Origin of the sequence: Streptococcus cristatus (assembly GCF_001578775.1) — a bacterium.
GTDB classification, from domain to species: domain Bacteria; phylum Bacillota; class Bacilli; order Lactobacillales; family Streptococcaceae; genus Streptococcus; species Streptococcus cristatus_A.
Window position 1 is genome coordinate 63154 of the sequence record NZ_KQ969063.1, and the last position, 57671, is coordinate 120824.

At 43.2% G+C, this 57671-nt stretch carries 45 protein-coding genes and 3 pseudogenes; 16 read left to right on the plus strand and 32 right to left on the minus strand.

Features of this window, described 5'->3' with window-relative positions:
- The 6 genes and pseudogenes from SCRDD08_RS11125 to SCRDD08_RS08760 all read right to left on the minus strand — a co-directional run.
- A pseudogene (locus tag SCRDD08_RS11125) lies at positions 1 to 209 on the minus strand (nucleotide exchange factor GrpE); the annotation flags it as partial.
- Between the two features lie 38 nt (positions 210 to 247).
- Positions 248 to 1282: a heat-inducible transcriptional repressor HrcA gene (hrcA, locus tag SCRDD08_RS08740; RefSeq protein WP_061423341.1), complete on the minus strand. Its 1035-nt coding sequence runs from the start codon at positions 1280 to 1282 to the stop codon at positions 248 to 250.
- Between the two features lie 192 nt (positions 1283 to 1474).
- Positions 1475 to 2026: a ClbS/DfsB family four-helix bundle protein gene (locus tag SCRDD08_RS08745; protein WP_061423342.1), complete on the minus strand. Its 552-nt coding sequence runs from the start codon at positions 2024 to 2026 to the stop codon at positions 1475 to 1477.
- 12 nt (positions 2027 to 2038) lie between these two features.
- Positions 2039 to 2653, minus strand: a complete 615-nt coding sequence (locus SCRDD08_RS08750) for a GyrI-like domain-containing protein (protein ID WP_061423343.1) — start codon at positions 2651 to 2653, stop codon at positions 2039 to 2041.
- Positions 2654 to 2714: 61 nt separating this feature from the next.
- Positions 2715 to 3614: a helix-turn-helix transcriptional regulator gene (locus tag SCRDD08_RS08755; protein WP_061423344.1), complete on the minus strand. Its 900-nt coding sequence runs from the start codon at positions 3612 to 3614 to the stop codon at positions 2715 to 2717.
- A 317-nt stretch (positions 3615 to 3931) separates the two neighbouring features.
- Positions 3932 to 4804 (minus strand): mechanosensitive ion channel family protein, encoded by an 873-nt coding sequence (locus SCRDD08_RS08760; protein WP_061423345.1) that lies wholly within the window; start codon positions 4802 to 4804, stop codon positions 3932 to 3934.
- Between the two features lie 163 nt (positions 4805 to 4967).
- Here SCRDD08_RS08760 and sstT point away from each other — a divergent pair.
- From sstT to SCRDD08_RS08780, 4 genes and pseudogenes are all read left to right on the plus strand, one after another.
- A pseudogene (gene sstT, locus SCRDD08_RS08765) lies at positions 4968 to 6185 on the plus strand (serine/threonine transporter SstT).
- 176 nt (positions 6186 to 6361) lie between these two features.
- Positions 6362 to 7411: a bifunctional glycosyltransferase family 2/GtrA family protein gene (locus tag SCRDD08_RS08770; RefSeq protein WP_061423346.1), complete on the plus strand. Its 1050-nt coding sequence runs from the start codon at positions 6362 to 6364 to the stop codon at positions 7409 to 7411.
- A complete protein-coding gene (locus SCRDD08_RS08775) occupies positions 7408 to 8316 on the plus strand; it encodes a phosphodiester glycosidase family protein (protein WP_061423347.1) in 909 nt (302 codons plus the stop codon). Before SCRDD08_RS08770 ends, SCRDD08_RS08775 begins: the two co-directional genes overlap by 4 nt.
- On the plus strand, positions 8297 to 8716 hold the full coding sequence (locus SCRDD08_RS08780) for a hypothetical protein (protein ID WP_061423348.1): 420 nt from the start codon (positions 8297 to 8299) through the stop codon (positions 8714 to 8716). The genes SCRDD08_RS08775 and SCRDD08_RS08780 overlap by 20 nt, the downstream gene beginning before the upstream one ends.
- A 136-nt stretch (positions 8717 to 8852) precedes the next feature.
- Here SCRDD08_RS08780 and hutI read toward each other — a convergent pair whose 3' ends face one another.
- Positions 8853 to 10118: an imidazolonepropionase gene (gene hutI / locus SCRDD08_RS08785; RefSeq protein WP_061423349.1), complete on the minus strand. Its 1266-nt coding sequence runs from the start codon at positions 10116 to 10118 to the stop codon at positions 8853 to 8855.
- Between the two features lie 195 nt (positions 10119 to 10313).
- On the opposite strand from hutI, the gene SCRDD08_RS08790 reads away from it, so the two are divergent.
- The 8 genes and pseudogenes from SCRDD08_RS08790 to SCRDD08_RS08825 all read left to right on the plus strand — a co-directional run bounded on the left by SCRDD08_RS08790 (position 10314) and on the right by SCRDD08_RS08825 (position 20449).
- The gene (locus tag SCRDD08_RS08790; protein WP_061423350.1) at positions 10314 to 12344 is read left to right on the plus strand and encodes a urocanate hydratase; all 2031 of its coding nucleotides are present in this window, start codon (positions 10314 to 10316) and stop codon (positions 12342 to 12344) included.
- 115 nt (positions 12345 to 12459) lie between these two features.
- A complete protein-coding gene (gene ftcD, locus SCRDD08_RS08795) occupies positions 12460 to 13359 on the plus strand; it encodes a glutamate formimidoyltransferase (RefSeq protein ID WP_061423351.1) in 900 nt (299 codons plus the stop codon).
- A gap of 14 nt (positions 13360 to 13373) precedes the next feature.
- Entirely contained in the window at positions 13374 to 14000 is a 627-nt protein-coding gene (locus SCRDD08_RS08800; protein ID WP_061423352.1) for a cyclodeaminase/cyclohydrolase family protein, read from the plus strand.
- 66 nt (positions 14001 to 14066) lie between these two features.
- Positions 14067 to 15731 carry a formate--tetrahydrofolate ligase gene (locus SCRDD08_RS08805; protein ID WP_061423353.1) on the plus strand — a complete coding sequence of 555 codons (1665 nt, stop codon included), beginning with the start codon at positions 14067 to 14069 and terminating at the stop codon, positions 15729 to 15731.
- A gap of 12 nt (positions 15732 to 15743) precedes the next feature.
- Positions 15744 to 16342: pseudogene (locus SCRDD08_RS08810) on the plus strand (HutD/Ves family protein).
- A 75-nt stretch (positions 16343 to 16417) separates the two neighbouring features.
- Complete coding sequence (locus tag SCRDD08_RS08815; protein ID WP_048764755.1) at positions 16418 to 17770, plus strand: APC family permease; 1353 nt, start codon at positions 16418 to 16420, stop codon at positions 17768 to 17770.
- A gap of 5 nt (positions 17771 to 17775) precedes the next feature.
- Positions 17776 to 19317 carry a histidine ammonia-lyase gene (gene hutH, locus SCRDD08_RS08820; protein WP_061423440.1) on the plus strand — a complete coding sequence of 514 codons (1542 nt, stop codon included), beginning with the start codon at positions 17776 to 17778 and terminating at the stop codon, positions 19315 to 19317.
- Between the two features lie 142 nt (positions 19318 to 19459).
- Complete coding sequence (locus SCRDD08_RS08825) at positions 19460 to 20449, plus strand: arginase family protein (RefSeq protein WP_155719802.1); 990 nt, start codon at positions 19460 to 19462, stop codon at positions 20447 to 20449.
- Positions 20450 to 20510: 61 nt separating this feature from the next.
- On the opposite strand, the gene SCRDD08_RS08830 is transcribed toward SCRDD08_RS08825, so the two are convergent.
- The 6 genes from SCRDD08_RS08830 to SCRDD08_RS08855 all read right to left on the minus strand — a co-directional run bounded on the left by SCRDD08_RS08830 (position 20511) and on the right by SCRDD08_RS08855 (position 28582).
- Positions 20511 to 23558 (minus strand): AAA family ATPase, encoded by a 3048-nt coding sequence (locus SCRDD08_RS08830; protein WP_061423355.1) that lies wholly within the window; start codon positions 23556 to 23558, stop codon positions 20511 to 20513.
- Positions 23559 to 23855: 297 nt separating this feature from the next.
- Positions 23856 to 24785, minus strand: a complete 930-nt coding sequence (locus tag SCRDD08_RS08835; protein WP_061423356.1) for an aldo/keto reductase — start codon at positions 24783 to 24785, stop codon at positions 23856 to 23858.
- 4 nt (positions 24786 to 24789) lie between these two features.
- Positions 24790 to 26577, minus strand: coding sequence for a glycoside hydrolase family 35 protein (locus SCRDD08_RS08840; protein WP_061423357.1), 1788 nt, complete (start codon positions 26575 to 26577; stop codon positions 24790 to 24792).
- Position 26578: 1 nt separating this feature from the next.
- Entirely contained in the window at positions 26579 to 27931 is a 1353-nt protein-coding gene (locus SCRDD08_RS08845; protein WP_061423358.1) for a PTS sugar transporter subunit IIC, read from the minus strand.
- A gap of 13 nt (positions 27932 to 27944) precedes the next feature.
- Positions 27945 to 28262: a PTS sugar transporter subunit IIA gene (locus SCRDD08_RS08850; protein WP_061423359.1), complete on the minus strand. Its 318-nt coding sequence runs from the start codon at positions 28260 to 28262 to the stop codon at positions 27945 to 27947.
- An 8-nt stretch (positions 28263 to 28270) separates the two neighbouring features.
- Entirely contained in the window at positions 28271 to 28582 is a 312-nt protein-coding gene (locus SCRDD08_RS08855; RefSeq protein WP_061423360.1) for a PTS sugar transporter subunit IIB, read from the minus strand.
- Positions 28583 to 28789: 207 nt separating this feature from the next.
- On the opposite strand from SCRDD08_RS08855, the gene SCRDD08_RS08860 reads away from it, so the two are divergent.
- Positions 28790 to 30004: an ROK family transcriptional regulator gene (locus SCRDD08_RS08860; protein WP_061423361.1), complete on the plus strand. Its 1215-nt coding sequence runs from the start codon at positions 28790 to 28792 to the stop codon at positions 30002 to 30004.
- A 9-nt stretch (positions 30005 to 30013) separates the two neighbouring features.
- Here the strand turns inward: SCRDD08_RS08860 and SCRDD08_RS08865 are convergent, their stop codons facing one another.
- The 17 genes from SCRDD08_RS08865 to SCRDD08_RS08945 all read right to left on the minus strand — a co-directional run bounded on the left by SCRDD08_RS08865 (position 30014) and on the right by SCRDD08_RS08945 (position 52048).
- Positions 30014 to 30910 (minus strand): DUF7916 family protein, encoded by an 897-nt coding sequence (locus SCRDD08_RS08865; RefSeq protein WP_061423362.1) that lies wholly within the window; start codon positions 30908 to 30910, stop codon positions 30014 to 30016.
- A gap of 893 nt (positions 30911 to 31803) precedes the next feature.
- Complete coding sequence (locus SCRDD08_RS08870; RefSeq protein WP_061423363.1) at positions 31804 to 34038, minus strand: alpha-galactosidase; 2235 nt, start codon at positions 34036 to 34038, stop codon at positions 31804 to 31806.
- Between the two features lie 108 nt (positions 34039 to 34146).
- The gene (locus tag SCRDD08_RS08875) at positions 34147 to 35091 is read right to left on the minus strand and encodes an AraC family transcriptional regulator (protein WP_061423364.1); all 945 of its coding nucleotides are present in this window, start codon (positions 35089 to 35091) and stop codon (positions 34147 to 34149) included.
- A gap of 1 nt (position 35092) precedes the next feature.
- The gene (gene metF, locus SCRDD08_RS08880) at positions 35093 to 35971 is read right to left on the minus strand and encodes a methylenetetrahydrofolate reductase [NAD(P)H] (protein ID WP_045497984.1); all 879 of its coding nucleotides are present in this window, start codon (positions 35969 to 35971) and stop codon (positions 35093 to 35095) included.
- 103 nt (positions 35972 to 36074) lie between these two features.
- Complete coding sequence (metE, locus tag SCRDD08_RS08885) at positions 36075 to 38327, minus strand: 5-methyltetrahydropteroyltriglutamate--homocysteine S-methyltransferase (protein ID WP_061423365.1); 2253 nt, start codon at positions 38325 to 38327, stop codon at positions 36075 to 36077.
- Between the two features lie 376 nt (positions 38328 to 38703).
- Positions 38704 to 39789: a HigA family addiction module antitoxin gene (locus SCRDD08_RS08890; protein WP_061423366.1), complete on the minus strand. Its 1086-nt coding sequence runs from the start codon at positions 39787 to 39789 to the stop codon at positions 38704 to 38706.
- Entirely contained in the window at positions 39782 to 40120 is a 339-nt protein-coding gene (locus SCRDD08_RS08895) for a type II toxin-antitoxin system RelE/ParE family toxin (RefSeq protein WP_061423367.1), read from the minus strand. The genes SCRDD08_RS08890 and SCRDD08_RS08895 overlap by 8 nt, the downstream gene beginning before the upstream one ends.
- Positions 40121 to 40249: 129 nt before the next feature.
- A complete protein-coding gene (locus SCRDD08_RS08900; RefSeq protein ID WP_061423368.1) occupies positions 40250 to 41851 on the minus strand; it encodes a type I restriction-modification system subunit M in 1602 nt (533 codons plus the stop codon).
- 41 nt (positions 41852 to 41892) lie between these two features.
- Positions 41893 to 42648 carry a hypothetical protein gene (locus SCRDD08_RS08905; RefSeq protein WP_061423369.1) on the minus strand — a complete coding sequence of 252 codons (756 nt, stop codon included), beginning with the start codon at positions 42646 to 42648 and terminating at the stop codon, positions 41893 to 41895.
- Positions 42649 to 42660: 12 nt separating this feature from the next.
- The gene (locus SCRDD08_RS11130; RefSeq protein WP_081104296.1) at positions 42661 to 43908 is read right to left on the minus strand and encodes a restriction endonuclease subunit S; all 1248 of its coding nucleotides are present in this window, start codon (positions 43906 to 43908) and stop codon (positions 42661 to 42663) included.
- A 15-nt stretch (positions 43909 to 43923) separates the two neighbouring features.
- Positions 43924 to 44466 carry a hypothetical protein gene (locus tag SCRDD08_RS08915; RefSeq protein ID WP_061423370.1) on the minus strand — a complete coding sequence of 181 codons (543 nt, stop codon included), beginning with the start codon at positions 44464 to 44466 and terminating at the stop codon, positions 43924 to 43926.
- Positions 44467 to 44495: 29 nt separating this feature from the next.
- On the minus strand, positions 44496 to 45500 hold the full coding sequence (locus tag SCRDD08_RS08920; RefSeq protein ID WP_061423371.1) for a hypothetical protein: 1005 nt from the start codon (positions 45498 to 45500) through the stop codon (positions 44496 to 44498).
- Positions 45501 to 45590: 90 nt separating this feature from the next.
- Entirely contained in the window at positions 45591 to 46352 is a 762-nt protein-coding gene (locus SCRDD08_RS08925) for a DUF6261 family protein (RefSeq protein WP_061423372.1), read from the minus strand.
- Between the two features lie 25 nt (positions 46353 to 46377).
- On the minus strand, positions 46378 to 46593 hold the full coding sequence (locus SCRDD08_RS08930) for a hypothetical protein (RefSeq protein WP_061423373.1): 216 nt from the start codon (positions 46591 to 46593) through the stop codon (positions 46378 to 46380).
- A gap of 408 nt (positions 46594 to 47001) precedes the next feature.
- Positions 47002 to 49995 (minus strand): type I restriction endonuclease subunit R, encoded by a 2994-nt coding sequence (locus SCRDD08_RS08935; RefSeq protein WP_061423374.1) that lies wholly within the window; start codon positions 49993 to 49995, stop codon positions 47002 to 47004.
- A gap of 487 nt (positions 49996 to 50482) precedes the next feature.
- The gene (locus SCRDD08_RS08940) at positions 50483 to 51589 is read right to left on the minus strand and encodes an AI-2E family transporter (RefSeq protein WP_061423375.1); all 1107 of its coding nucleotides are present in this window, start codon (positions 51587 to 51589) and stop codon (positions 50483 to 50485) included.
- Positions 51590 to 51676: 87 nt separating this feature from the next.
- Positions 51677 to 52048 carry a hypothetical protein gene (locus SCRDD08_RS08945; RefSeq protein ID WP_061423376.1) on the minus strand — a complete coding sequence of 124 codons (372 nt, stop codon included), beginning with the start codon at positions 52046 to 52048 and terminating at the stop codon, positions 51677 to 51679.
- Positions 52049 to 52179: 131 nt separating this feature from the next.
- On the opposite strand from SCRDD08_RS08945, the gene pabB reads away from it, so the two are divergent.
- From pabB to SCRDD08_RS08960, 3 genes are all read left to right on the plus strand, one after another.
- Positions 52180 to 53901, plus strand: a complete 1722-nt coding sequence (gene pabB / locus SCRDD08_RS08950) for an aminodeoxychorismate synthase component I (RefSeq protein WP_061423377.1) — start codon at positions 52180 to 52182, stop codon at positions 53899 to 53901.
- A gap of 335 nt (positions 53902 to 54236) precedes the next feature.
- A complete protein-coding gene (locus tag SCRDD08_RS08955) occupies positions 54237 to 55166 on the plus strand; it encodes an ABC transporter ATP-binding protein (protein ID WP_061423378.1) in 930 nt (309 codons plus the stop codon).
- Positions 55163 to 55927: a lantibiotic ABC transporter permease gene (locus tag SCRDD08_RS08960; RefSeq protein WP_061423379.1), complete on the plus strand. Its 765-nt coding sequence runs from the start codon at positions 55163 to 55165 to the stop codon at positions 55925 to 55927. Before SCRDD08_RS08955 ends, SCRDD08_RS08960 begins: the two co-directional genes overlap by 4 nt.
- Before the next feature lie 41 nt (positions 55928 to 55968).
- Here the strand turns inward: SCRDD08_RS08960 and SCRDD08_RS08965 are convergent, their stop codons facing one another.
- A complete protein-coding gene (locus tag SCRDD08_RS08965; RefSeq protein WP_061423380.1) occupies positions 55969 to 56844 on the minus strand; it encodes a sensor histidine kinase in 876 nt (291 codons plus the stop codon).
- Between the two features lie 2 nt (positions 56845 to 56846).
- Positions 56847 to 57527: a response regulator transcription factor gene (locus SCRDD08_RS08970; protein WP_061423381.1), complete on the minus strand. Its 681-nt coding sequence runs from the start codon at positions 57525 to 57527 to the stop codon at positions 56847 to 56849.
- Between the last annotated feature and the right edge of the window lie 144 nt (positions 57528 to 57671).

The window sequence follows — 57671 nt, forward strand, 5'->3', positions numbered from 1 at the left end:
ATATTTTGCATTTCTGCATGAGCGCGAAGGTATTTATTTTCAAAGTCTTCTGCACGCTCATTGGCTAGTTCTAGTTCTGATTTTTCGGGAGTAGTTTCATCCGCTTCTTTAGCGGTTTCTACCTTTTCTTCTGTAGTTTCTACAGCTTCTTCAGCAGCTTCTACCACTTCCTCTTCTTTTACTTCTTCGTTTTTTGTTTCCTCAGACATTTTTCGCCTCCTTTTTAGGAATTTATGTAATTTCATGTTCAACTCACCTCATAATGATTGCTACTCAAATAGCGGTAGAAATCTGTGAGTTTCATCGTCAAGACTCGATTGACAACATTGAGTTGACTGACCACCTTTTGGTAATCCAGATTGACTGGACCGACCACTGCCAGCATACCAAATCCCCGATAGGGAATTAAAAACTTACTGGAAATCAAGGTTAGATTGGCCAGACAGTCCTCTTGACTGTCCGCAACACGGACATTTTGCATCTGATCCTCAGCTAGACTATCACGGATTTCAAAAGCCACCTTCTGACGATCATCAAAGAACTGATAAGCCTCAAGATCCGCAAAACGTAACAACTGAACCTTACCAGCTACAGCTACTTTTTCCGAAAACATCTGAGCAAAAATATGCTCAAAGAGATCGAGAACATTGTCCGTCGTCGTAAAGTAACGCTGGATAATCTGCGGAATCTCCGTCCGAATCTTGTAGTGGATATCTAAGACCGTCTGTCCCAAAAAGCGCTCCTGAATCATATCCCTCAAGCGTAGTAGGTCTTCCTGGAGAAAATTCCTAGGAATCATGAACTGACTGGTCAGAGTATTGGACTCATCCAGAGTAAAGACCGCTAAGGCTGCATGCTGACTGAGCACCACGATATCAAAAGCTGTCAGTCGCTGCCGACTAGGCTCGACGTCAAGAGCTACAACCGTGCAATCACTCAACTCTGCCAAGACGTCCGCTGCCCGCTGCAGGATATCCTCCAGCTTGAAGAACTCTTGGTCGAAAGCTTTGACAACCTCGTAGAGCTCATTTTCCGCTAGCTGATCAAAGGTCAAGGAATGACGGACAAAATACTGGAAACCTGCTACACTGGGCTTGCGGCCACTCGATGTATGAGCCTTTTCTAGCAACCCTTGTTTTTCTAAAGTCGCCATATCATTTCGAATGGTGGCACTCGAGGACTGGATAGACTCTTGCAAGGCTTTAGAACCGACAGGTTCATGTGTCTTGGTAAAGATATCAATGATCAGATTTAAAATCTCATTTTGGCGTTCTGTTACCAAGGACCTCACCTCTCTTTAGAAAATTCCAGCCACTGGCGAGATTTTATTTTTTATATTTAGCACTCTAATACATTGAGTGCTAAATCATGATTCTATTATACACTCTTAAAAAAGAAAGTCAAGGCAAAAACTCAAAAAATTAGCACTCTTTTCGCAAGAGTGCTAAAAATCAGTCTGGGGACCTAGGAAGTTTCAAACCTTTCTTGTATTCTTACAACTTCTTTGATGAGCTTTTAGTTTTTTCAAGGCCCAATCATAGTGGCTAGAGGTCGAACTGACAAAATACGCCCCTAAGGTGCTACCCCCTGTCCATTGATAAACTCCTTTTGAAAATAATTCTTCATTTGAAAAACACTCAGCCAAATCCATGACAGCCTGATGGGAGCTATTCAGTAGAGCGGTTGCTTCCTCGAGCGAAGTAGACTGGTGCTTTTGCCAAAAGGCCACATTCATATCGCCATAAGTTCGCCAGTTGTAAGGAGCAGGCAGAAAGGACTTCTCCTCACCATTCCTATTAGCTTCTACCCAGTCTAGGAGCAGTTGGTGCCATTCATAAAGATGGATTAAGATATCCCTCAGGTTCCGATCGCGCTGCCAGTGGGCTTCTTTCTTTTTCTTATCCTTTGAAAAATCAAAGGGCCTCGTCAACTCTTCTGCTCTCATGTTCGAAATGAGCAGATTGAGTTTTTCAAAATTTTCTGTAGCAGCAGCCAGTAAATCGTTTTTTGTTGTAGGTCTTGGCATGACAAATTCCTCCTATCTGACGGAATACCTTAAGATGGTTTTCAACTTTTCTTCTGGTGTCCTATTTTTGTTGCTCAAGTAAATCTCTCTGTGAACTTGGTCGCGTCTCTCCAGCCCCAAGCTGCTTACCAGCTCGTCCATTTTCTCAAAAGACGCCGGCTCACTATCATAACTTCCTATGTGTAAGACCTGAATGGCCCGCTCCTCTGGCAATCTCTGCAAACAAATGTCGTCATAGAGGGGATTAGGCTTTTTCTTGCGGACATTCTCAAGCGCTGCCGCAAATATATCCTGATCGATGACATTGGGCTGCTGAATCATGAGCTGATAGCGAAGTCGACTTTTATCGAAGCCTTCCCCAGCAGCTTTTTCCCATATACCTTCCAAAGGATAGACTGTGAAATCCGTTACCTTGTCCTCCGCCTCGTTTTTCATCACGGATTTAAAGAGCATTTTTATAGAATAGGCCAATGAATAAAGGGCAGATACCCGCTCGGAGAAAGCCGCTTCATTGGGATTGCCCTCGCCTTCAATCACAATGAACTGTTGACTCGGTACCTCTACTAGCTCTGGCTTTTGCTTGGCCCCATAAAGGCCTTTCTCGCTTTTTCTCCATTCATATTTCATCTTGCTGCCTCCTTTTCTCTTCTTATCTATTAGTATACAAGAAGATACCTGACACCCTATGTCAGGTTTTATATTTTTCTGCCAGCCTAGAAAGCATTTCCTTCATTTTCACTCGAATTTCGGGCGGATTTAAGACCTCCACAGCATCTCCAAAGGACAGGATGTAACTATATAGACGATGGTCGTTGGGAATGTCGATTTCTGTATATAAATTTCCTTCGGCATCTGTCCGAATGTCTCCGCTTAGTTCATCATAAACCCTGAAAGCTACTTTGCGATCAAACTTGACTGTCAGTTTAATGGTATTTTCATAGGTCAGTTCTTTTTCCAAGACGATATCTTCAAAGCTGTCCTCAAACCTTTCCTCCAGCCGCTCCAGATTTTTCATCCGAGATAGTTTAAAATACCTGAATTCCTGGCGCAAGAGGCAAAAGGCATAGAGATACCAACTCTGATTTTTAAACAACAAGCGTACAGGCTTGACACGACGGCTTGTCTCCCGCTCATCACTAGCAAAGTAAGAAAAAGAAACAAGGTGCTTACCTAGAATCCCAGTTTTTAGTTGATGAAAGCTTTCTTCATATGCTTTATCATTTTGCCAGTGGTTAAAATCGATTTCGATCCAGTTGGGATTTTTGACTTGAAATAGCGCCGAAAGCTTTGTAAGCAGGTCACTCTGGTAAAGCTGACTGGTGCTCTCCAGACCTTGCAGGGCCGCCATGATCTGCTCTTTCTCCTCCGCTGTCAGCAAGGACTTCCGCAAGACAAAATCCTCTGCGATTTCTATACCGCCACCCTTTCCTTGCGTGGTATAAATCGGAATCCCAGCGCTGCTTAGAGAGTCCACGTCTCGATAAATGGTTCGAACCGAGACCTCAAATTTCTCAGCCAGATCCGTTGCAGTCACTTTCCCTCTCTCCAAAATATAGTACAATATCCGAAATAGTCGATTATTCTGCATGCTTGCTCCTTCTCCTCTTCCTATTATACAATACTTGCCATAGCATGTCATATTTAGGCAGATTAGACCCAGGATAAGCTGAAATGAAAAAGAGAGTGGGACAGAAATCGGTAATTCGTTAGAATTCGATTTCGTCGTCCCACCTCCGCACAGTTGAGTAGGGCTGTAAAAGCTGATGAAATCAGCGTAGTAGAGCCCACTCAACCACTGCGTCTTGCTCGACAATCCAAAGACAATTGAGAGGCTAGGACTTTCGCCCCAGCCTCTTTAGTGATTATAAACGTTATTTCCGATAGATGTTATTCTCATGACCACTACTAAGCTTTACCACTATTTCCTGTGACAGGGGCAAACGTTGGCAAAGCCACTCCCTCTTTTAGCAGCGCCTCATGGTAGAGCTTATAGAAAATATGGTACAGGCTCGCCTGCATACCGCTTGCAACGATTAAACTAATCCGAAAGTAAAACTGCCCGCTCGCAGTCATTTGCGGTCCCAGAATATCAGGTTCCTTCAAAACTTCTGGATGTTCTGGCACAGCTTCCTGATTAACAGCAGCGATAATCCGATAAATCTCATCCAAATCCGTCTCGGCATAGATAGGAATATCAATCAAAACCCGCATATCGCCACGAGAAAGATTGCTGACAACAGTGATATTTCGATTGGGCACAAAGTGAAGAGTTCCGTCCGCATCGCGTACCTGCGTAGTCCGAATCCCAACACTGACAACCGTTCCTGCGATATTGATAGCACCATTGGTCAAGCGAACATTATCCCCTACATCCAACTGACGCTCTAAGAGAATAAAGAAACCGTTGACTAGGTCGGACAGAAAGCCCTGCGCTCCCATCCCAATAGCTACGCCGGCAATCCCTGCCCCAGCCAAAAGACTTGAGACCGGCAAGCCCAAAATGGATAAAATCCAGTAGAACAAAAGAAAATAAAGTACATAATTGAGTAAATTCTCAATTAAGCGCATAATGGTCTTTTGCCGAGCCGCATCCTGCCGAGATAATTTCAAAGATGGCGCAATCAGTCTAGTCACAAACAGATGGAGAATTTTCTTAGCCACCCAAAACAGTAAACACAAAAAGACCAAGGAGACGAATTTCGAAAACACATCATCCAGAATAGCTGACCAGTCAAATTGCTGGAAATAGCGTGTGAAAACATTCCCATTAGCTGTCATTCTTTCCTCCTATGAGACACAAAAATCTTATTCATTATACCACAAAGGGCGGCGGATAATCATCAAAGCGGCCTTATTCTGTATAGGGTATACCAAAAAATATTGATTTTATACGACCTCTAGCGTATAGTGGAAAGCAGTTTATTTTAGAAAGGGAGCTCCTATGTTTCATCGAATTCTTTCTGCTTGGAATCGCGCTAATCTTATCAAACGGATTTCTATTGGGATTGTCACAGGCGCCCTGCTGGCTCTTATTTTCCCACAAGCCAGCGCTATTAGCCTCCTCGGCCAAATCTTTGTCGGCGGCCTAAAAGCTATCGCACCACTACTCGTTTTTACCCTCGTTGCCAATGCCCTCTCTCAGCACCAAAAGGGGCAGAAGAGCAATATGAAAACCGTCATTATCCTTTATCTAATCGGGACTTTTGCGGCCGCCCTTGTCGCTGTCCTCGCCAACTATATCTTTCCTGTAACCATCGAGCTGACCGCAGCTAGCTCGTAAGTCAGTCCACCAGAAGGCATCGGCCAAGTTCTGAGCAATCTCCTCCTCAATCTTGTCGATAATCCAATCAACACCTTGAGCAAGGCCAATTATATCGGTATTCTGTCTTGGGCAGTTGTCTTTGGAGTGGCCATGCGAGAAGCAAGTCAGCAAAGTAAAGAACTCTTGAGAACACTGGCAGATATTACTTCAAAGATTGTCGAATGGATCATCAATCTAGCCCCCTTTGGTATTTTAGGGCTAGTATACACGACCATTTCTGGCAAAGGATTTGAGGCACTTAAGAGCTACGGCATGCTCCTTCTCCTATTACTAGGTTCCATGGCTCTTGTTGCGCTGGTCGTTAACCCCTTGATTGTCTTCATTATGCTTCGGAAAAATCCTTATCCACTGGTTTGGCGTTGCTTAAAAGTCAGTGGCGTCACCGCCTTTTTCACTCGCAGTTCGGCTGCCAATATCCCTGTTAATATAAAACTGTGTCGAGATTTGGGTCTCAATCCTGAAACCTACTCGGTCTCTATCCCACTCGGTTCAACTATCAACATGGCAGGGGCTGCGGTGACAATCAATACGCTCACCCTTGCAGCAGCCAACACACTGGGCATTCAAGTGGACTTTGGAACAGCACTGGTGCTCAGTATCGTTGCGGCCATTTCTGCCTGTGGGGCTTCTGGAGTGGCTGGAGGCTCGCTTCTCCTGATTCCTGTGGCTTGTAGCCTCTTTGGTATACCAAATGATCTGGCTATGCAAGTCGTCAGCGTTGGCTTTGTCATCGGTGTCATCCAAGACTCTTGCGAAACCGCCCTCAACTCATCCACAGATGTGCTTTTTACAGCTGTTGCTGAAATGAGCACCTGGCCCAAAGAAAAACGTTATTAAACAAAGCGCTGGGACAAACAAGACCCCTTGTCTAGCCCAGCTTTTTATTTTGGCCTGAAAAACATTTTCCACGCCCTTTCCTTAAAGAAGATTTAACCTTTTCTTAAAGATAACTGATATCAGCTAGCTTTAAGCCGCAATCTGTATACTTTGTACAAATCATCTAAGAAAGAGGTATGGATATGGACTATCTAGTGATTCCGGCTTACGAGCCCGATTATAATTTGATTAAACTGATTCAAAAAATTCAGAACAAGAGCAATTTTCATATCATTGTTATCGATGACGGCAGCTCAGCCAAGCGCCAGACAGTCTTTGACAAGGCTGAACAATATGCGACTGTCCTCCATCACGAGAACAATCAAGGCAAGGGACAAGCATTGAAAACTGCCTTCACCTACATCCAGTCTCTGGGTCAATACGGAACCGTCATCACAGCAGATGCGGACGGCCAGCACAAGGTTTGGGATATTTTCCGTGTGGCGAACAAAGCTTCTGAAAATCCTAATCAGCTAATCCTGGGAGCACGCGCCTTTACTGGAAAGGTACCTCTGCGTAGCCGCTTCGGCAACAGTCTGACTCGGGCTCTCTTCAAAGCCCAGACTGGCGTAGCTGTCTCCGATACGCAGACAGGCTTACGAGCCTTTACGACCAACATGATCCCCTTTATGCTGAAGGTAGAAGGTCAGCGCTATGAGTACGAAATGAACATGCTCCTAAAAGCCAGCAAGGAATATCCCATTTTGGAAGTGCCCATTGAGACGGTCTATATCAATGACAATCAAGGCTCGCACTTCCGGCCGATTCGGGATGGGCTCATGATTTATAAAAATATATTCAAATTTGCCCTGACTTCTCTCAGCAGCTTCATCGTGGACTACATGGTCTACGCACTGGCTCTCTTATTTTTAGCTGCTGCTCCGACCAGCCTGAGAATTCTCCTAGCCAACGGGATTGCCCGCGTGACCAGCTCGGTCTTTAACTACTCGACCAATAAAAAACTGGTCTTTAAGAACGACGACAGTATACTCAAGACAGGAACTGGCTATTTCAGCCTAGCTCTAGTGCTCTTTATCCTAGACACACTGCTGATTCGTCTCTTCTATGCTGTCTTTGGTCTCAATCTTCTGATTGTCAAGATCATCGTCGGACTACTGCTCTTCACCGTCTCTTGGATGGTGCAAAAGAGATTTATTTTTAAGGAAAGGACACACACTGCATCATGAAATTTTTAAAGAAAGGCTATGCCTACGCCTCCATTTTTGGCCTACTTCTGACAGCTTCTTTTAGCTACTCCATGTTGAAAACCTTCGTCATTGCAGAGACCATTTCCACAGTCTCAAGCACCGCTTCTTCGTCCAATGCCGAGGCTGCCAGCAAGGCTGCCGAAACAGCCACAGTGACAGATACTAGCTATTCAGACGACAATATCTCGGTCACGCTGACTGAAAAGACCGTCAACAATACCCAAGTCTACATCGCTGATGTGACCGTCAGCTCCGCTGAATATTTGAAAACAGCTCTCGCCAATAACACCTACGGGACCAATGTCACGGCCAAGACTTCAGAAACAGCGGCTAATAAAAAGGCTATTCTAGCGGTTAACGGCGACTACTACGGTGCCAATTCTACCGGCTATGTCATCCGCAACGGTGTCGTCTACCGTGATACCGTCCGAGAGGACGCCAGCAATGGGGATTTGGCCATTTACAAAGACGGCTCCTTTAAAATCATTTACGAAAATGAAATCTCTGCCGACCAGCTAGTCGAAGACGGTGTGGTCAATCTCCTAGCCTTCGGACCAGCCCTCGTAGAAAATGGCGAAATTGTCGTGAATACCAAGTCCGAAGTTGGCCAGTCTATGGCTTCCAATCCACGGACATCTATCGGCATCATTGACGAAAACCACTATATCATCATCGTTTCAGACGGACGCACTTCAGAAAGTCAGGGACTTTCCCTCTATGAAATGGCTGAAGTCATGAAATCTTATGGCGTCAAGACTGCCTACAATCTTGACGGTGGCGGCTCGTCCACTATGTACTTCAACGGTCAGGTCATTAACAAGCCTACCACCAACGGAAATATTTCAGAAAGGACGGTGAGCGACATTGTCTACATCGGTTACTAATCCCAGCAAAAAACGTTTCAAAAAAACAGCTGTTTCCTACATCCTGCTAACAATTTTCTTCTTTGCTTTCAGCAGAATCTATGAATCCTTCAGCTTCGGGGAAACATCTGTCCACATGCAATATCTCTTTGCTCTTCCTCTCGTTGGGGGCAGCCTCCTCCTGCTCTTTATGAAGATCATTCCTAATCTCTCTCGGCTTAGCCTTAACCTCTGGAACTCAGCTGTAGCCACCATGACAGCCGGCATGCTCTTTCGTGGCATCGTCAATCTCTCTGGACGCTCCACGACACTGGATATGCCCTACTGGTATGTAGGAGCAGGCTTTGCGGCTCTGGCTCTATTCTCCATGGTCTTTACGCGCAGTGTGTGGGTAGATAAAGAGACCAGCTCAATATCCTAATCTCATAAAAAAACAGAAAGGTCGTGGTGTTTAAGCCACGACCTTTTCTTGAACACAAATCTGCTTTTTTATAATCAACAATAGAACTTCTAAGAAAATCTTTGCTATCACATGGAAATGAAACTGACTTGTAAGATTAGACGATTCTACCCTGATCAACAACCAACTTGCCTGCCTTATAAACCTGATGGGTCAGGTTGGTCGCAAAGAAATAAAGTGGATAGTCAATGTTCTTAGCGTCTAGGATGGTAATGTCCGCCTGCTTGCCAGTGTCAAAGCTGCCAATCTTATCTTGGCGGTTAACTGAGTAGGCCGCATTGATGGTTACAGCGTTGAGAACTTCTACTGGCGTCAGACGCATCATAAAGCAGCCCAGCTGCATGACGAACTGCAGATTAGCTGTCGGACAAGAGCCAGGATTGCTGTCGGTGGTCAGAGTGATAGCCATACCAGCTTCTAACATCTTGCGGGCTGGTGCATAGGTATCTTCCATCAGACTGAAGGTAGTTGCTGGTAGGAGATTACCGATAACTTTAGCTTCCGCCATCTTGCGAATACCTTCATCGGTCGCTACCATCAAGTGCTCTGCACTCGTTGCTCCAAGTTCAGCTGCTACATCTACTCCGCCGATAGACTCGATTTCATCAGCATGGATACGAAGCTTGAAGCCCATTTCCTTAGCTTTAGAAAGCAGGTAGCGTGACTCGTCAGCTGTAAAGACGCCTTTTTCACAGAAAATATCACAGAACTCAGCTAGATTTTCTGCCTTTACCCGAGGCAGCATTTCCTCGGCGATAAGCTCCAGATATTCCTGAGAACGTCCTTTGTATTCTGGTGGAACAGCGTGGGCAGCCATGAAGGTCGAAACTAAATCAATATCATGGTCACGGTCCAGAGCCCCAACGACATCTAGCTGGCGCTTCTCTGTTTCCCAGTCCAGACCATAGCCACTCTTGGCCTCAACCGTTGTTACCCCATGCAGCAGCATGTAGTCTAGCAGTCTCTTAGACTTATCATAGAGAGTATCAAAAGAAGCTTCTCGTGTCGCCCGGACTGTACTTAGAATTCCGCCGCCTTGAGCAAGAATCTCCAGATAAGGGACACCGGCTAATTTCTTAGCAAATTCATGCTCCCGGCTACCGCCATAGACCAAGTGAGTGTGACAGTCGATTAAGCCGGGCGTCGCAATCTTACCCTCATAAGACTGAATCTTAGTATCTGGTCCAACTAGACTGGCATTCGGCTCTCCACTACCAACAGCTAGGATTTTACCGTCTTTGACTGCAATGTAGCCGTCCTCCAAGACCTGAGCTTCCTTCATCTCCTCACCAAAAAGGGGGTGTCCGAGATCCTTGGGACAGAAGACTTGATTAAAGTGAGTTAATAGTAAATCAGCAGTCATGCTTGTTCCTCCATTCATTTTCCAACTTATTCGCTTTCCATCATAATACACTATCGTCAAATTATAGTCAAAAACCAATATATATTAGATATATTGATATTTTTTATCTTTAGAAATATTTTCTTGACTTTGTACTGACGGCGCTGTTATAAAATAAGGTCAAATCTTAAGTTATTTTACAAGGAGGAAATAAACATGTCATTCTACAGCGAACAAGATATTGCAGCAGCAATGACCGTCAAATTAGACGATGTACTGCCTGAAAAAACGGTTTTCCAAGAAGGCATCCGTCGCGCACCCGATCGGGGCTTCCGTTTGACTCAAGCTCAAACCGAAATTGCTCTAAAAAATGCCCTTCGCTATATTCCAAAGAGATTCCATGAGGAAGTGATTCCAGAATTCTTGGAAGAATTGAAAACTCGCGGACGGATTTATGGTTACCGCTGGCGTCCAAAAGAACGCATCTATGGTAAACCAATTGATGAGTACAAAGGGAACTGTACCGCAGCTAAGGCTATGCAGGTCATGATTGACAACAACCTGAGCTTTGAAATCGCTCTTTATCCTTATGAATTGGTTACCTACGGAGAAACTGGATCTGTCTGCGCTAACTGGATGCAGTACAACCTGATCAAGAAATACTTGGAAGTCATGACTGACCATCAAACCCTGGTCGTGGAATCTGGCCACCCGCTCGGACTTTTCAATTCTAAACCAGAAGCTCCGCGCGTGATCATCACTAATGGCCTCTTGGTCGGTGAATATGACAATATGAAGGACTGGGAAATTGCGGAAGAAATGGGTGTCACCAACTACGGTCAAATGACAGCCGGCGGTTGGATGTACATCGGTCCTCAAGGTATCGTCCATGGTACCTTCAACACTCTCCTCAATGCTGGACGTTTGAAACTGGGTGTAGCTGATGATGGCGACCTGACTGGCAAACTCTTCATCTCTTCTGGTCTGGGTGGCATGAGTGGAGCTCAAGGGAAAGCAGCTGAAATTGCTAAAGCGGTAGCAATTATAGCTGAAGTAGACCAATCTCGGATTGAAACTCGCCACTCCCAAGGCTGGATTAGCCAATTGGCTGAAAGTCCGAAAGAAGCTATCGACTTGGCTCAGAAAGCTCTGGAAGCTGGCGAATCAACTTCCATTGCCTATCATGGTAACATTGTAGATCTCTTGGAATATGTCAACGAGAACAATATCCATGTTGATTTGCTGTCTGACCAAACTTCTTGCCACAATGTTTACGACGGTGGTTACTGCCCGGCTGGTATCAGCTTTGAAGAACGGACTCGTCTCCTGGCTGAAGACAAGGAAACCTTTGCTAAGTTGGTTGACCAAACCTTGGAACGTCACTTCAAGGCAATCAAGACCCTGACTAGCAATGGTACCTACTTCTTTGACTATGGTAATGCCTTTATGAAGGCGGTCTATGACTCTGGCATCAAGGAAATTTCTAAGAATGGCTTTGACGACAAAGACGGCTTCATCTGGCCATCTTATGTAGAAGATATCATGGGGCCTATGCTCTTTGACTATGGTTACGGTCCTTTCCGTTGGGTATGTCTGAGCGGTAAGCACGAAGATCTAGTCGCTACTGACCATGCTGCTATGGAAGTGATTGATCCTAACCGCCGCTACCAAGATCGCGATAACTATAACTGGATCCGCGATGCAGAAAAGAACCAGTTGGTTGTTGGAACTCAGGCTCGGATTCTCTATCAAGACTGCATGGGTCGTGTCAATATCGCCCTCAAGTTCAATGAATTAGTCCGCGAAGGCAAGATTGGTCCTGTCATGATCGGCCGTGACCACCACGACGTATCTGGTACTGACTCTCCATTCCGTGAAACTTCTAATATCAAGGACGGTTCTAATGTTACCTGCGACATGGCTGTGCAATGTTACGCTGGTAATGCCGCTCGTGGTATGAGTCTGGTAGCTCTCCACAACGGTGGCGGAACTGGTATCGGGAAAGCAATCAACGGTGGCTTTGGCTTGGTATTAGACGGTAGTGAACGTATTGATGAAATCATCAAATCTGCTATCGCTTGGGATACAATTGGCGGAGTTGCACGTCGTAACTGGGCTCGCAATGAGCATGCTATTGAGACAGCTATCGAGTACAACCGCCTCCACCAAGGCACAGACCACATTACCATTCCATACTTAACTGACGAAGATTTGGTCAAAGAATCTGTTAAGAAGTTGTTCAAATAGGAAAAACTTGTCCCCCAACTTCTGAACTGAGCTAGGCCTCACACCTAGCTCAGCTGGAAGTTCCACTTTATTCACTTTGTAATTTTTAATAATATATATCACGAGGTAATATCTTATGGCAAAAATTGTTGAATGTATTCCTAACTTTTCTGAAGGCCGCAACCAAGCGGTCATTGACGGTCTAGTGGAAGTTGCTAATAGCGTGCCAGGCGTAACACTTTTGGACCACTCTTCTGATGCCAGCCACAATCGCAGCGTCTTTACCTTGGTCGGTGATGACCAAAACATTCAGGAAGTTGCCTTCCGTTTGGTTAAATACGCTTCTGAAAATATTGACTTGACCAAGCACCAAGGTGAACACCCTCGTATGGGCGCAACTGATGTCCTGCCTTTTGTACCGATCAAGGACATCACAAGTGAGGAATGCGTAGAAATTGCGAAGACCGTATCTGAGCGAATCAACCGTGAGCTCGGTATTCCTATCTTCCTCTATGAAGATGCAGCGACTCGTCCTGAGCGTAAAAATTTGGCTAAGGTTCGTAAAGGACAATTTGAAGGCATGCCTGAAAAACTCTTGGAACCTGACTGGGCTCCTGACTATGGTGAAAGAAAGATTCACCCAACTGCTGGTGTCACTGCTGTCGGAGCTAGAATGCCGCTCATCGCCTACAACATCAACTTGGATACAGACAATCTGGAAATTGCCAACAATATTGCCAAAATCATCCGTGGATCAAGCGGTGGTTACAAGTACTGTAAAGCGATCGGCGTTATGCTGGAAGACCGCAACATTGCTCAGGTTTCTATCAACATGGTCAATCTGGAAAAATTCCCGCTCTACCGCGTCTTTGAAACTGTTCGCTTTGAAGCTAAGCGCTACGGAGTTGGAATCCTCGGCTCAGAAGTCATCGGTTTGGCTCCAGCTAAGGCTTTGATTGATGCAGCAGAATACTATCTGCAAATCGAAGACTTTGACTACAGCAAGCAAGTTCTGGAAAACCATTTGCTGGGCTAGGAGGACAGAAACCTATGAAATTAGTAGATTTAAGCTTGACAGAATTTGCCCAAGTCCTAGGCTCAGATGCTCCTGCACCAGGAGGTGGCTCTGCCGCTGCTCTTTCAGCAGCCAACGGTATTTCCCTGACTAAGATGGTCTGTGAATTGACCCTTGGCAAGAAAAAATACGCAGAATTTGAAGCAGACATTGCTCAAGTGCACGCAGAAAGTGCCCGCCTCCAAGAAAGCCTGCTCGCAGCTATTGACAAGGACACTGAAGCCTTCAATCTAGTCTCCGCTGTCTTTGACATGCCTAAGGAAACAGAGGAAGACAAGGATGCCCGTCGAGAAGCGATGCAGCAAGCCCTCAAGGAAGCGACCAAGTCACCTTATGGCATGATGGAAGACATCTTGGCTGCCCTGCAAACAACTCAAAAGGCTGTCGGCAAGTCCAATACCAATGCTGCCAGCGACCTAGGAGTCGCAGCTCTTAATCTTAAGGCCGGCCTGCAAGGGGCTTGGCTCAATGTCCTCATCAACCTGTCAGGTGTCAAGGATGAAGCTTTTGTCGCAGACTACCACAGCAAGGGTGAAGAGCTCCTGCAAAAAGGCTGCGCTCTAGCCGATGAAATTTATCAAGAAATTTTGAAAGTTGTCTAATAGATAAACGGAAGAGAAGCCCACTCTTTCCTGTGAAGGGACTTTCTTTTCTCAAGAGGTAACAATATGGTTTTATCAGATATTGAAATTGCCAATTCGGTTCAAATGAAGCCCATCAAAGAAGTGGCAGAAAAGCTAGGAATTGCTGAAGACGCCTTGTCTCTTTATGGAAATTACAAGGCAAAAATCAGTGCCGGCCAACTGGAAGCTTTAAAAGACGAGCCAGACGGCAAACTGATTCTCGTGACCGCTATTTCTCCGACACCAGCTGGAGAAGGTAAGACCACGACTTCTGTCGGATTAGTCGATGCTTTGGCTGCTATCGGTAAAAAAGCCGTTATCGCTCTGCGGGAACCTTCACTCGGACCTGTCTTTGGTATCAAAGGCGGAGCTGCTGGTGGCGGGCACGCTCAGGTGGTGCCTATGGAGGACATCAACCTCCACTTCACTGGTGACTTTCATGCCATCGGTGTTGCCAACAATCTGCTGGCTGCCCTCATTGACAACCACATCCATCATGGCAATGCCTTAGGCATTGATTCTCGCCGCATCACTTGGAAACGGGCGGTGGATATGAATGACCGGCAACTTCGCTACATTGTAGATGGCTTGCAAGGCAAAGTCAACGGTGTCCCGCGTGAAGACGGTTTTGATATTACAGTTGCTTCTGAGGTTATGGCTATTCTCTGTCTGTCAGAAAATATTACCGATCTCAAAAACCGTTTGGAAAAAATCATCATTGGCTACAGCTTTGAAGGCAAGCCAATAACTGCTAAGGACTTGAAAGCTGGTGGCGCTATGGCCGCTGTGCTCAAAGACGCTATTCATCCAAACTTGGTTCAAACTCTGGAACACACGCCAGCCTTGATTCACGGTGGACCTTTTGCCCATGGCTGTAACAGTGTCCTAGCTACCAAGCTAGCTCTCAAATATGCCGACTATGCAGTCACAGAAGCTGGTTTTGGTGCTGACCTCGGTGCTGAAAAATTCATTGATATCAAGTGTCGTACATCTGGCCTGCGCCCATCTGCTGTAGTTCTAGTTGCTACCATCCGCGCCCTCAAGATGCACGGTGGTGTGGCTAAGAGTGATTTGGCTGAAGAAAATGTCCAAGCTGTTGTAGCTGGACTGCCAAACTTGGAAAAACATCTGGAAAACATTCAAGATGTTTATGGCCTGCCAGCAGTCGTTGCCATCAATAAATTCCCGCTGGATACCGAAGCAGAATTGCAAGCAGTTTATGACGCCTGCCAAAAACGCGGAGTTGACGTCGTTATTTCTGATGTCTGGGCAAATGGCGGAGCTGGCGGTAAAGAGTTGGCTGAAAAAGTCGTGGAACTGGCCGAAGGAGACAATCACTTCCAATTTGTATATAATGAAGAGGACTCCATCGAGACCAAGCTGAACAAGATCGTTACCAAGGTCTATGGAGGCAAGGGCGTTCGCCTGACTCCTGCTGCTAAACGCGAGCTCAAACAACTGGAAGAGCTGGGCTTCTCCAACTATCCTATCTGTATGGCTAAGACTCAGTACTCCTTCTCAGACGATGCTAAAAAGCTAGGCGCACCTAAAGATTTTGTTGTGACGATCAGCCAGCTCAAAGTTTCTGCTGGTGCAGGCTTTATCGTTGCTCTGACTGGTGCAATCATGACCATGCCAGGACTGCCTAAAGTACCAGCCAGCGAAAAGATTGATGTTGACAAAGACGGCAATATCAGCGGTTTGTTCTAATAAATACCAAAAATGGCAAATATAACCCTTCTAAAATCAAGCGATTTTCAAGTTTCCGATTGGTCGGGGGAAAGACAAAACAGCTTTATCTTTCCCCGCCAACTGGCCACTATGGTAAGCGTGACTTTGACTATCGCCTCTCAACAGCGACTGTGGAGTTGGCTGAAAGTCAGTTTTCTGACCTCAGCGGCTTTCACCGCATTCTCATGAGCCTGGACCACACACTTCATCTCCACAATGCCAGTCGGCAGGAGGAAACGGTTCTAGCTCCCTTTACCCCCTATTTTTTCGAAGGGAGTGATTCTATCACAAGTCGTGGGACTTGTACCGACTTTAACTTAATCTACAGCGACCATTATCAGGGACAGATGCTTGCCATCTCAGATGGACAAGAGCTTAGTCAAGATGAAGCAATTCAATTCATCTATGCCTTGAGTGATTTGATGGTGACAGGAACAGGCCTGCCATCGCTTAACCTAGAGACAGGGCAACTTCTGATAGTGGAAAAAGAGACTCAGGAAACTGAGTTGCAAATAATGTTTTCGAGTGACCAGCCAACGGGTGCTCCCCTTGCTATATGGGCTGGTTTGACCCATATCCCTACTAAGTAAAGATACAAGGATGCCCTATCATCGTTCTATCTTTACTTGGAAAGGATCCCACATCTCTAAAGGAGAAACATTATTATGAATGCGACTAAACTCACTGCACAAGAACAAGAGCGAGAAAATGCGAAATTCAGCTTTTCTGGCGCTACTCTCTATGGTATCAATGCTGTTATCGGTTCAGGAATTTTCCTCCTACCTCAAAAGATTTATAAAGGACTGGGTCCTGCTTCTCTAGCTGTCATGCTGGGAACTGCCCTCCTCGTTATTCTCTTAGCCGTCTGCTTGGCAGAAACTGCTGGTTATTTTAATAAAAACGGCGGAGCCTTCCAATATTCCAAAGCAGCCTTTGGAGACTTTGTCGGATTTAATGTTGGCTTCCTAGGCTGGGCGGTTACCATCATCGCTTGGTCAGCAATGGCAGCAGGATTTGCGAGACTTTTTGTCATTACTTTTAAATCCTTTGCCCCCTATGAACTTCTGCTCAGTGTGAGCCTGATTATCCTACTCAGTCTGATGAATATATCCGGTCTTAAGACTTCCAAAATGTTCACCTTGACCGCAACCGTAGCCAAGCTCATCCCAATTGTCGCTTTCAGTCTATGTGCGATTTTCTTCATCAAAGGAGGAATTGACAAAGGAAACTTCACTCCGTTTCTTCAGCTAGAACCTGGCGTAGATATCATGAAAGCCATCTCTAGTACAGCGATCTACATTTTCTACGGTTTCATCGGATTTGAAACCATGTCTATCGTTGCTGGTGAAATGCGCAACCCAGAAAAGAATGTGCCTCGAGCTATTTTGGGCTCTATCAGTATTGTCTCTGTTCTCTATATGCTGATTATCGCAGGAACTATCGCCATGTTAGGCAGCCGAATCCTACAAACAGATGCCTCTGTACAAGACGCCTTTGTCGAAATGATTGGCCCTGCTGGAGCATGGATTGTTTCTATTGGAGCGCTGATCTCTATTGCTGGACTTAACATCGGGGAATCTATCATGGTCCCACGTTATGGTGCAGCCATTGCAGATGAAGGCTTGTTGCCTAAAAAAATCGCTGAAACCAATGCTAAAAACGCCCCTGTAATTGCCATTATTATCTCCGGACTTTTGGCCATCGCCCTGCTCTTTACAGGAACATTTGAAGTATTAGCGGCTCTCAGCGTAGTCTTCCGCTTCTTCCAATACATCCCAACTGCTCTAGCCGTATTGGTATTGAGAAAGAAATATCCAGATAAGAAAGTGGTCTTCCGCGTTCCATTTGGTCCTGTCATCCCAATTTTAGCGGTCCTAATCAGCCTCGTCATGATTTGGGGTGAAAATCCAATGAACTATGTCTATGGTCTCATCGGTGTCCTTGTCGCCAGCGCAGTCTACTATATCTACATAGTGCTGATTTGTAAAAATAAAGTTCTTGAACAAAAAGGAGAATGAATCTTATGACACATGTAATCAATTTGGATGGCGAACACCTTACTTTAGAAGATGTCATTGCAGTAGCTCGTCATGGAGCTATCTGCGAAATAAACCAAGAAGCTAAGAAATCTGTAGAAGCTTCCCGTAAAATCGTAGATGACATCGTCCGCGAAAAGCGGGTAGTTTACGGTGTTACAACTGGATTTGGCTCCCTCTGCAATGTCAGCATCTCGCCAGAAGATACAACTCAACTGCAGGAAAACTTGATTCGCACCCATGCTTCAGGATTTGGCGATCCTCTTCCTGAAGATGCAGTCCGAGCGATCATGTTAATTCGAATTAATTCTCTGGTCAAGGGCTATTCTGGTATCCGTCTCTCTACTGTCGAAAAACTTCTGGAATTGCTCAATAAAGGCGTCGTGCCATTTATTCCAGAAAAGGGCTCTCTCGGTGCTTCTGGTGACTTGGCACCGCTGGCTCACATGGTTCTGCCTATGCTAGGACTGGGGCGCGCTTACTATCAAGGCCAATTGCTCTCTGGACAAGAAGCTTTGGACAAGGCTGGTATCGAGAAAATTGCTCTAGCAGCCAAGGAAGGGCTGGCGCTGATTAACGGAACGACTGTCCTGACAGGTATCGGAGCTCTGGCTACCTACGATGCCATCCAACTGCTTAAACTGTCAGATGTTGCTGGGGCTCTTTCCATGGAAGTCCACAATGGTATTACCAGTCCATTTGAAGAAGACTTACATACCATTCGACCTCAGAGCGGTCAGCTGGCTACAGCCCGCAATATCCGCAACCTTCTAGAAGGCAGTGGCAATACGACCGTAGCTACTCAACAACGTGTTCAAGACCCCTATACTCTACGCTGTATTCCACAGATTCATGGTGCCAGCAAGGACTCTATCGCTTATGTTAAGACCAAGGTTGAGATTGAAATCAACTCTGTTACAGACAACCCTATCATTACCAAGGAAGGTCATGTTATCTCAGGCGGTAACTTCCACGGTGAACCAATGGCACAGCCATTCGACTTCCTCGGTATCGCTATTTCTGAAATCGGAAATGTATCCGAGCGGCGTGTAGAACGTCTGGTCAATAGCCAACTGAGCAAGCTCCCATCCTTCTTGGTCAAACACCCAGGCCTCAACTCTGGCTTTATGATTACCCAGTATGCTTGTGCTTCGCTTGCTTCTGAGAACAAGGTTCTGTCTCATCCAGCCAGCGTAGACTCTATCCCATCTTGTGAAAACCAAGAAGACTTTGTCAGCATGGGAACTACTGCAGCACGCAAGGCAGCTGAGATTCTCAAGAATTCTCGCCGCATCGTGGCAACAGAAATCATGGCAGCCTGCCAAGCTCTCGATCTGAAACCAGAAAACCATGAACTGGGCAAAGGGACCAAGCCAGCCTACGACCTCTTCCGTCAGCATGTCCGCTTTATCGAGTTTGATAAGGATATCGAAATCTACGAAGAGCTCAACAAGGCTTCTGAGCTGATTGAGAGCGATGAATTTCTAGCAGCCGTTGAAAAGGCTGTGGACCTGAGCATTCAGTTCTAAAGCTGATGACTCTGTAAAAAAGCTAACCTAAGAAGCCTGCTCTCACTCAGCTGGGCTTCTTTTCCCGCCAAAAGTCATTGACAGGCATAGCGGAAACTCTTATAATAAAGTCGCAAGTATCGTTATGGAAAAGGACAAAATCATGTTAGAAGATTACTATCAGCTAGACAACCGTTACTATCAGCGAGGTCCAGAGGACAATCTATATACTGCCAAATGGGGCATGGTCATTGAGTTTCTGGACTTAAATGATCCTAGCCTAACCCCTTTTGAAGGGGTAAACTTTGCCCTGATTGGCTTCAAGAGCGACAAGGGGGTCTATATCAACCACGGCCGCGTCGGTGCAGTCGAAGGTCCCCAGGCTGTCCGGACCCAGCTGGCTAAGCTGCCTTGGCATCTGGGCAGAAATGTCCGAGTCTTTGATGCCGGCGATATCGACGGACCTAACCGCTCGCTGGACCAGCTGCAGCACAGTCTGGCTCGGGCCGTCAGGCGCCTGCGGGAGCTCAATCTCCGGCCTATCGTCTTGGGCGGCGGCCACGAAACAGCCTATGGCCACTATCTAGGGCTCAAGTCGTCACTAAATCCTGACCAAGATTTGGCCGTCATCAATATGGATGCTCATTTCGACCTGCGGCCTTATGAGCAGACCGGCCCCAACTCCGGCACCGGCTTTCGCCAGATGTTTGACGACAGCCTAGCGGCCAAAGAGACCTTTAACTACCTGATTCTGGGCATTCAGGAACACAATAACAATCTCTTTCTCTTTGACTTTGTCGCCAAATCCAAGGCCATTCAGTTTCTGACAGGGCTGGATATCTACCAGATAGGCCACAAGGAAGTCTGCAAGGCCGTCGATGCCTTTCTGGCTGATAAGGAGCAGGTTTACCTGACCATTGATATTGACTGCTTTGCAGCTGGTGCCGCACCCGGTGTCAGTGCCATCCAGTCGCTGGGAGTGGACCCTAATCTGGCCGTGCTGGTCTTCCAGCATATCGCTGCCTCCGGCAAGCTGATCGGCTTTGACATCGTCGAAGTCTCCCCGCCCCACGATATTGACAACCATACGGCTAACCTAGCTGCCAGCTTCATTTTTTACCTGACTCAAGTCTGGGCACAAGCACATGACTAACGGGGATTTAAAAACTTCATTACAAACATCAAAAGAGGACGAACATAGAGTTCATCCTCTTTTATTTTGTGTTTAATGCCTGAGATAGACCTTGGCGTAAGTTTTCTAATTCCTTGAGCTGGTGCCGGTCACGATAAGGATTGAGTTGACTCTTGGCTGTTTCATAATAAGTTTCAAAGTCCTGGGCTAGTAAATTTTCAAAACCAGCTTCCTGCAAGCTACCAGCCAGCTGACGATACTTGATCACAGCCATCAGATAGTAGATCAAGCCCTTGTCCCGCGGATTGCCATAGCGGCTAATGAGACTATCCTTTTCCCGCAGCAGATCAAGCACCGGCTGGTAATCCTCCTTCTCGCAGCCAATCAAGGCCAAATAAACTTCCAGCTGGGTCTCCTTCCAAGGAAAGCTGAGCGACTTCAGGGCTGCTTTCGCTTTCAGCAAGATTCGCTCCGCCTGTTCATAATCTTTTAGCTGATAATAAGTCAGCCCCAAGCCTATATAGAAAGCAAAAATCGAAGGTTCTGCTGTTTTATTTTCCGTCAGCTCAATCGCCTCTTTCTGATGAGCCAGCGCTGTCGTGAAATTCCCACGAATTTGCTCAATCTCTGCCAGATAATCTAGAGCTGCCGCAATCTGAATCGAATACTTTGAGCGCAACGAAGCCGTCAAACTAAAGCAATCGATAGACTGGTAAAGATGGCGGAGTGACTGCTCCTCATCTCCAATCATGAGATGATAAAGCCCCTTAAGTCGAAGATTCATTGCAATAGCTTCGTGATTATTGGCCTGGACCGAAGCATCCAGAGCCAACTCCGTATAGTAGCGCATCTCAGGGATATTTTCCGTCTGAATGCAGTAGTAAATCATCTGCCGATAGCCTTCTAGGAGAAACTCCATCTGCTGCAGCTCTTTAGCAGAAGCAATCACCTGCTGGATATTGTCCATTCCCTGCTGGTAATTCCCCGTCCGGATAGCATAACGCCCTTCCAGATAGAGAAAGCGGAGAAGCAATAGCTTAAAATCTTTGTGACTCTGGTGTTTTCTCTCTAAGTCCTCTATCTCTCGACGGATACGGTCAAACTGGTCTAAAACCGCAGACTGATTGCTATCATCCGTCTTTTCAATAAAGCCAAACTCCCGCGAATAAATGGGAAAGAGCTCATGATGAAACTGCAAGGTAGCCTCGAGATAATGCAGCTCATACTCCAAAGACTTAATCGGTTGTTTGGACATCTTATAATGATAGGCAATGTCATTGAGCAGCTGAGCATGATAAAGAGAGGCTCCCAGCTGGTCTTCCATGCCTTGGGCAATCTGGTGATGTAGCATTCGCTTCTTGGCAAGTGGTAAGCGCTCATAAGCATAAATCCGCAAAAGCTCCTGGCTGAATCGTAAAACCAATTCCTCCTGCTCCTCTTCTATTGAAAGCTGTTTTTGCCCAAATCCTTCCGCAATTTCGACCACTTCTTCCACAGATAGGCCTAGCAACTTAGCTAAGAGCGCTACCGAAGCAGGGGAACTAAAGCAAGCCAGATAGTCAACCAATTCCTCCTCCTGGCTGCTCAAATAGCCTAATTTCAGAGATAGTTTCGCTTTAATAGCTGAGGTCAACGGCTGGAATTTCTCACCTCGCAGAAGCTGTTCCGCATACTCTGATAGAAAGAAAGGAATGCCCTGACTGACCCGATAAATAGCCTCAAGCCGTTCTTCAGATATGACTAACTGTCCAGTCTGGGCCTGCAAATAAGCCACACTAGACTTAAAATCCAGCGGCTGCAGCTCAATGCAGTCTAGCTGGCTACGAAGCAATAAGCGATTGAAAAAGCGGCCAAGATAAGGTGGCGTACTCAGATGCTTGGTCAACACAAAGGCTACTGGATAATCCCTCAAATGGTTCATAACCTGCTCTAAAACAGCCACACTAGCCTCATCCATCCAGTGACAGTCCTCAACCAAGATCACCAAAGCCTTTTTCTTAGAAATCTTTTGCAAAATATCCAGTACAAACCAAGCCAGACGATCCGTATTCAGCTCAAAATCCGAAGCTTCACCTGCCATAATCGGAAAATAACTATCCAAAATAACCTGCCACTGGCTGGTAGAAAGGATCTGATGCTGAATAACTAGGTCACCCAAGCCATCTAGCAAACTGCGCCAAGGCTGCAATCCAACCGTCATTTCTTCCTTGAAGCACTCTGCCATAACAATCTGGAAATACTTGGTCTGATTAGCCAGTACTTGTCGGGTCACTGTCCGTTTACCGATGCCAGTACCACCGACTAAGAGCAGCGCACGAGGTTCTTGCCTCTCTAAAATCTTAGAAAAATAAGATTCCAAACGCTTGATTTCACCCACTCGGCCAAAAAAGTGGTCTGTATTACGTAAAAATTGCTTGATTTTACGCTCACTGCGATCCTTGGCCATCACTTCATGGTACAGCTGTTGGATTGCTTCATTCGGACTAATCCCCAATTCCTTGTCCAAGAGATTGACCAATTTATAATAAGTCTCAATTACCTTACCAGGTCGATCATTCTCCTGATAGAGCTTCATCAGCAGATGATAATTCTTTTCATCAAACTCATCGATACTGATCATACGACGCAGATTTCGCTCTGATTCTTCCAAATTCGATGGATCTTTTTCCAACTTTTGGTAACAAGCCTGGATATAGAGCTGCTCATATCGCGTCCGCATCTTGGACACCCAATAATCAAAGGCTTCACTGTCCTTGAGATAGAAGCCCTGCAGAAAATCACCCTGATAGAGCGACAGATGCTCCGCAGGCTTGTCCGTGAAAATTTCTACATCACTTTCAATCGCACACTCGGGATTAAGCGACAGCACGGTCCGATTGGGAGCAATAATCCATTCTCCACCTAGTAGCTTATTGGCTTGATAAATTGTGTTGCGCAGATTCTTTTTGGCAGTCTGATTATCCTTGTTTTCCCAGAGGATTCCTGCAATCTCCTCCCGATTGACTGTTCCATTGATATGGAGATAATAGAGCAGAGCATTGATTTTGGCAAAAGGAAAAAAGACTTCCTCCTGATTGAGAAAGACACTCGGACTTCCCAGTAATTTCAACCTCAACAGATTTTTCGTCATGCAAACGCCTCCAAGAAAGCTTATAAAACTAATATAAACAAAATAAGACATTTTAGCAAGCAAGAAAAAACGACTCTATCATTTCTGTAATGGAGCCCCCCTATAGAAAGCACGGAGCCTATTTTGTTGTAGAAAAAAATCTCATAAGACCTATGTAAAGTTTGTAGGAAAACGGCTATCGCTAAAACTCCCTTAATAGAGAGGAAGCACCAAATAGTTAACAAAGAGCCAATTTTTATAACAAATGAAAAGAAGCAAACCATTTTCACAATTTGCTTCTTTAAAACAGGGAAGTATTTACGGCAAAGCATTTCCTGCGCTTTTATAAATTTTGTACCATTCTGAACGTGGCAAATCTACTTTAAATGCTTCTGCACTTGAGCGGATTCGCTCCGGATTCATACTTCCGATGATTGGTTGCATATTTGCTGGATGCCGTAAAATCCAAGCAAGGACAATCGCTTCAAAGGAAACTTGATACTGCTCTACAAACTGTTTAAGTGTCTTTGTCAATTCTACATATTTAGGATGATCCATAAACAATCCCTGTGCCAAATCAACTTGGAATGGCGACCATGGCTGGATAGTAATATCCTTCAATCGACAATAATCCAAGACGCCTCCATCACGATTGATGGCAAAAGAATTGTGCATATTAGCATTCAGACCTTGATCAATCATAGGTGTATGAGCTGGGCCAAACTGCAACTGATTGACAATCAGTGGCTGCTTGACACTCTTTTGTAAAAGCTCGATTTGGTAAGGATTTTGATTGCTAACTCCAAAGTAACGCACTTTTCCAGCTTGATGCAAACGATCAAATGCTTCTGCTACTTCATCTGGCTCGACCAGAGCATCTGGACGATGTAAGAGTAAGACATCCATATAATCGGTCTGTAGGCGTTTCAAACTGGCTTCTACTGAGTCAATGATATACTCTTTTGAAAAATCAAAATGATAATTCGTATGCACATCTCGCAAGCCACATTTTGACTGAATGATCACTTGATCACGTGAAATTCCCGCATCTTTCAAACCTTTAGCAAATTTAGCTTCTGACTCACCACCTGCATAAACATCGGAGTGATCATAGAAGTTAATACCGATTTCCTGAGCAGTCTTCAACACAGTTACAATTTCATCTGAAGACTTTTCAGCCATCCGCATACAGCCCAAGACCAATTGGCTAGCCTGTTCCAATTCATTCCCAACGCTGATATATTTCATTGTTTTACAACCCCATTTCTTTAAATACCGGCTGATCAACCAAGGACAGTTCTTCAATTTTTACATTTTCCGTCTCAAAAACGATAAACTCATTTTCTTCTTTCAGAAATCCTGACGGAATATACAGATATTGAATCGGACCTTGACTCCAATAGCGTCCTAGATTAAAGCCGTTGACACTGATACAGCCTTTACCATACTGTGAACAGTCGATAAAAGTATCTGCTATCTCATCTAATTTTACATTAAATTTGTAAAAAATGGGTGATACAATCTTATCTGGCACAGGATTTGTACATTCTAGCTTAGACAACATGGTCTCATCAAACTTCAAGGAATAGTGTTTCCAACCTTTACGGAATTGGTGGTTGATCATGATACCACCTTTTACACCTTTAGACTGGCTAGGTGCATTCAACTTGTACCCATAGTTGACACGTCCCATATTTTCTACCAACACATCGATTTGAATACGCTCTGTATCAGCAGAGAAGAGCATTTCATCTCCCAGCTCTTCTCTATACTGAGTAGCTAAGTGCTCTTGATTGATATAGAAGTGACAACGATCGTGAGTTTCTAATGCTTTCAGTCGCTCTTCGTGATATTGATTCTTAATATCTGAACGATAAAGGATATAGCCATGATTCTGTCCAATTCGCTCCATTGGTTGTGGATAATCATGTACAATTTCCTCTGTGATCTGTGGAGCTACATCCAAAAGATCTGCTGTTCCTTCGACAGGAAAGCTTCCATAAGCTCTAGCATTACGAATAATTGGATCCATTTGCTCCAATTCTGGAAAAAGTTCATGTGTCACTCGTTGGACAGCATAATACTTCTCTGTTGGCACACCCCATTCTGTAACCGGTGCATCGAAATCATAGGAGGTAATTTGTGGTAAATCTCTTGTCTTCCGAGCAGAACAGCCACTGATAAATCCAAAGTTTGTTCCTCCACGTAGCAAGAAGAGATTCATACTACCGATCTGCATCATCTCTTTTACATCCTGCGCGAGATCTTCAGCATCTCGGCGGACAATTTCTTCGCCCCAACGACTGAACCAACCATCCCAGAACTCTGTACACATAAGCGGCCATTTTTTACCATGACGTTCCATAAAAGCACGTAAATTATCTGTATTTTCCTTCGCTTGTGATCCAAAATTCCCTGTTACAAAGATATCATCTTCAATCAAGGTACCTGATTCCAAGGCTTCGATCCAAGTTCCATCTGATGTAAAGAGAGGAACACTGACTCCACGATCTCGCATCATTTTCGCAATGTTGCGCATATATTCCTTGTCTTCCGCATAAGAACCATACTCATTCTCCACTTGCATCATGAGAATAGGACCGCCTTCTGTAAACTGATAAGGCAAGAGCTTTGGAAAGAGCCAATCGTAAAAACGACTAACTTTTTCTAAAAACAAGACATCATTTACGCGGAAACGCATACCAGGATAATTGAGTAGCCATGGTGGCATTCCACCAAAATCAAACTCTGCACAGATATATGGGGTTGGTCGAACAATCAAATGAAGGCCCATTTCCTGTACAAGATCAAAATAAGCTTCAAAATCAAGTAGGCCGTCTGTTACAAATTGCCCTTCTTGAGGTTCGTGCAAACTCCAAGGAATATAAGTCTCAACAGTGTTATAACCTAGCGCTTTTAAGTTATGAAGTGTTTCTCTCCACTGATTAGGATGCAGACGAAAATATTGAATGGCTCCTGATAAAATTTTAAAAGGCTTCCCATCAAGATAAAATTCATCACGTATTTCAAAATTTGTCATATTATTGCTCCTGTTGTTTGTCAGCCATCTTAACAAATGGCAAGTAAACAAAGGTTGAGATGGCGATATTAATGAGTGATAGAACGATTGCTCTCCAGTCAAAGGCTGTCGCAAAGAATCCATATAAAACAGGAGGCATTACCCAGGTTACGTTTTGAGTAACAGGTGCAACAAGTCCCCATGCAGTCGCCCAGTAAGAGACAGTTACCATCAGAAGCGGAGTCACTATATACGGAATGAACATAATTGGATTCAGTACAATTGGCAAACCATACATCACAGGCTCACCGATATTAAAGATCATTGGGAAAATACCCAATTTTGCCACTTCACGATAATGTTTATTTTTAGCTTGCCAAAGAATTGCAATCGCGACACCAATCGCATCAAACCAAACAAAAGCACCAAATGAGTTATCTGTCCACATATATGGAATGGCTTGTCCTGCTTGGAAAGCTTCTAAATTTGCAAGCATAGTAACACCAAATAGACTAGCCATGACCGGTGCTAAGATATTACCACCATGAAGTCCAAAGAACCAGAAAATCTTATTCAGAAATACAATTAACAAAACAGCCCAGAAACTTTGCGACATGCTAAGAAGCGGTGCTTGAAGGACTTTATAGATCCAGTTGATCATTAATTCTCCAGTCACAGTATTGAAGATATAAGTCGCAATACCGATGACATACATAGCAATCGCAGCTGGAATGATAGACAAGAACGGCTTCATGATTGCAGGTGGAACAGAATCTGGAAGCTTGATTGTCCAGTTACGATTCATGACTTTACAAAAAATGATAACAGAGACAAAACCAATTAAAATTGCTGTAAAATACCCACGGGCACTAATTTGGTCGCCCGGAATCACACTATTAAGTGTCACTGCAAGACTATTACCAGTTAATTTAAACTCTGGTAGTTTCTCAACTGCCTTACCAACTGCTTGGCTATTTGATGCCAACTCAAATGTCTTTGTGATAGAACCGCCAATCGTAATGACATAAGAAGCTACTGCTACCAGCCCAGCTGATACCTTATCTGTTTTGTAAATTCGCGCAATGTTTACACCAAAGGTAAACAAGAACAAAAGAACAACAATTGGAATACTTCCCTTGAAGACTAACCAGTTGATGTCAATCAACCACTGGAAAGTACTTGTGATCCAAGTCCAACCAAATTGACCTGGAAGGTCAGACAAAAAAGCATTCAGCATTAAAGCAAATGAACCTGTCATAATGACTGGCATGGTTCCAATAAAGGAATCTCTAAGAGCAACGAGGAACTTTTGATTCCCTACTTTATTAGCAATCGGCATCAGGCGTGCTTGCCATTTATCCACAAAATTACTCATAATAGTCTTCTCCTTATTTTTCTATTTTTTGGTAGAGAGCAACGATTTCCTTAGCTAAATCAACAAAAGCGATGCTTGTCATTAAGTGATCTTGACCGTGAATCATAAATAAATTAATTTCATTTTTTTCTCCCCGTGCCTCTCTAGCCAGCATATCCATCTGTGCATGGTGCGCTTCTAAGAGCGCTGCCTGAGCTTGAGAGAGTTTTTCTGTAGCCTCATTAAATTCCTGTTTTTTCGCTGCTGTAATGGCCTCTAAAGCACAAGATTTAGCTTCTCCGCCATACATAATTAACTGCATTGCAACTTCTAAAGATGATTGTCCGTCCATACATCCTCCTATTGCATCAGAGACTCAGCTAGCTCTAGCACTTTGTCACCCTTCATCATGCCGTAATCCGTCATCGGAATGACATCTACTGGAGTAGTTGCTAACTTTTCTCTAAAACCATCCAATAGATAGCGCACCTGAGGCCCTAATAAGACAATATCAACTTGGTGTTCCGCTAGATAGATTTCTGCTTCTGGCACTGGAACTGCAAAAATGTTTGCCAGTAACCCTTTTTCTTCCGCTGCTTTTTGCATTCTAGTTACCATGAGACTGGTACTCATACCTGCAGCACAGACTAGCATAATTTCTTTTGTAGCCATATGATTCCCCTCCTAAATAATTAGGTATTAAAAAAATTAAAACAAACCCATTGTTTGTAATATGTAAATAAAAAAGCTGTTTTTTTGTTTTTATAAGTTTATTATTAATTTTCTATAAATATTATATACCGAAGATCCAAAAATGTCAACGCTTTCATGTTGAATTTTTAATTATTTTTTGATAATATATCAGCTGAGGTAAAAAATATGACATTAACCCGAAAACAAGCTGAAATTAGAGCAACAATTTTAGACCAGTTATATGCAAAACGACCTATTTCTCGTATCGATATTTCAAAAGAAACACATATTACTCCTGCTACGACAGGGAATATTATCAACGAACTCATCAAAGAAGGATTGGTTCATGAACTAGGAGAATTAGATGATGATAGTGTCGGACGTAAAAAAACTCTACTAGACATCACTTCTCGACAACACTTCTATTTAGGTTTTGAAATTTCTGAAAAGTATCTTGCTTTAGTGATTACTGATAATATAGGTGAGATTTTGGCTAGCGAATGGCATACGCACTACCTGGAGCATCAAGAGGGCCCTAGTGATATAAAAATCATTCAACTTATCCAACATTTTTTACAAAAGCATAAGGATATTTCTATATCAGCAATTGGAATCGGCCTACCTGGACATGTCAAATTAGATGAAAGCCAGCAAATCATCTCTAAGAATCCACTTTGGGAAAATATCAACTTAAAAAGAATACAGGATGCTTTTGATGTTCCCGTGTACTTTGGCAACAAATCTCATTGCCTCACCTTGGCAGAGCGGCTCTTTACCTATCATTCAACAGATAGTAATTTCATCGTGTATCATGTTGCACGAGGCATTCATTGTTCGTATATGTACAATGGAAGTATCTATAGTCAAGAAAATTTCCTAATTGGAGAAGTTGGGCATACGATCATCAATCCTGAAGGTGAACGTTGTCCTTGTGGTAAAAATGGTTGCCTGCAAGTCTATGCCAGCGAAAGCGCCTTGATTAACAAAGCAAGTCTGCTTTATCACTCTTCCCGTGTTTCTCTACTTCGAACCTTAGTGGCTGATTCTAGTGACATCAACCTCAACATACTTCTTACAGCTTACAAATTGGGAGATCTCGGTAGTATTGAGTTGATCAATACCGCCTGTAAATATTTAGCTATTTCAATTTCTAATTTATGCCAACTCATCGATATGGAGCGTATTTACTTAGATGGCGAAATCTTCTCTTATCCTATAATTGCAGAACAGATTCTCTCTTACTTGCAACATATGGTACAGCTGTTTCCACATCAAAAACAGCCTGAGATTACCATCAAACCATATTCTTATTTGAATGTCGCCAGAGCTGCAACCAGCCTTTGCATTAATGCAGCATTTCTTAACAAAAAAAATGAGAGCCTTTATAGCTCTCATTTTTAATTGACATATTTAACGATTGATCGAACGAGCAATCATCGAAATAGTATGACGCTGACCACGAAGCGCTTTACTCATGGCAAATATATTCTCTACTGGGGCAAGGCAGCCGTACCCTGAATCCCCTATATGCTGAATATCTACACCACAAATTTTATTTCGAATTGCCATTTGCTTAACAATATCTGTATCCGAACTTTCTTGACTCGTTCCAATAGCGCTCATTACAAGAGCACCTTTTTTATGTGCCAACTGAACGATTTGTTTCAAATCTGCATCATCAAATCCTGGGACACTGCCCACCGCTGGAGCTAGGATAATATCTGCTCCCGCTTCAATAAATTGATCGATAGCCTCCAAGTCCGCTACTGGCTCATCTACTCCTGCACCATGCATTTTTCCAGCAATAAGCAAGCCTGAAAAATGCTCTTTCACTACTCGAATCGTATCGATAATCGCCTGATTGGTCACCCCTGTTCCTGGATTTCCTGTTAAGCAAATAAAATCAACACCATATTTTTCTGCTGCCTGAATAGTTGCAGCGCTAGCTTGTCTACCTTCGTTAATTTCTTGGCGATCTTCAGCCATTTGTGCCTGTGTATCAATTGGCTCCAAATTGACACCGATAGGGCGTCCAACTAAATGATGTAGTTCCTCTACAAAGTTTCCTTTCCCAGTCAAACCATCTACATAAGGATTGAAGAGATCGATACCATTTAGCAAAATCAGGTCTGCACCAAAAGCTCTAGCCATCTCAGAATTAGTAATATCTCCAATATAAGATTCCTTAAAAGCCACATTTTCTGATAAAATGATACGTCCTTCGCTGGCTTTAATGCTTTGCTTCAGCTCAAGGGCCGTCATACTTAAAATTTCTGATGCATTAGAGCTAATAAATCGCTTTACCATATTTCTACCTCTTTTTATTTATGTTATGTTAATTATCATGGATTAATTCTCATTTTGTAGCTTTTTTATTTATATTTTATTACCAATTAAGTATAACACTTTTATTTGCAAATGTAAACGTTTTACTATTGAGTGAATAAAAAAATTAAAACAGAGTGTACTAGCCCTAAAAAATCAGATTTTTTATTTAAACCAAAGATTTTGTTCAGCGCTATACAAGACTAAACCTTTTAGTTCGATTTTAATTCGTTTATTGTAGTAATCAATATAGTTGACGGTGTGTTCAATCTTCCAACCTCAATAGGAAAGAGTGAGATTTATGGTATTATCAATCTATCTGGATGCTCCACAACAGTGGGTATAACTGACTAGTACGTGGCAACAGGCTTTGTAGCTATAGTTCTACTCTCCGCGGTCTTTACTAGCATTGTGTTGAATGCAGAAAACGGATACTTCGCAAAAAAGAAAGTACAAAACTAATCCTCCATAAAATCTATAGTTAATTTTAATCCAAAAGGGAATGGGCAAATGCTAATTTCCAATACTAAAAAATGAGCATTCCCGCAGTTGGGGATACTCATTTTTCTATGCCATAGTTTGTCATTATAATAAATACAAAACAACTAAAAATCTCAGATGATGTTATGAAGAGTATACACAAATCGGTTAAGTTTAGAACCAAATCTTATCTAATGACACTCAACAATTCACGATGCTAGACTCAATTGGTCTATTAGTAAACAGTATTACCAGAAGACCACGAGCTTCTGAATCAGGCATCTGAAGTTAAAAAGGCCTGACCATACTACACAAATATAAATTTTCATTTCTATTCCTAGATATTAAGATCATGACCAATGATCTCTTCTAGATAGAATTAATCGTGCCATCTACTAATCCTCTGCTTCAAACAGCCAGAGTTTCGAATCAAAGTCATAGCTCGGCTCTTGCTCAGAATCCTCCAGTAGCTGACCGCTGGAAGCGTCCGTGGTAACTAGCCCAACTCGCATAAGCTCAGCCCCAGTATAGGTACGCCCCTCTAGTCGATAGACATTATCCGCAGCCAGTCCTTTCAGTTGCAAACGCTGATGAGAGCGATTGACTTGATTGAGGACCTTGAAAGTGCCTAAAAGTGCAGTGTTCTGATCCTGACTGACAACCATCCAAGCTGTCTGTCCATCTCCCTTAAATGGTGACTGCAGTCGATAAAAAGTTCCATTATGAATCAGCTCTCGATGGCGCTTGTAAAAAACTATCTGTTTCCTGACTTCAGCCAATTCTTCTGGGCTTAGCTGATTAAGATCCAGCTCATAGCCAAAGGAACCGAAAAAGGCGACATTGCCCCGCGTCTTTAACGGAGTCAGACGATTGGTCTGGTGATTGGGCACGATGGAGACATGAGCCCCCATGGACGAAAGCGGATAGAGAAGGCTGGTCCCGTACTGGATCTTCAAGCGCTCAATCGCATCTGAGTCATCGCTGGTCCAAGCTTGAGGAGCATAGTAGAGCATACCTGGATCAAAGCGGCCCCCACCTGAAGAGCAGGACTCAAATAACAAGCTCGGATAGCGATTAGTCAAACGCTCATATAAATTATAAACACCCAAGACATAGCGGTGAAAAATCTCTCCTTGCTGATCAGCTGGCCAGGCAGCTGAGAAGACATCCGTCAGAGGACGATTCATATCCCATTTGATATAATCCAGCTGCGCTTCTTCGATAACCGCTGATAGACGTTCAAATATCTCGTCCACTACTTCCGGCCGAGAATAGTCCAAAACAAACTGATTCCGACCATGGTGGGGCTGTCTATCTGGCACTGCCAGCAGCCAGTCAGGATGAGCTCGATAGAGTTGGCTGTCCTTATTGACCATTTCCGGTTCAAACCAAAGACCAAACTGCATGCCTAAAACGTGAATACGCTCTGCCAGCGAGCCCAGACCCCGCGGCAGCCTTTCTGGATTGACAAACCAATCCCCCAACCCAACGCGGTCGTTAGTCCGCTGGCCAAACCAGCCGTCATCTAGCACAAAGAGCTCCACTCCTACTTCCTGAGCCTTTTCAGCAAGCTCCAGCAGCTGATTCTCACTAAAGTCAAAATAGGTAGCTTCCCAGTTATTGATGAGAACAGGACGAGCTCGCTCACGCCAGTAGCCCCTAGCTAGACGTTGACGAAATAGCTGATGAAAGACTTGACTCATGCCGTTGAGGCCCTGCTCAGAGTAAACCAGTAGAGCTTCTGGACTGGTAAAGGACTGGCCCGCAGCCAGCTTCCACTCAAAGCAAAAAGGATTGATGCCTAGCTGCAACCGAGTCACATCATAGGTATCCACCTCAGCCTGAATGAGAAAATTGCCTGAATACACCAAGGCCGCTCCTAGCACTGGACCTGAAAATTCAGTCGTTTCCGGTCGCTTAAGAGCCACAAAAGGATTGTGGTGGGGACTGGAAATGCCGCGGGTTGACTCAATAGACTGAATCCCCTGCTGAAGCGGGCGCTCCTTGATATGGCGTTCCCGGGCCCATGCCCCTGATAACTGCAGCCAGTCATAGTCAGCATCTGGCAGATCCAGCGACAGACTAGCTAGGGATTCCAAATAGCAAGTTTCCCTGCCTTGATTAATCACTTTGCTGGAGCGAGCGATAATCGGCCAATCAGCAAAAATCGTATAAAACAGCTGAACTTCCACTTCTGTCAACGCATCTCGCAGGGTTAGAATAAGAGTCTTAGCCTCCGTTTGAGCCTCTGTATAAGTAGCGGGCAGGCCCTCTAAAGCTGGCTTACCATCTACTATCTGATGACTGACATAGACAAAATCAGTAATACGCGAGCCATTTTCCTGCCGCAGACAGATAGCGGGATGGCGAAAGTCTGTAGTGCCGTATTCTGGAAATTCCTGCCGCACATGCTCCAAAGAATAGCGTAAATCCCCTTCTTTCCGATAGGTCGTCATGGGCCGATGCTGCAGCTCCACCAGATAAGAATAATCCCGCTCTGGTACCACCGCTCCGTAGTAAAGTTGCAAGAGTTTACCATCCTCCGCAACCCGAAAGATATAAGAAATCTCGCCATTAGTCAGATGAAATTGCCTGCACTCTTCGTTAAACCAAATACTCGCCTTATTCATGACTTTCTCCTTTCACAGTCTGCAATCATGCTTCTCCTTTCATTATAAAAAAGGCCACCCCTTTTGGTAAGCCTTTCTTTCTAGTATTATTTATCCAAATGTGACTTTTTACAGCTCCCGTCCCAGACGAGAGCTAGCCTTGCGAAAGTTCAAGGGTGACTGGCCACGCGCCTTCTTGAAAGCTTTTGAAAAGCTCTGTGTTCCGGTAAAGCCTGTCTTATTGGCAATCTCTTCCACCGAAAGCTGGCTGCTTGTCAATAAATCAGCTGCCATATTGAGTCGCAAATCATTACTGTACTCCTTGATCCCCTTGCCTACTTCATCCTTGAAAAGCCGAGATAGGTAGGAAGGGTGCAGCGCCAATTTCTGCGCCAACTCCTGCACAGATAAACTTTCTGGCAGATGACTGCTCAGTAGTTCCAAGACCTGCTGGACATAAGGATTGACTCGACGACTTTCCGTGATTAAAGATGTCTGCTTGAGACGTTGGGACAAGAGCTCTAAGAAGCGATAAACTTGCCTTTGCAGAGCTAGTTCAGCTGTTATTCCGCTGCCCTCGTAAGCCAGACTTTCAAAGACCAAAGCCTTAAATTCCTGCAAAGAAGTCAGCTCAAAAGACCATTGGCTCGACTGTAAACCCAGAGCTTTCAGATAGCGAGGCAAGAGGTCCCCACCCAGTCCCATCCAGACATAAGACCAAGGCTCTTCCCTGTCAGCCTGATAAAAGACCGACTGATCTGGCGGAACTACAAAGCCCTGCCCTTCCTGCAAATCATAGCGCTGATTGCCAACGGAGTAAGTCCCCCGTCCCTCCAGTACGATATGAATGACATAAACATCCCGAACAGCCGGCCCAAAGCTATGATGGGCTTCCGTTTTTGAATAACCACAGAAGGCAAAAAAACAATCTTTTTGGCCAAACTGCATAGACTTAACCAAGGTCAGTGAATGCTCCATCAGCCCCTCCTTAGATTTGGATAAAATTTTTATCCTTATTATAAAACAAAAACCACTAAACAGCAAATGAATCTGATTAGTGGTCTCTTCATTCATCTTAAAAAGATTGAACGGATGGGGTATGGTTAAAGAGGGCATGGGTCGCCTTATAGATATGGTAGGCTGTTGCCGCGTTATTCATCGTATAGAGATGGATCCCTGCTACATCATGGGTCACCAAGTCGACAATCTGATCCACCGCATAGGCTAAACCAGCTGTCCGCAGGGATTCTGGATCATGTTCATACTTATCCAGAATAGCCTTGAATTTGCGCGGAAGATGAATATTCTCACACGTTTTCAAAAGACGAAGCGCTTGGTTTCGGTTAAGAATCGGCATGATACCTGCATGAATCGGAACATCAATCCCAGCCAAGGTACACTTATCTTGGAAATCATAGAAACGTTCATTGTCAAAGAAGAGCTGAGTGACAAGACTAGAGCAGCCCGCATCAACCTTTTTCTTTAGATTCTGAATATCTGAGATCTGGTTTGGTGAGTCTGGGTGTCCCTCTGGATAGCAAGCACCGATAATGTCAAAATGTGGTGCTTCTGTCTTGATATACTCAATCAAGTCAGTCGCATATCTAAAATCATCCTTAGGCGCCACATCTGGAAAAATATCGCCCCGTAAAGCCAAAATCTGATTGACCCCAACACGATCCAAAGCCTGCAAAATATTGGACACCATTTCTTTGGTTAGATAAACAGCTGGCAAATGGGCAATCGTTGGAATCTCAAGGTCATTGGAGATGAACTCAGCCAAACGAACCGTTGTCTCCTCAATATCAAATTTATTATTGCTGGCAGTCACACTGATAAAGTGGGGAGCCAGATCTTGCATCTCCCTCAACGCCTGAAAAATCTTATCATTGCCTACTGCTGGGTTAGGAGGAAATACTTCAAATGAGAGACTAGGAGTTTGGCGATTCACCATAGAGATAAAATTCCTTTCAATCTACTAACTAGCAGCCTATAACAAACCTGCAAACAGCTTTGTTGCAGGTTTATCAGAGCTGAGTTTAAATGTAGAAATAATATTAATTCAGTTTTTGTCTAGCTGCTTTGGCCGCTTCTACAAGGCGGATCAAGCTTTCTTTTGTTTCTGGGATACCACGTGTTTTCAAACCACAGTCAGGGTTGATCCAAACCTTCTTGCTTGGTACTTTGGCAAGGATAGCTTCGATGGTGTGGTCGATTTCGCCTTCATTTGGCACACGAGGTGAGTGGATATCGTAAACCCCAGGTCCCACTTCTGTTTGGAAGTTCTTCGCTTTGAGTTCGTCCAAGATTTCAAGGTTTGAACGGCTGGCTTCAAAGGAAATAACGTCCGCATCCATGTTGTCGATAGCTGGGATGATATCTGTAAATTCTGAGTAACACATGTGAGTGTGGATTTGCGTATCAGGCGCTACTGTAGAGTGTACCAAGCGGAAGGCTGGAATTGCCCAGTCAAGGTAGTCTTCGTACCAGTCACTACGACGAAGTGGCAATTTTTCACGAAGAGCAGCCTCGTCAATCTGGATAATCTTCACGCCAGCAGCTTCAAGGTCAAGCACTTCGTCCTTGATAGCAAGGGCGATTTGAAGAGTTGAGTCCTTGATAGAGATGTCTTCACGTGGGAATGACCAATTAAGGATGGTAACTGGTCCGGTCAACATACCTTTAACAGGTTTGTCAGTACGGCTTTGTGCGTAGCTAGACCATTTGACAGTGATTGGGTTGAGACGAGTGACATCACCCCAGATGATTGGTGGTTTCACCCCACGCATACCGTATGATTGCACCCAACCATTCTTAGAAAAGAGGTAACCTGACAAGTTTTGACCGAAGTACTCAACCATGTCGTTACGCTCGAACTCACCGTGCACCAGCACGTCAAATCCAACTTCTTCTTGCCATTTGATCCATTCGTCGATGGTTTCAGCAAGAAAGGCATCGTATTCTTCTTGTGACAATTCACCCTTGCGGAAGGCCAAGCGTTTGGCACGAACTTCCTTAGTTTGAGGGAATGAACCGATGGTTGTTGTTGGAAGAGCTGGAAGTTTGAAGGCTTCTTCTTGGATAGCTTCACGTTCCGCAAAGGCTGGCAAACGAGTATAGTCAGCGTCTGTCAAGCCAGCGATACGCGCACGAAGTTCTGCATTTTCACCCACACGTTCAGTCGCAAAGAGTTCTTTGTTTGCTGCAAGAGCTGCTTCACCTTGACCATTACGGATGGCATCCAAGTCACGAAGTTCTTCCAATTTTTCAACCGCAAAAGCAAAGTGGTTCAAGATAGCTGGCTCAAATTCTTCGTTAGCTGTTGTAAATGGCACATGAAGAAGTGAGCATGAGCTAGTCAAGACGATGTTTTCAGCTGGGATTTGCTCAAGAACAGCCAAGCTCTTTTCGTAGTTGTTACGCCAGATGTTTTTACCATTGACAATACCTGCATAGAGAGTCTTGTCAGCTGGGAAGCCACCTTTAACAAGTTCAAGAGTTTTCTTACCTTCAACAAAGTCAAGACCAATGGCATCTACTGGCAAGTTCACAAGGTCAGCGTAGACGTCACGAACGTCACCAAAGTAAGTTTGAAGCAAGACTTCAAGACCTTTTTTATCAGCCAAAAGTTTGTTGTAGAGGTTCAAGAAGAGAGCTTTTTCTTCAGCAGTCAAATCTTTGACAAGAGCCGCTTCGTCGAGTTGGATGCGAGTCACACCAAGTTCAGCCAATTTTGCAAAAACTTCTTGGTAAGCAGCTACTAAGCTGTCTACGAAGTCTTCTGCTTTCACGCCTTCTTCAAAGTCTGACAATTGAAGGAAGGTGAATGGACCCACAAGGACAGGACGAGTGTTCAATCCAAGTTCTTTTGCTTCTTGGAATTCGTCAAAGATCTTGTGACCTGCCAATTTAACTTGAGTGTCTTTTTCAAATTTAGGAACAATATAGTGGTAGTTGGTGTTGAACCATTTCTTCATCGGAAGGGCACGCACATCCCCTTTTTCTCCTTGGTAACCACGCGCCAAGGCAAAGTAGCGCTCAAGGTCAGTCAAGTCCAAGTTTTGAACAGAAGCAGGCACCACGTTGAAAAGGAAAGCTGCATCTAGGAAGTTGTCATAGTGAGAAAAGTCATTTGATGGGATTTCAGTGATGCCCTTTTCTTTGACAATGTTCCAGTGCTTCGCACGCAAGTCTTTCGCTGCTGCCAAGAGTTCGTCTGCTGAGATTTCATTTCTAAAGTATTTTTCAGTTGTAAATTTTAATTCGCGGAATTCACCAAAACGAGGGAAACCAATGATAGTCGTTGACATAAACGTCCTCCAAAAATTGTTGTTGAAACTATCTTAACAGAAAATCCGCCCTCTGTATAATTGGAATTTCCCAGAGTTTGATATAGTTTAAAACTATATCACTATTATATACAAAAGAAAAAGATTTGAGACACGTGTCTCAAATCCTTTTTTTGCTTGTTTTTAAGTTACATACTACTTTATAGATTAAAACAGGCTATCGCTAATTCTTATAAACAACTATGGCTTGTTATTAGAAAAGACTATAGGTTATCTAAATTTTGATCTTTTTGATTTCTCTTATCGCTTTTTAATAAAATGAGCGAATCAATTGGAGTCCACTGCTAACTATACTAAACTTTAAGCATCTTTTCATCTTCTAAAAATTTCCTGACACTTAAGATACAAAGTAATAATTTTCTTTTAGTTCTCGGAAACGATCAAAACTGAGAATGCCCTCATTTTGTAATCTTCCTAGAACAATACTCGGGTGAATATTTATTTCTTCAGCAAATTGAAGGATGTCCGACTTATCAAAGTTTCCTTTTTCTACAAAAGTTTGATAGTCTTCAGGGTTTATCAAAAGATCTTTTGCAAACTGGTCTGCCTCTTCCTCAGAACGTCGGTAGGATTCACTATTTCCATCATCAGATGAAAAATCATTCTCCAGAATGTGCCCAATCTCATGAAATAGTGAGAACCAGAAAATGTCTGACGCTTTGTTTCGATCTGTGAGTAAAAGCAAGGCACTGCCATTACTGAATTTTTTAGTCGCTCCATTTAGATTGGCATTTGGCAAAGCAGGTAGACCTACTAGGACCACACCACAGTCTAGCAAGATATCATACAAGCATTGAGGAAAAACTTCTGGATTTTGTCTCGTCAACTTTCTCAACGCAGGCAGGCTTCTCTCTAGCTTTCTGCGATTGAGTTTAATTGTCGTTTTATCACGCGCCTTTTTAGATGCCAACTCCAGCATGATATTAGAGTTTACTATACTTTTAGTTGTAAACTCACGCGTATTCCGATAGCTGACTAAATGGTTAAAAGATGTAAGGTTTTCTAAACTTGCCACACCTAAAATCTTGCGAAGCTCGATAATCTTTTCATTCAAGCTATAGCGTTTGTCTGGCACGTAGCCTTCTTCCTTAAAATACTTGAAATCTATCATCTCACAGATTTCTTTCTCGCTACCTTCTTCTAGCTCTTTTTGTTCTACAATCTCTGCAACTTTTACATCATAAGCATTCTGAAGATTGAGCCAGGTTTGCATAGAAACTCCACTTAGCTTGGCTAATTTATGAGCCGTTTCCTTACTAATGGACTCCTCAGCATTGACAAGCTTGCTGACAGTCTTTGCCGAAACTCCCAAACGCTCCGCAAACTCTTTCTGCGTTACATTATAATCTTCAATCAACTCTTCAACATACTGACCTGGATGAAAAGCAATCAGGTCTTTGTATTCAACAATTTTATTACTCATAGTGATTGCTGACCTCCTCTATTTTTAGGATTTCGATTTCAATGGGACTAGGAAATACCTTTTCTAGATCCTCCTCACGAAATTCTACAATCAAACGATAGGAACTCTTTCGACCGTCTATATCCAAAGCAAACTGTCCTTGTCTCTTTCCCTTGAGTTGGTGAAAGTGATACTTAGGAAATGCTGTCACACTAGCCAAAGAATCCGCCGCTTCCAAAAAGTTGATCAACTGATGCAACTTTACAGCAATCTTATCCGAAAAATCTTTTTTCGCCCGCCTCAGCTCTGTGCACTGCTTTTTAACAGTTTTATTTGTATAGATAAGCTTCATATGTCCCTTTCCGTTAAATTAAATTACCTTTTAGGTAATTTAATTATACCATCTTTAGACAATAAAAACCAGCCAAAAGTAGTTTGGCTGGGATTTTAAGTCGGGTTGACGTATCTAACTACTTTCCCATCACCCTTTGAACTCCTTCAGAAACTGTTTGAGATCGGCATCAGCTTCTGGTGTGGTTCCGTGGAGTTGGTTCAGCATTTCAAGTAGAAAAGCTGTTTGGCTTTCGATTGCTTTATTTGTCTCGTTAATCTTGCTGACGATGTCTGTCAGTGGCTCTACTACTTCTTCTTCAAAGGTATCTACGTAACGAGGGATATTGAGGTTGTAGTCATTTTCGACGATTTCTTCATAGCTTGCTAGATGGGCAAATTTATCAACCTCCTCACGAGACTTGTAGGCTTCTAAAATCTTCTCGATATGAGCATCCGTCATAATATTCTGGTTTTTCCCCTTATCAAACTCCTTAGAGGCATCGATAAAGTAAACATCACGATTGGTACGGTTCTTTTTGAGAATGATAACTGTAGTCGGAATGCTGGTATTAAAGAAGATATTAGCAGGCAAACCGATAACCGTATCAATAGCCCCTTCTTCCAACAAGGACTTACGAATGGTCCCCTCAGCATTGCCACGGAAAAGGACACCGTGAGGAAGGACGATAGCCATGACCCCATTATCCTGCTTGAGGTGGTAATATCCATGCAGGAGAAAGGCAAAGTCAGCCTTAGACTGGGGCGCAAGTTTCCCAAAAGGAGAGAAACGAGGGTCATTCAAGAAGCCAGAGCTTGCTGACCACTTGGCTGAGTATGGAGGGTTCATGAGAACACCGTCAAAGTTGGTTGGCTCTTGAGTCGGCCAGTCTTCATCCAGTGTATCGGCATTGTGTAGAAATTGATTCTCTACTGGAACACCGTGTAGGATCATGTTCATCCGAGCCAAGTTATAGGTCGAGGTATTGAGCTCCTGACCAAAGTAGACAACAGTTTGGGGTTTGTGAGAGTATTTCTTGGCATTGAGCAAGAGAGAGCCAGAACCCATGGTCGCATCATAGATGGTAAAACCTTGCTGGTCTTCACGACCCAAAAAGGCAATCTGAGTCATGAGTTTGGCAACAGGCTGAGGGGTATAAAACTCACCAGCCTTTTTCCCAGAGTCTGTTGCAAACTGACCGATCAGGTACTCATAGGCATCCCCCAGCATATCACCAGCATGACCAGCTACATCCAGCACAGCCAACTCTTTCATAACTGCTGCCACCGTTTGGTTTTGCTTTTGCGGAGTTGCTCCTAGCTTTTTAGAGTAGAGGTCGATATCTTCAAAGAGATTTTCATAGAGATCGTCACTCTGCTCGATGTCACGAAAACCTTGAGCCAAGTCTTCCAGCTGGAAAGTCCCCTCATTGACACGTGCTACCAGAGCCGTAAAGGTTAAGTCTGGTTTGATGATATAGTTAAGCTCATCATTCATGACAGAGACCAGATCCTCATGGGTATCCGCATCCTCGTAGTAGTTGCGATAGACCTCAAGGGCAGCCTCAAGACTATCCGTCCTCTCCTCCATGGTCTCCGCCACGAAAAAGAGCATCTTGTCTGACAGATACTTATAAAAGACCATACCCAAGAGATAGGACTTATAGTCATTGGCATCCATCTTAGAGCGGAGAACATCCGCTGAGTTCCACAGGGCTTGGTAGAGCGACTGGGACGTTTGTGTTGTTTCCATAATGTTTCTTTCTAAGTTGTGCAATTTTTTTAAACAAGCAATCATTTATAACAAATCACTTCATTTTCGATGGTTTGAATCAAATCTAAAGGAATAGAGGAGACTGGAAGTTGATAAACGATATTTTTTCGAGGGTTATAAAATCCAAGATTTTGGATAGAAAGGAAGTCAGAGTCAAAGGAATGTAGTCCCATGATATAGTATACAAGAACTTGTAGTGTATGGTCTTTATTGGGAGCTGTTTTAGTCACCTTAAAATCCCATAATGTATCCTTGGTAAGAAAATCTCCATCACCCTTGTCAATCGTATCGGTATAACCTCCAAGAAAATGAAAGCCATCCTTTACCAAAGGACCATAGAGGTCGAAAAAGCAAAGACTTCGTTCTACCATGATACGAATATTCTCGATCGTTTCCGAGTCCAGCGATATTTCCTCAAAGGACTTATAATACTTAATCCCTGCACGAAGGACAACATCAAAACAAGCCAATCGACAGGCACTATCAATCGATAAATCATCCAATCCTGTCACCAAATCTAATAACGCTTCTGCTAGATCTTCCATACCAATCATACGGGCACCCATGAGAGAAATCTCGAAAGCACTCCTAGCGTCCGTGCCGTTCATAAACCGAGTCAGGTAGTCCACACAAATCCCCACTAAACTAGGAGATACAGATTCTACTGGATGCAGAACTCTGTGATCTTCGAACTGCTCTACTGAAAATAACTTGATGGGCAGATAACCACCTCGAGGTTGGTTAATTTCTTTGATACGTTGTGTCACTGATACCATAAGTTCTCCTTTTTAGATAAACATATCCTGCAAGAGTTTCTTTTTCAGAGTCTCAAGCTGAGTAATTTTTTCTTGGTGAGAGTTGATGAGGTTATCAAGATTTGAAAAATAACCACCGATAGCTTGTTGTTCAGCCAGTTCTTTAGGTATTACTAATCTAGTATTGAAAAAATCAGCTGGTGCAATGTTTAATAATCCATGATTTCGCGCTCCCTCAGCAGCACACATTGAAACCTCTCTATGCCAATTATCACTTTCATAATAATGAGTAAGATAGTCCGAATCAACATCTACTGCTTTAAAAAGGATATACAAAGTAGATAATACTCCATTCTCATACTTATCAAGACGCTTTATTGCTCCTAAGGGATAACCTGTCGAATAACTTTTATTGTATGCGAACTCCCCTTTTTTTATAAGATAATATCCACTTACATCTTTTGAAGCTATCTTCTTCTGAAAGAATTCCTCTTGATCTATCAAACCGAATTGAGCAGATATCGTTAAGGCTCTTTCTGATACTAAATCATTATTCTTTCGTGTCACACGTTTAGATATATCTTTTAATCTTTTTTCAACCCACTCACCTTCAAATCCATCTATACGAATCTCAGGAACTGTCTGCCCAGCTTTTGGAAACATCTTAGAGAGCATGGTTGCCTTGAGGGATTGGTAGTTAGCAAGATTGTCCTTGTAGCTAAAAAGAAGGTCATCCAAGGTGCGGAAGAGAGAGCCGATGGCGGACTGTTCTTCTAATGATGTGGGCAAACAAACTTTGAGATTTGATAAAGATTTTTGACTAACTCCTTTTGCAGTTCCTCCGCTAGATAAAGAAGTTAATTTATTAAATATTTTTTGGCTACGCAATAAAGTGGCTAAAAAATCTTCCCGAATTAAATCACGTTTAACTTCAAAGGCAATCGTACGTTGACTTAGAATATACAAATCATCATTAGGAATCTGTGCAACATTACCCATCGGTGCCTCAGTAGTAAAAACAACTTGTCCTTTATGAAGATGATTATCTCCCATCCATCGTTCATACAATTCTTGATCTCCATAATTGGCAGTGGCCTTGAAATCAATATAGCCATTCTTTACATTTAATGCCGATAAAGCTAGATAACCTGTATCACTCCAACTTAAACCTAATTTTTTAGGTGTTCTACCCCTGTAATCTATGATTTTTTCTATATTAGATAATAAAGGTCTTTTAACCCAATCTTTCTTTTCTCTATTAAAAATAATTTTAGGTATCATTCTTTTCCTCAACTCTTATAACTCTCTATCTAAAAATTGTTTTAGCTTTTTACGCAATTCGTCATCTAGAATTTCATTTTGTATATCTTCCTCAAAACTATTATATTTTTTATTTAAGTCATATCTAAAAAGTAATGTAAAATAAATAGCTATTTGAATTGCAGATCCAATAAGTAAGAGAAAAATAAAAAACAGGAATAATATATAAATTTCACCCACCCAATTATAGATATTTTCATTAAAAAAAGAAAATATAACGATAATAAAACTAGATATAAATCCTCTATTAACTATTGAGACTAGTCTCTTATACTCTTTTAACTTAAGTTTTGATATAAGGGAATTTGTATTTGAACTTAATAAAAAACCGTATAAAGAAAAATAAATACCAATAAAAACTGTTGAGATGGTCACTAAATTCGCATTATTTGTATAGGCATTTTTGTAAAACCAATCATATAACTCTAAATAATTTCCTAAAAAAAGAGACACTGCAGCAATTAATACAATTATGATTGACAAACTCCACCAAAAATATTTATCAATAAATTTAAGCATGACATCATCTCCTTTCTAGATTTGGATTTTTATATGCTATTCTCAGTTACAATTTCAAATTCACTCTCATCAACAGATAACAAAGAACCAAATGAAGTATAGTAAAGATCTTTATTACGATTCTGGTCATCATAATAATGCGCTGTCATTAGATTAGCTAATTTATCAAAATCCTCGGTTTTTAAAGAAGTTTTTTCCAAAATATAAAAACCATCTTTCTTTAAATCCACTTCATCAAATCTATGTGTCTCTGGATTTAAAAATTCAACTTTTGCAGAAATTAAATTTTTATCTGAAGAGTTTAATAACTTTAATATGCCATCAACGCGTTTTATATCCATTTCTCTTTTATACCGACTTTTCTTAAATGCTACAGTAGTAGTATTTATATCTAATTCTTCAGACACTTCAATCATATTACCAAATAACTTTTCTAATAGTGTTTTATTGCTATCATTAATATCTGGAAATAAACTTGACAATTGAAAACCTTCATTTTTAATCTGAATCACGATTGATTTAATACTCTCAGAAGCTTCTATCAAAGGTTTTAAACTATCTGTTTTCATAGGCTCAAATTTCACCGAATACTTTACATTAGGATTGTTACTCTTTATAAAGCTTGATAAATACTCTCCTATTTGGTTAATTGAAGGTCCTAAAAACTTTCTCTCCATTAAAAAAAGATACGATGTAGGAATAATCAAACAAACACTAGGTTCGAAAAGGTCTCCATCAATTTGTTTAATTTCTTCTTCACCTATCTTCCCCTCATATGGTTTTTCACTTCGATACTTTCCAATCCAGACTGTCCTATTTCTAGGGAGATACTCTAAACCATTCAAAGAAGAACCACTCGTCTTACTACTTGAAGGGTTTCTACTATTATTCATAAACATAGTATGCTGACTCCCTAACTTTACAGTTCTTTCTACAGGAGAAGATACTCGAATTTTATCAATTAACTTAGATAAATCATAATTTGTCTTCTCACCATTCCGACACAAAAAAACATTGAAATATTGAATATTCATTCTTTAACCTCCATTATCTCATAATAAAATTATACCACGAATCCACCAAAAAACGCCTTTAGATAATAATATATCTAAAGACGTTTATCTTTATCCTGCTACTTGTTCTATTTCTTCTACTTTCACTTTCTTATCCTTCTTACTCGAACCAGTCAATCGTCGCTTGCTATCTCGGATTGTGTTCAAGTCTTTAAGGAGTTTGGTTAGGTGTTCCTTTTCAGGATAGGCTTCTGCACTGGCTGCGGTATAGCGCATAAAGAGGTCATAGATACTAGTTAGTTCCGTGCGGACTTGTCTGGTCTTGCCGACTTCCTTGGTAGACTTATGCGCACGCGCCTGACTTTCCACCTTATCATACTCCTCTTGCGCACTGATCACCGCCGTCAGCATAGGTGTCAGTCCTAGACTGGTAACTGCCGTGTGGTAGGGTTCTTCGCTGAGGGTTTTGAGCAAACTCTTGATTTCTGCTGTTTCCACATCATTGCTGTGCTTAGTGATATCCTTGTACTTGGCAAAGACTGGTTTCAAGGTTTCATGGGCTTCTTTGAGTTTGGTCTCCTTGATCTTAGCAAATCCTCGATGAAGGGTAAAGAGGCCAACTAGGGCACTGTCACGATTGCGATCGACTTCGGTCAGATTCGTCGCCTCTTTCTTTTCTACGATAGCTAGTTGGGCTTGGAAGTCTGCTAGTTTGCTCCTGAAAGAATCAAGGTGCTTGCTATACATAGGCTCGTCCTTATGTGCCTTAGCAAAAACTTCTAGTAGTTGACCCGTGTCTACCATGAGACTTTCAAACTCACGGTTGGTAAAGTTGGTGTAGCTTAGAGGACGGATAGTGAATGTTTTTGTCATGATGATAGCCTTTCTATTTAACGAATCATTTAGTTTTTTCTTTATCAAACCAAGACTGGATTAGTTCTGGAAGATAGACCTGTCTTTGATCTGTTTTTACAATGCTTCCTTGTCTATCAGGTTGAATCAAAGGTCTATCCTTAAATACAAAGACTTGAAACAAAACACAGAACAACAATAGGAGCCCCCATAAAGGAAGTGTCGATAGCATACTCTCCTCATTTTCTTTATCTTTCTTCATCAGATTTTCTCCTTTAAGTTGATAAGACAATTCTAACAAATAGCAAAGAACTTATGACACTCATCCGCTCAACTGTCTGCTTTATCATCCCAACAGCACTTTTTCAATCTATTTCTTACTTTTACAGGAGAATTTAGTCATTTCAAAAACAAAAAATCTCTATCTGACTAGACACACATCCTGTCTGTCAGATAGAAACTCTTACTATTTTTAGATTTTAACTTTTCTAGCTTTAGAATACATATAAACTTTAGGAAAGACGACTGTTCGAAAGCTCGAAGACCTCAAAACTTTCTCAGATAGACCATTCGAAGCTTAGAATACAAATAAATTTATGTATTTTTTATCATTCTAAGTTTAGAACACATCTAAATTTTAGGAAATTCATATTTTCGAGACTTCGAAGGACTATCTCCCAACCCTCAACGGCTCAATGACTTCTTCGACAAATTGCTTACAAGCTTCCTTGATTTGTTTTTTATAGAGGAGGGGATTGAGGGCATCTGCCACCTCAACTTTATAGTCCTGATAGCGCTGGCTCTTGGTCAGCTGGCTCTCTCCTAGTTGTTTTTTAGCACCCTTGCGGTAGTGTTCGACATAGTAACGGAGTTCATCCTCTCCGACATACCAACGTTTGCTAAAGACTTGGATGTGTTGCTGGATAACAGCCTCGATCATCTGATCCAAGATATTTGCGATAGACTGGCCACGATAGCTTTCTGGATTTGCTTGGACTTCTCTCCAAAGTTCAGTGATGATCTGGGCAAGATTTGGATTGGTCTTCTCAAGGCTCTGAATATAGTTATCCACTGCCTCTCTATCATGAGCGCTTAGGTTCTTTTCTTGACTCTGACCTTGCTCAATCAGGCTTTGGATTAAGGTTAGGATATAGGCATAGTTGATTTCATCCACTTGGATAGACTCCAATTCATAGTGAATATCAAGGGGCTCCCCATCCTCATCACCATCATCTCTTCGGCTTTTTAATTCTGCAAGGATATTTTGATAAAAGCCTAGGTAGGTTTCCAATTCTTCCGCGCTTAGTCCTGTCTGGGCGTAGATTTCTTCCTCATCATACTCTTTATACACTCGAATAGAGGCTAGATATTTATCAAAGACTTGATAGGCCTTAGCGAGCTTTCTCAACTCAGGTGTAGAGATCTGCTCGATTTGAAGGCCTTCCTCCGGATCATCGGTGATGAGATTTTGGAAATCACTGCAACTCCGCAAAAAGTTTCTCTTTTCCTCTTCCCAACTCGGCGCTAGGACCTCATTTTCTCCACCATTTGAATAGAGTTTGAGGGCATTGTCTACTGCTTCCTTAAAGGCTAGGGGCTTTTGGAAGGTGATAATATGGCCATAGGTCTTACTAGTATCAAAGATCCGATTGGTTCGGCTAAAGGCCTGTATCAAGTCCTGCGGTTGCATGGGCTTTCTGTCGATAAAGAGAGTCGATAGACATGGCGCATCAAATCCCGTTAGGAGACGATTGACCACGATAACCAAGTCCAGCTGTTCATTGCGATAGAGATACTTGTCCTGTTTTCGTGCTAGACGGTTATTGACATCGGTATTGAAGCCACGAAGATCCGTCATAGTAAAGTGAGTATCAAACTCTTGGTTATAGTCCTCTAAGACCTGCTTCATGTGGTCTTGGTTGGCTCTTGAGTCTTCTTCATTCTCCGTAACGGAGTAGGTGATGGTTGCCTTTGGAAAGTCAGGAAGGACCATCTTGACTCTCTCGGATACCCTGACTCGTGTCTGACCAGCCTTGACTTTTTTGAGTAGGTCATAGTAGGCTTGGGCTTGAGGGATAGACTTGACGGTCAGGATGGCATTGTAGGTATTGCCCACTCCTTTTTGGAATCCTAGTTGTTGACGCGATTTATTGATAATGGCATCCAAGACTTCCAGCATATGCTCCTCATCCTCGTAGACGGTATCTGGTATTTCATTTTCAGATTTATCCGTGATGAGGGTATTGCGATAGTCTACCTTAAATCCTAAGACAGCTCCGTCATGGATAGCTTCCTTGACCGTATATTCATGGAGACGTTCCCCATACTGTTGCTGAGTGGTTTGAGCTAGGTCACCGACCTGCTGGCGTTTATTTTCCTTAAAGATGGGGGTTCCTGTAAAACCATACCAGAGAGACTGCGGGAAAAAGGCTTTAATATCTTTTTGTGTTTGCGGTGTCACGGAACGGTGGCATTCATCCACCACAAAGGCCACTCGGAAGCCCTTGATTTTATCCGCATCTCTTTGGTAAAGACCTTGGTCAAATTTGCGCATCATGGTGGTGATTTTCTGGATGGTGGTCACCACGACACGCTTATCATTACTTCCTAGTCGCTTAACTAAATCATGAGTATTGTCCGTCTCATCGATATCAATGACATCATTGGTCGCATAAGAGAGAAAAGATGAACTGGTCTGTTGATCAAGGTCTCTGCGGTCAACGACAAAAATTGTCTTTTGGATAGAAGGAATCTGGAGAAGATTTCTCGCCACCTTGTAAGAAGTCAAGGTCTTTCCTGAACCTGTTGTATGCCAGATATAGCCTGATGCTTGCTGGCGAGAAGCTTCCTGAACAGCCTCAATAGCATGGATCTGGTAAGGACGCAAGAGGATAAGAGATTTCTTGCTATCATCAATGACAGAATACTGCATGACCATCTGGTGAGCACGAGGGATGGAGAGGACTTCGTGGGCAAAGCTGGTTAAGCTCGTTATGGGTTGATTATCCTTATCGACCCATTTGGTTAGAAATTGCTTATTGAGTTTATTTTCCCTAGCTGCAGCGATATAGCGTGTATCCACCTTATTGCTCACAACAAACATCTGTAAGCTAGAGTAGATACCACGGAACTTGCCTTCCCGATCATACTTTTTAATCTGATGAAAGGCATCTAAAAAGGCGACTCGGGGACTTTTAAGCTCGATTTGAATCATCGGAAGGCCATTGATCAAAAGCGTCACATCTAGCCTACGGTCTTGATCCTGAGGATTCGCTTTTTCTCTCTCAACTTGATTAACAACCTCATAACTGGACTTACCAGCCGCGATATTGTCTCGCCAGATGACTGATAAACGAACTGTACCTAGACTAGCATCTTCTCTTTGAACCTCGACTTTGGCAATGCCATTTTCCCCGACCAACCACTTAGCAGCATCATAGTAGCTGACAAAGTTTAGTTGGTTCTGAATCTGACGTTTTTCCTGTGCTGTCAAGGGATTGTCTGCTAACAGAGCAACGTTGTTTTGGGCTAGTTTCTCAAAGAAATTGTCCCATAGTTGTTCTTCTGTTTTTAGGTCTTCTCTATAAGTCCATTGGCTTTCACCAGTTACCAGTTGGTTGATCAGTTGTTTCTCTATCTCCAGTTCTGGTTTCACCTGCATCATTCTCTCCTTTAACGATGTTCTACTGCCCTTATTATAACATGTTTACCATTTATTTCCCCACTCTCAACACTTTATAATCCAAAACGATTGTTCAACTTCATCAAGTATCTAAAATTATAATAGTTTCCCCATATTTATTTGATACTTGCTTGTAACTATTTTCTTGTTTTCTGAGATTATAGATTTAGTCTTTGTCCTAATAAGTTAAATTCATTAAAAAAGCCCCCAAAAGTTAGACACAAAAACTCTAACTTTTGGGGGCAACTCATTTATAAACTTTTTAAATATACCTAAATAGAAGTCTCCAGATAAAGAAAAGCAATCTGCAGAAATACTATTAAAGATAATTTCTTTTTACTTACAATCATTTAATAGTTGATGAACTTTGGAACAAACGGTTTCTATGACACTTCCTTTGAGAAGCTTGTTAAAAAGTAGCTAGTATAAGGCAAGAACAGAGCAGTCATCAAAATGAAGCCACTAAACTTCATTTTTCACCTACTTGTTCCCCCTTCGACTTCCTCTCCTCCTTCTCCGCAACAAACTCTCTGACTAAACGGTAGATAACTGCGAAGATAGGAGTGAAGAAGATCATGCCGACCAAGCCAAAGAGATTACCTCCAATCAGGGCGGCGGCTAGGGTAAAGAGAGTTGGGAGACCAACGGACTGGCCGACCACGCGCGGATAGATGATATTGCCCTCAATCAGCTGCACCAGCTGAAAGACTGCAATCGAGAGAAGGGCTTTCCAAGGGCTGTCGGTAAAGATAAAGATAGCACCCAGAGCACAAGCAGAGAAAGGCCCAATGTAGGGGATGAAAGAGAGCACTCCAGCCAAAACCCCAGTCAGGGCAGCATAAGGCAGACCTGTCAGAGAATAGGCGATAAAGACCAAAACACCAACAATGACAGCCTCTATCATCTGCCCCATCAGGAACTTATCATAGGTCTCAACAATGACAGAGCCGACATAGGATAGGCGTTTCACAGCCTTCTCAGGAAGCAGAACCTGCAAGAGACGACTAGTGATCGTCTGCAAATGCTCCTTGCTGCTCAAGAAGGCAAACATAAGAAAGATAGACATGATGACAGAAAAGAAATTACCAAAAATAGCAGAGATATTGCCTGTCAGACTGCCCAGAAGAGAGATGGCTCTATTGACAATGCCACTGTTTTGCAGTTGCTTGGTCAAATCTTTCAACTGGCTAGAGGAAAGCAAGCCAGACTGCTGCAGCCACTTGGCTAGCTGCGGCGCCACCTTGCCGATGGTCGCGCTCAGCTGATTGACCGCTGTAGTCAGAGTCGGCACGACGATAGAGACAATCCCTGTCATAATGAGAGCTAAAATCAGCACCTCCAAAACCAAGGCCAAAGCGCGCTGCAACTTTTGAGGAACTCGGCATTTATCCAAGAAGTCTTCCAGTTTTTTCATAGGAACATTAAAGATAAAGGCAAGGACACCACCCAATATAATAGGTGAAAAAACCGAAGTCAGACTCTGCAGGCCAGACCAGATGTTTCCGATATAGAGAACCAGAGCCAGAGCAAGCGCCGCAAAGACGATAAGTTTATAGGATTCATTGATTTTTTTCATAAGGCTTCCTTTACAGTTTTGTCATTTCCCTATTTTATCATAATTTTCAAGACCTTTCGAGCAGGAGAAAGTCAGTCGCCACACTTGTCAATCAACTTTTTCGTCACTCTTAAATTTTGACAAATCTAGAAGATATAGAATTCCTGAGATGATAGACAGAAGGCCTGAGAAAGTAAACAGAAAAGAAATGAAGCCCATGACGGATCCGCAGAATAGAAGCTCATGACTCGTCTTATTGACTCTTGGGTCGTTGCTATAATGATACATTCCAACTATAGAAAGTCCCAAAAGCAGCCAGCTGGTCAATATAACTATATCGCCCCAGCCAGCGTTTTCAACTAGTTTGGGAACCGAATAAATAATTTCCCAGTGCCATCTATTTAAAGAAGCGTAAATGATCTGAAGGCCTCCTAAAATGCCAACAATTCCATTTATCCACAGCAATTTGTTTGATTTCATATGTATCTCGTTCTTTCTTTTTTAAAATAGTATACCGAGCCACTTTCTAATCTGTCAACTATTGTAAAAGAATGAGTGTCTCATCCGATAAATCCGTTTTCATTCAAATTATCTTATGATACAATAAACTCATGCACAAGAAAACAGTTATTGATTTTAAAGAACTGGGTCGGCGCTTGATTTTTAGCCAGCCCATCAAAGAACTCAAAACACGCGAGTTGGCCGAAGTCAGAGCGATTCTGCAAGAAGTTGAGGACTGGCAGAAAAAGGGATTTTATGCAGTCGGCTATGTCAGCTACGAAGCGGCTCCTGCTTTTGAGAAAAAGCTACAGGTCCACAAAGCCCCTCTGCTGGGCGAGTACCTGATTTACTTTACCATTCATGACAGAGCTGATGAATCCCCATTCCCTTTGACTTACGACGAGGTAGAAATGCCAGCGCAATGGCAGAGCCTAACGACTGAGCAAAAGTATGAAAAGGCCATCGGAACCATTCACCACCATATCCGTCAGGGCGATACCTATCAGGTCAACTACACGGTGCAGCTAGGCGCAGAGCTCAATCCACAGGACAGCTGGGCTATTTACAACCGTCTAGTCGTTGAGCAAAACGCCGCCTACAATGCCTATGTAGAGCACAATCATCAGGCAGTCTTATCCATCAGTCCTGAGCTCTTTTTCGAGGAGCACCGAGGTGAGCTGACAACACGGCCAATGAAGGGTACTACCAATCGCGGTCTGACAGTCGCTGCTGACTTGGAACAGGCTAACTGGCTACGCCAGGATCCTAAAAACCGAGCGGAAAATATGATGATCGTTGACTTGCTGCGCAACGACATGAACCGCATTTCAGAGATTGGCAGTGAACGGGCCGAGCAGCTGTGTCAGGTCGAGCAGTATTCCACCGTCTGGCAAATGACCTCCACCATCAAAAGCCAACTGCGGACTGAGATTGGCCTAGGAGAAATTTTTGATGCCCTCTTTCCATGCGGCTCTATCACTGGTGCTCCAAAGATTTCGACCATGGCTATCATCAAAGCGACCGAAAAAGCCGCCCGCGGTGTCTACTGCGGTACGGTTGGTATCTGCCTGCCAGACCAGAGACGGATTTTCAATGTGGCTATCCGCACCATTCAGCTTGAGGCTGGCAAGGCGATTTACGGTGTCGGCGGCGGCATCACTTGGGATAGCACATGGGAATCCGAGTACATCGAAACCCAGCAAAAATCGGCTGTTCTTTATCGGAAAAATCCGCAATTTGACCTGATTACGACAGGGAAGATTGAGCTAGGCCGACTGACCTTCCAAGACCAACATCTGAAGCGACTGCGGGAATCCGCTCGTTACTTTGCTTATCCATTTGATGAAGAAAAACTGAAGGCAGAGTTGAACCAAACCTTAGCAGAACTGGATCCAAGTACGGACTACCGCCTGCGGATCTCCATCGCAAAATCTGGAAAAGTGACCTGCCAGCTAGAAAAGCTACAAGCACTCCCAGAAGCTTTCTGCAAGACCATTCTCGTCCCACAAAATGCCAACTTACAACAGCCTTTCACCTACTTTAAAACCAGCTATCGGCCACATTTAGACCTAGGCCAGCAGGAGCAGATTTACTACAATGCCCAAGGGCAGCTACTAGAAAGCTCCATCGGCAACCTAGTCCTCCAGCTGGATGGTCACCTCTACACGCCACCAGTCGAGCTAGGCCTTTTAAATGGCATCTACCGCCAGCATCTCTTAGAAACAGGTCAGGCCACAGAAAAAATTCTCAGCTTAGATGACTTAAAATCAGCAGAAAAAATCTACGCCTGCAACGCACTGCGAGGCCTTTATGAATTGGAAATAGATAATTAGAGAGTGGGACAGAAATCGGTAATTGGTTAGAATTCGATTTCGTCGTCCCACCTCCGCACAGTTGAGTAGGGCTGTAAAAGCTGATGAAATCAGCGTAGTAGAGCCCACTCAACCACTGCGTCTTGCTCGACAATCCAAAGACAATTGAGAGGCTAGGACTTTTGTCCCAGCCTCTTTTTCTATAGACCTCAGTCCGCTTAAACACGAATTATCATTTCTATTTCAAGATTTTAGAAACATTTTAGAATTGCTTGATGAATACTTAATAAGTGTCCGATATACTGGATAGTGAGGAAAGGATTTCCAAGAATAATTCAAAAAGGAGAAGTAAAACCATGGAAAATATTTTAGTTTTACAAGGGGTCAGCAAAAAGTTCGGCCAGCAGCAGGCTCTGAGCGATGTCAATCTGACCATCAAAAAAGGAGATATCTACGGTCTTATCGGTAAAAACGGAGCTGGTAAAACCACTCTGATTAAAATCATGACCCAGCTGATGCATGCCAGCAACGGAACTGTGTCACTCTTTGGTTCCAGCAATCAGGCAGAATGGACACAAGCCCTCAAGAGGGTCGGCTCGGTCATTGAAACGCCCGTTGCCCACAACCACTTGACCGCCTACGAAAATCTCAGCTACTACTGCAAACTCCGCCAGATACCTAATGCCGAGAAGGCCATCCAAGAAACCTTGGAATACGTGAACTTAACAGATACTGGCAAGAAGGAATTCAGAGATTTTTCTCTCGGTATGAAGCAGCGTTTGGGAATTGCCATTGCCTTATTGTCTAAGCCAGATTTGATGATTCTAGACGAACCTATCAACGGACTAGATCCCGTCGGCATTAAGGAATTCCGCCAGCTTGTCCAAAAGCTCAATGAAGAGCTAGGCATGACCTTTGTTATTTCCAGTCATATTCTATCCGAGCTCTACCTAGTAGCTACGCGCTTTGGCATCATCGACCATGGTCATATGATCAAGGAAATTTCCAAGGCTGAATTTGAAGAACAAAGCGAAGATTATATCGTCTTGAAAACGGATCATTTGGAGGAGGCCAGCCAGCTGCTCCAAGATCAATTGGGCTACCGCATCAAGGTGGTCAATGCTCTCAATGAGATCCATGTCTTTACTCACTCGCACAATATCAACAATATCGTAAAAGAGTTGGTCACAGCTGACTTAGTCATTCAAGAAATCTACTATGCACGACAAAATCTCGAAAATTTCTTTACAGATTTAGTTGATCAAAACCAGGGAGGTCTATCATGATTCAAACAATTCGCGCTGACTTTTACCGCCTCTTCCACTCCAAGGGCTTTTGGATTACTGAGTTCGTTTTGCTAGTCAATATTCTGCTCGGAGTCATCTATAAGGTTACGAGCAGATTTGGAACATCCATCTCAACGGATAGTCAGGATGTCGCTCAGCAAGTACCAGACAAAATGACGGGTATCAATGCCCTTGCCCATTTCTCTGGAAATTCTGACAGTATTATATTTTTCACTCTTATTGTCGTCTGCCTCTTATTAGGTGTGGACTTGTCTAGAAAGCTTTATAAAAACAGTCTCGCTCACGGCATTTCACGGACAGAGTTCTTCTTCTCTAAAACTTTGGTCTCCTTTGTTGTTGCCATCTTCCAATTCATCCTCTTGCTAGGGCTATCCTTCATCATCGCTAGCTCTATCAACGGAATTGGAACAGCTCCAGCAGGCTTCTTTGGCCAATTTTTAGTAACCATTCTCGTCCAACTCATTGTGACCATCGCTTGGATTGGCATCGTGTCCTTCGTCCTCTATCTCAGCCATTCCATTGCTGCTGTCTTTGTTACCTATTTTATCGGAAGCGCCCTGCTTGCCTTTCCAGTCTTACTCTATCCTCATATAGAATTGTTCCGCTATTTAACCTTACGATTTGGAATAGAGATGGCTGCGGATCCTGCTGTTGTTTTGCAGGCTAGCTTGGTAGCGATTGCCATAGCAGTCTTCTTCCTAGGCAACAGCCTTCTCATTTTCAAGAAAAAAGATCTCTAAAACCAAAAAATCAGCTAATCTTCTGACTAGCTGATTCTTTTTTATAAAGCCACAATCAATTCAAACCAATCTCCCTCTGCTTGAATGGTCAAGTCACCACCCAGGATTTCGACCAGCTGCTGAGTGATATAGAGCCCCAGTCCAGAGGATTCCTCACTGCTGGAGAGATTTTCAGAATAGAAGCGATTGGTCAGTTTATCCAGATGTAAAATGGGCTTCTGAACCTTATTTTTGACCTGAAAAATAACCTTTTGCCCTTCTTTTTTCAGACTGATACTGGCTGCTTCTCGGCCATGTTTGAGGACATTGCTGAGCATGTTCTGGACGATTCGATCAAAGATATCACTGTCCGTTTCCAGAAGCAGATTTTCAGATAAATCCACATCTAAATTAATCCCTGCTCGCTGAAAGGCATCATAGTAGGCAAAGAGTTGCTGGGTGACCAGCTGGGATAGGTCTGCCCGCTGAAGGCTCGGTCGAATAGCTCCTTCCATCAAGCGACGGTATTCCATCAGAGCCTCCAAGCGTCTGGATACCATACCCAGATTCTCTGCAATCTTTTGCAGCTGCTGGTCCATTTGCTCCTTATCAGCGTCCTTGAGTAGCTGTTGCGTGTAGCCACTAGCAATGGTCAGTGGCGTTCGGATATCGTGGGCAATATTGCTGATGGCCATGTCCAAGGTTTTCTTTTCCTGCTGGGTCACAAAGTACATCTTATCAATTTCCTGAAAAAGCTGCTCCACCTCGTCAGTCAGAGCCACTAGACTAGGAGCTTGATCTCTCAAGGTCAAGCGAACCTGACTTCCTGTACGACGTTTGTCACGGATCTGGCTGATCAGACTACGAATCGTCAGATGATAGCGAACCAGCGAAATTGACAAGAAAAGTATGAGCCCGAAGGCTAAAATCAACCACATATCTAATCCTCCTTGAGCCGCACACCCAGACCCCAAATAGTCTCGATATAGTCTGTCGAACGATCCAACTGGGCTAATTTCTTACGAAGATTACTGAGATGGGCATTGAGCGTATTGTCGCCTGGCAGATAGGTCTCCTCCCAGACCGACTCATACAGCTCCTCCTTGGTAAAAATCTTTTTAGGATGAGCCAGCAAGGTCTGGAAGATCTGAAATTCCTTTTTCCCCAGCCGCATAGACTGGTCACCAGAAGCAATTTCAAAGGTATCTGGCAGAAGCCGGATGTTTTTGATCAAGGTCCCCCCAGCAGGCTTAGACTGGGGCTGCTGACTACCTCGCAGTTGGACAGTGACACGCGCCGCCACTTCGTCTAGATTAAAAGGCTTGACAATGTAGTCATTGGCACCGTCCAGCAGATACTGGCTCACGAGACTCTTTTCGCCCAAAGCTGTCAGCATGACTACCGGCACCTGACTGGTCTTGCGAATTTCCCTCAGCACCTCATCGCCATTTTTTCCAGGCAGCATAATATCCAGCAGGACTAGATGAATCTCTTCTTCCGCAAAAATCCGCAGTCCCTCGGTTCCAGAATAAGCTGAAAACACGACGTGCTCCTTCGTAAAGAGATTTTTCAAAATCTCATGAATATCATTGTTGTCTTCAATTAGTAAAAGATTGGCCATTCTCATTCTCCAATAGCTTGATAAAACTAGTGTAGCAAGGATGAGCCAGCAAGTCAATCAAATATAAACGATGCAAAAGAAAGAGAGTGGGACAGAAATCGGTAATTCGTTAGAATTCGATTTCGTCGTCCCACCTCCGCACAG

Excerpts from the sequence above, each read along its gene's own strand:
- SCRDD08_RS08745 (WP_061423342.1), bottom strand. The coding sequence starts at position 2,026 with ATGCCAAGACCTACAACAAAAAACGATTTACTGGCTGCTGCTACAGAA.
- SCRDD08_RS08750 (WP_061423343.1), bottom strand. The coding sequence starts at position 2,653 with ATGAAATATGAATGGAGAAAAAGCGAGAAAGGCCTTTATGGGGCCAAG.
- SCRDD08_RS08755 (WP_061423344.1), bottom strand. The coding sequence starts at position 3,614 with ATGCAGAATAATCGACTATTTCGGATATTGTACTATATTTTGGAGAGA.
- SCRDD08_RS08760 (WP_061423345.1), bottom strand. The coding sequence starts at position 4,804 with ATGACAGCTAATGGGAATGTTTTCACACGCTATTTCCAGCAATTTGAC.
- SCRDD08_RS08770 (WP_061423346.1), top strand. The coding sequence starts at position 6,362 with ATGGATATGGACTATCTAGTGATTCCGGCTTACGAGCCCGATTATAAT.
- SCRDD08_RS08775 (WP_061423347.1), top strand. The coding sequence starts at position 7,408 with ATGAAATTTTTAAAGAAAGGCTATGCCTACGCCTCCATTTTTGGCCTA.
- hutI (WP_061423349.1), bottom strand. The coding sequence starts at position 10,118 with ATGACTGCTGATTTACTATTAACTCACTTTAATCAAGTCTTCTGTCCC.
- SCRDD08_RS08790 (WP_061423350.1), top strand. The coding sequence starts at position 10,314 with ATGTCATTCTACAGCGAACAAGATATTGCAGCAGCAATGACCGTCAAA.
- ftcD (WP_061423351.1), top strand. The coding sequence starts at position 12,460 with ATGGCAAAAATTGTTGAATGTATTCCTAACTTTTCTGAAGGCCGCAAC.
- SCRDD08_RS08800 (WP_061423352.1), top strand. The coding sequence starts at position 13,374 with ATGAAATTAGTAGATTTAAGCTTGACAGAATTTGCCCAAGTCCTAGGC.
- SCRDD08_RS08805 (WP_061423353.1), top strand. The coding sequence starts at position 14,067 with ATGGTTTTATCAGATATTGAAATTGCCAATTCGGTTCAAATGAAGCCC.
- SCRDD08_RS08815 (WP_048764755.1), top strand. The coding sequence starts at position 16,418 with ATGAATGCGACTAAACTCACTGCACAAGAACAAGAGCGAGAAAATGCG.
- hutH (WP_061423440.1), top strand. The coding sequence starts at position 17,776 with ATGACACATGTAATCAATTTGGATGGCGAACACCTTACTTTAGAAGAT.
- SCRDD08_RS08825 (WP_155719802.1), top strand. The coding sequence starts at position 19,460 with ATGTTAGAAGATTACTATCAGCTAGACAACCGTTACTATCAGCGAGGT.
- SCRDD08_RS08830 (WP_061423355.1), bottom strand. The coding sequence starts at position 23,558 with ATGACGAAAAATCTGTTGAGGTTGAAATTACTGGGAAGTCCGAGTGTC.
- SCRDD08_RS08835 (WP_061423356.1), bottom strand. The coding sequence starts at position 24,785 with ATGAAATATATCAGCGTTGGGAATGAATTGGAACAGGCTAGCCAATTG.
- SCRDD08_RS08840 (WP_061423357.1), bottom strand. The coding sequence starts at position 26,577 with ATGACAAATTTTGAAATACGTGATGAATTTTATCTTGATGGGAAGCCT.
- SCRDD08_RS08845 (WP_061423358.1), bottom strand. The coding sequence starts at position 27,931 with ATGAGTAATTTTGTGGATAAATGGCAAGCACGCCTGATGCCGATTGCT.
- SCRDD08_RS08850 (WP_061423359.1), bottom strand. The coding sequence starts at position 28,262 with ATGGACGGACAATCATCTTTAGAAGTTGCAATGCAGTTAATTATGTAT.
- SCRDD08_RS08855 (WP_061423360.1), bottom strand. The coding sequence starts at position 28,582 with ATGGCTACAAAAGAAATTATGCTAGTCTGTGCTGCAGGTATGAGTACC.
- SCRDD08_RS08860 (WP_061423361.1), top strand. The coding sequence starts at position 28,790 with ATGACATTAACCCGAAAACAAGCTGAAATTAGAGCAACAATTTTAGAC.
- SCRDD08_RS08865 (WP_061423362.1), bottom strand. The coding sequence starts at position 30,910 with ATGGTAAAGCGATTTATTAGCTCTAATGCATCAGAAATTTTAAGTATG.
- SCRDD08_RS08870 (WP_061423363.1), bottom strand. The coding sequence starts at position 34,038 with ATGAATAAGGCGAGTATTTGGTTTAACGAAGAGTGCAGGCAATTTCAT.
- SCRDD08_RS08875 (WP_061423364.1), bottom strand. The coding sequence starts at position 35,091 with ATGAATGAAGAGACCACTAATCAGATTCATTTGCTGTTTAGTGGTTTT.
- metF (WP_045497984.1), bottom strand. The coding sequence starts at position 35,971 with ATGGTGAATCGCCAAACTCCTAGTCTCTCATTTGAAGTATTTCCTCCT.
- metE (WP_061423365.1), bottom strand. The coding sequence starts at position 38,327 with ATGTCAACGACTATCATTGGTTTCCCTCGTTTTGGTGAATTCCGCGAA.
- SCRDD08_RS08890 (WP_061423366.1), bottom strand. The coding sequence starts at position 39,789 with ATGAGTAATAAAATTGTTGAATACAAAGACCTGATTGCTTTTCATCCA.
- SCRDD08_RS08895 (WP_061423367.1), bottom strand. The coding sequence starts at position 40,120 with ATGAAGCTTATCTATACAAATAAAACTGTTAAAAAGCAGTGCACAGAG.
- SCRDD08_RS08900 (WP_061423368.1), bottom strand. The coding sequence starts at position 41,851 with ATGGAAACAACACAAACGTCCCAGTCGCTCTACCAAGCCCTGTGGAAC.
- SCRDD08_RS08905 (WP_061423369.1), bottom strand. The coding sequence starts at position 42,648 with ATGGTATCAGTGACACAACGTATCAAAGAAATTAACCAACCTCGAGGT.
- SCRDD08_RS11130 (WP_081104296.1), bottom strand. The coding sequence starts at position 43,908 with ATGATACCTAAAATTATTTTTAATAGAGAAAAGAAAGATTGGGTTAAA.
- SCRDD08_RS08915 (WP_061423370.1), bottom strand. The coding sequence starts at position 44,466 with ATGCTTAAATTTATTGATAAATATTTTTGGTGGAGTTTGTCAATCATA.
- SCRDD08_RS08920 (WP_061423371.1), bottom strand. The coding sequence starts at position 45,500 with ATGAATATTCAATATTTCAATGTTTTTTTGTGTCGGAATGGTGAGAAG.
- SCRDD08_RS08925 (WP_061423372.1), bottom strand. The coding sequence starts at position 46,352 with ATGACAAAAACATTCACTATCCGTCCTCTAAGCTACACCAACTTTACC.
- SCRDD08_RS08930 (WP_061423373.1), bottom strand. The coding sequence starts at position 46,593 with ATGAAGAAAGATAAAGAAAATGAGGAGAGTATGCTATCGACACTTCCT.
- SCRDD08_RS08935 (WP_061423374.1), bottom strand. The coding sequence starts at position 49,995 with ATGATGCAGGTGAAACCAGAACTGGAGATAGAGAAACAACTGATCAAC.
- SCRDD08_RS08940 (WP_061423375.1), bottom strand. The coding sequence starts at position 51,589 with ATGAAAAAAATCAATGAATCCTATAAACTTATCGTCTTTGCGGCGCTT.
- SCRDD08_RS08945 (WP_061423376.1), bottom strand. The coding sequence starts at position 52,048 with ATGAAATCAAACAAATTGCTGTGGATAAATGGAATTGTTGGCATTTTA.
- pabB (WP_061423377.1), top strand. The coding sequence starts at position 52,180 with ATGCACAAGAAAACAGTTATTGATTTTAAAGAACTGGGTCGGCGCTTG.
- SCRDD08_RS08955 (WP_061423378.1), top strand. The coding sequence starts at position 54,237 with ATGGAAAATATTTTAGTTTTACAAGGGGTCAGCAAAAAGTTCGGCCAG.
- SCRDD08_RS08960 (WP_061423379.1), top strand. The coding sequence starts at position 55,163 with ATGATTCAAACAATTCGCGCTGACTTTTACCGCCTCTTCCACTCCAAG.
- SCRDD08_RS08965 (WP_061423380.1), bottom strand. The coding sequence starts at position 56,844 with ATGTGGTTGATTTTAGCCTTCGGGCTCATACTTTTCTTGTCAATTTCG.
- SCRDD08_RS08970 (WP_061423381.1), bottom strand. The coding sequence starts at position 57,527 with ATGGCCAATCTTTTACTAATTGAAGACAACAATGATATTCATGAGATT.